Origin of the sequence: Affinirhizobium helianthi (assembly GCF_042680945.1) — a bacterium.
Classification (GTDB): domain Bacteria; phylum Pseudomonadota; class Alphaproteobacteria; order Rhizobiales; family Rhizobiaceae; genus Neorhizobium; species Neorhizobium helianthi.
The window spans coordinates 1-50,038 of the sequence record NZ_JBHUEQ010000008.1; the positions used below are offsets into that span (position 1 = coordinate 1).

Sequence of the window (50,038 nt, forward strand, 5' to 3'; positions counted from 1 at the left end):
ACAAAATCACGAATGTCGGATTGAATCACGATTTGCCAAAAATGAGGAGGTTTTTAGAGGCGTCCAATCGGGTCTTTGAGTACATGCTGGACTCGACTTGCCATATCGATGTCCGTGCTTAGCCCGAACCGCGGGAATGCAACGTCGTAAACTCGCTCAAGGCGTATAAGCACATCTTCCGTAATGGGCCTCTGGTTTTGCTCCATCAATGCGATGTAAGAGGGCGAGAGACTGAGTTCATTTGCCATCTGCGCTTGGGTCAGCCCTCTTTCTTGACGAAGATTTCTTAAACGTGACCCTAAGAACATTTGTGGTTTTCCCATTTATCAACCACCATTGCTTTTCCACTCGCCCACGGCATTCGCAGGCAGATCCTTGCTCAGCGTTACTATCGATGGCTATGATGAGATGACGTGCCGGGCTTTCTCGGGCGCAGCGCCCGAGTTCCTGTATGAAGGCTGTTACCGATCAACAAGAGAGGCCCCTTAAAGACGGCTCAACACGTGCTCCATGACTTCGAAGAGATGGTCGGCATTTGCCCGAGAGAATGGCATTGGCGGCCTGATCTTGAAAAGATTTTCTTTCCTGCCAATTAGCCCCATGACCACGCCGTTTTCACGCATTAGGTTTGTGGCTCGCTTCGCGAGCTTGGCATCCGCAACTAGGCGTTCTCCGGGGCGAATAAACTCCGCGCCGAAGAACAGGCCAGCGCCTCGAATATCACCAATAAAACCGAATTTGTGTGCCAGGATACGAAACTTGGCCTTCGAATATTCTCCGACTTTCCTGGCGTTTTCGACTAATCCTTCACGCTCGATAACATCGAGCACCGCTAGGCCAGCTGCACATGACACGGGATTACCGCCGAATGTGTTGAAATACAGATTCTTCGTGCGGAAGGCATGCATGATCTCTGCGGTTGTGACCACTCCTCCAATTGGATGGCCATTTCCCATAGGTTTTCCCATCGTCGCTATGTCGGGGACAAATCCCGAATACTCATGGCCCCACATTCCAGCGCCGGTTCGCCCGAACCCCGACTGGACCTCATCCGCAATGACAACTCCGCCGGCGGCCCGTATTCTTGCTGCAATGGATTGTAGGAAACCGGGGGGAAGATCTGGGAATCCTTCGTTGGCGAAGATTGGGCACAGCAAGATGCCAGCCACGCCATGTCCCGCGTCCTGCAGGGATGAAATCGCTGCATCGAGATGCTGCAGGACGCGAGCTGCCATGTCCTCCTTGGTGGCCTCCCCAGGCTCTAAATGATAGCTATCTGGAGCAGGAATGGTCCGCAAATAGGTGCTGAAGCCGTCTTCACGGGGCAGCAGCGTTGCGAGCTCCATCACTGCCGTCGTGTTGCCATGATACGTAAAGTCGGTGACGATGATGCCGCGATTACCGGTAGCGGTTCGCGCCATTCTTAATGCAACGTCGTTGGCTTCGCTGCCCGTGCATGTGAACAACGCAGTCGAAAGGGAGCGGTGGAATGTGGCTGTCAAGCGCTCCGCATAATCGAGAATAGTGTCGTGAAGATAGCGAGTGTGTGTATTGAGCGTCGATGCCTGGCGCGATATCGCTTCGACGACATGCGGATGACAATGCCCCACATGAGGTACGTTGTTATAGGCATCAAGATATCTTCGGCCATTTGCGTCGTATAGCCAGACGCCTTCTCCGCGAACGAAATGAACCGGTTCTTCGTAGAAAGTAGGATTATTTGGCCCCAGCAGGCGTTCTCTTCTAGCCATCATCAATTGTGTCCTCGACGATGTCATGTTGTGGAAAGCATTCATTTTCTGACCTCATCAGACACAGTAGTGTTATGAAAAGATGACTTGAATGTCGGTGAATTCCTTCAAGCCCTCCATCCCGAATTCGACCCCGTAACCTGAGGTTTTGGTGCCGCCGAAGGGTGCATTCGGTTGAATGGCGCCATGCTTGTTAATCCAAACAGAGCCACACTCCATTTTGGAAGCGACTTCAGCAGCCCGCCTCAGATCTCGTGACCAAACCGATCCGCCCAGACCATTTGGGTTGTCATTTGCAAGAGTGATAGCTTCGTCCAGATCGCGATATCTGATGATCGGCAGAACCGGGCCAAATTGCTCCTCATCTACGAGGCGGGAACCGTTGGTCAGGTCTGCAATCAGAGTGACAGGGTAGAAGAAACCCGGGCCTTTTCTCTTGATTTCGCCACCGACCAACACCCTTCCGCCTTCAAGTTTGGCCTGTTCGACCAAGTCGACAACTTTGTCGAATTGTCGCTTGTTCTGGATTGGACCGAGCAGACTGTCCTCTAGGAGGCCATCCCCAACAGGAATGCGTTTTGTGAACTCCGCCAATTTGACGCAAACCTCTTCGTGAACACTTTCATGCACATAGAGCCTCTTGAGAGCTGCGCAGGTTTGCCCACCATTCAAAAACGCACCCCAGAACAGGTTTTCGACGATCTGTTCGGGTTTTACGTCCGGTAGAACAATGCCAGCGTCATTGCCGCCCATTTCGAGCGTCAGCCGCTTCATCGTTTCAGCTGCCGTTTTCATGATCTTCTGGCCGGTGGCGCAGGAACCCGTGAAGACGATCTTTCTGATCAATGGGTGAGAAGACATAGCCGCACCAAGATGGTCCTCGCCGGCAATGCAATTCACCACGCCCGGCGGGAGCACCTCGTTGATCAACTCGACCAGTCTGATCGTTGATAGAGGTGTGAACGGTGAGGGTTTGATGATTACAGTGTTGCCCGTGCGTATGGCTGGCAGAATATGCCACACGGCGATCAGCACAGGATAGTTCCAAGGGGTGATAGATCCTACTACGCCCAGTGGTTTTCGCAGAAGTTCAACTCTACCGTCGCTGTTGTCCTGCAAGACTTCTATCGGCGTATCCAAATTGGCAGTATGGCGTGCCCAGGCAACTGCACCGCCGACCTCCCAGCGAGAACCGTTTCCGTTCAGCGGTTTGCCTTGCTCGCGCGTGATAAGTTGCGCAAGCTCCTCCGCATGATCTTCGATCTTTTGCGCAACAGCCATACAGGCTTCGGCACGCTGTACAGAACTGAGTTCACTCCACTTTTCATATGCTTCATCAGCCACGAAGACGGCCTGCTCGAGATGCTCCAGCGTTGCCTTGGGAGCCATCCCCACAACACCTGCAGAGGCAGGATTCCTAACTTCCATGTGCGTATACGTCGGTACGGTCTTCCCGCCGATGATCAAGGAATAGGTCTTCAATGTGCTCTTCCTTCACAAAATACGTAACGCACCGGCTACGTTGCTGTTACTGCTATTCGGGAACGTCCTCTCCAGCGATCGCACCGACTATCCTTTTCAGTGCTACGATGAGGGACTCTTTCCTGTGTGGGGTCTCGCTAACGATCCTTCCGGCCTCCCGCATGGAACCAACGATGAGTTCTGCTATCGAGGTGCGGTGCTCCCCATCTGCCGTTTCCGATAGAACCTCTGCCAAATCGGTCGCGATCAACGTCACAAACTGTTTCGACGCCATACCCACAACAGGAGTAAGGACAGGCCGTAGCTCTGGACTCAAAACGCTGTAGAATCGGCCATAGGTTGGAACCGCGGACAGTTTCAGGAGGGCGTCGGCCATTGCGACAATTCGTTGTGCAGGGTTAGGGGTCTTCGCTCGGACCTCTTTGGTTGCTTTCAGCAGTCGCTCCGTGATGTCCGCGTAAAGCTCCCTATAAATGTCGTTCAACCCATCCGGGAAATACACGTATACGGTGCCTTTAGAGATCCCGGCGAGCTCGGCTATCTTGTCGACCGAAGTTCCAGGAAACCCGTCCTCGTTGAACACGTCAAGCGTGGCATTCAAGATCTCCTGCCGCGTTCGAAGTTTGTTCCGCTCCCGCAACGATAGTCGTTCCGCAGCTTTCGCCATAATCGCATCCTTTCCGAATTTGAACTGAATCGTACAGATCGTTCAATAATCCTACGTTCATACAAAAATCCGTCCTAACGATGCAAATGTGAAAGGACAACCAAGGCCTGAACCGAAGTCTCGCTATCAGACTATGACTAAATCCAGTGATTTGCTGAAAGCTGGAGTTGCGATACGAGTAAGTATCCGATTCCATATGTCTCGCATGTATCCGGTGTAATCGTAGTCGTCGTTCATATCGGCAGCCGCCAGAGCGATAGCGAACAGAGAAAACTGGTGATGATCTGCGGCAACCGAGAACAACTCGGTTCTTGCTCTGAGTTTCGGATCGAACCGCCCGAAGTAGCTCGTGGTCAGTCTATCGACCTGATCTGGATCAAGTCCTTCAAAAGTTGCGATCAGGCCCAAGTCGTAGCAGCGGTCGCTGTTGCCCGACAAATCGTAGTCGATGAAACGGATTGAGCCATCCGACTGTCTCAACATATTAGCGCTGTAGAGATCGTTATGACTGGGCACGAATTCGCGCGATCTGAGATCAAGTGCATGTTCTATGCGATTGATCGTCTTGCGCACATCCGCATAGTCATCCGGCAGTGATGCGCCTTTGCGTTCAGCAGATGCCAGAATGATGCGGGCCTCAGCAAATGGGTTGAAATCTCGCTTGAAGCACATTCCGCTCTCATGGAGACTGCGCGCGCGTTTCGCTATCAGGTCAAGGATCTCGGGATCTTTTGCGTCTACGGAGGTGCCGGGCAAGAACTCAAGCATGATGCCCAAGGGATCGTCGATAATGGCGATCACCGGCGCGCCGATACCGAACTTGCCGGCCTCGACCGTGTTGAGCAACGGCACCGCGCTGGGGGGCAGAACCCCAAGACTCTGCCAATCACAATTCCAAAGCTTGAGCACTGCCTGCTGGCCGCTACTGCTCGTTACATGGAAATTCTTGTGAGCGCCGCCGCCTGATATCCACCGCCATGTCGCCTTGCCATCATCCCAGCCCGGGACTTTGGAAAGCGCTTTAATGACGCGCTCAGAGAATTCCTCGATTTCTTGCACATTGCTGTTCGTAGACATTGATATTCGTTCCCACTGTTTTTTTCCTTAATTTTATTGACGACTGCGCCGCGGCTCCTCCTCACCGGCGTCGTTCGAAATCTTAGAGCAAAAGCCCAACGGTCTCTCGAAGTTTATTATCGGGCGTTTACACGGTTTAAAATTCATGTCATAAACCGCACCCATAGTCAATAAACGAACTGCGAGTTCAAAAAGACGCGTAGTTCAAAGAGGGGAAGCTATCGGTGACGTTAGATTGGCCGCATCCGCGCGCCATGCCGATGCTTGTCATCCCTGCTTCAGAAAGGGAAATTTATGGCAAACGAGATTCCTGCACAGGCGCAAGTGGTCATTATCGGGGGGGGCGTGCATGGCTGTTCCGTAGCATATCACCTTGCCAAAGAGGGTTGGACCGATGTGGTTCTGCTTGAACGCAAGCAGCTGACGAGCGGCACGACATGGCATGCGGCCGGCCTCGTTGGTCGCCTTCGTGGCGATACGCTGTCCACGGAATTTGCCTCCTACGGCACGGAAATCATCGAGGAGTTGGAGCGGGAAACCGGTCAAACCACAGGGTTTCGCCAGACCGGTTCCGTGACTGTCGCCCGTCATCCGGACCGTATGCGCCAGCTGCGCCGTCAGGTCGACTACGCCAGACTTTTCAATATCGAGGCCTACGAAATCGGCTTCGACGAAATTCAGGAGCGCTACCCGCTGGTCAGCCTAGACGGCATCGTCGGCGGCACGTGGATTCCGAGCAACGGGTCGATCAACCCCGTGGACCTGACCAATGCGCTTGCCAAGGGCGCTCGCGGGCGCGGCGTGAAGATCTTCGAAAATACAAAGGTCGAAGAGATCATCATTGAGGGCGGCCAGGTGAAGGGCGTTCGCACCGACAAGAGAGAGATCCGTTGCGAGTTCGTCGTCAACACGTCGGGCATGTGGGCCCGCGAACTTGGCCGGCGCAACAATGTAGAAATTCCGCTGCATGCATGTGCGCATTATTATCTCGTCACAGAGGCGATCCCCGATCTGCCGAAGAACCTCCCGGTTCTGCGCTCCTACGATGACGCGACCTATTTCAAGGAAGATGCTGGCAAGTTGCTCGTTGGCTTCGGCCACCGCATCGTCGTGCCTTACGGCGAAAACGGCATTCCGGAAGATTTCAGCTTCGATTCTCTCCCCTTCGTTGAAGAACACGTCATGGACGTGATGGAGGAAGCTCTGGAGCGCGTTCCGGTGCTGCAAACGGTCGGTATCCGCACCTTCTTTAACGGTCCGGAAAGCTTCACGCATGACGGTCGCGCCACCATCGGCGAAGCGCCGCATATCAAGGGCTACTTCATCCTAGCTGGCGTAAATTCCACGGGGATTCAATGTGGCGCCGGCGCAGGCCGCGCGCTCGCCGAATGGATCATCAACGGTCGTCCCATGCGCGATCTGAGCGCTGTCGATCCGGCCCGAATGGAGCCTTTCCAGTCCGGGGATCTATACCTGCAGCAACGCGCGCCGGAAACTCTAGCGCTTTCCTACGCCCTGCATTATCCCGGCCAGCAGCGACATACCGCCAGAAACATCCGCAGGACCCCGCTGCATCACGCGCTCAAGGCGCAGGGCGCCTATTTCGGCGAGGCACTCGGCTGGGAACGTCCGGCATGGTACGGCCCGGCTGGTTCCGAGCCGACTCCTGACTACTCGTTCGGAAAGACGAAGAACCTCGAATATTCGCTCGCCGAGCAGAAGGCCGCGCGCGAGGCTGTCGCTATCATCGACTATTCGCCTATGGGCAAGACTGAGGTTGAAGGCACGGATGCCGAAGCATTCCTTCAACGCCTCTGCACGAACAACATGGCCATTGCGCCGGGCAGGCTCGTCTACACCCTCATGCTGAACGAGCAGGGCGGAGTGGAAAGCGACATGACCGTTGCGCGCATGTCGCCCGAGCGCTTCATCGTCACCAGCTCGACCGGCCGTCGCCGCCGCGACCTCAACCGGATGCAGAGCCATATCCGTCCCGGCGAGGATGTACGGGTGCGGGACGTGACCACTGCGTCGGCCGCGCTGTCGATCATGGGTCCGAAGTCCCGCGCGCTGCTCTCGGAACTGTCGGGTGCGGATCTATCAAACGAGGCCTTCCCCTTCAACTCCGGCATGATGATCCGCATCGGTTATGCGGAAATGTGGATCCAGCGCCTCTCGTACAGCGGCGAGCTCGGCTACGAAATCTACATGTCGCCGGATGTCGCCGAGCATGTGTTCGAGACGATCATGACGCTCCAGTCGAAGTACGGCATCAAGCTGCTGGGCACCGATGCTCTGAACGCTCTTCGCATAGACAAGGGCTACCTCCATTGGGGTACGGATATGGCTTACACGGAATCGCCCCATCAGCTCGGAGTAGATTTCCTCTGCAAGACGAAGAAGGAAATCCCCTTCATCGGCCGTGACGCCTACATTGCGCGCAAGTCTGAAGCGAAGGGCCCGTACCTCTACTCGATCATGCTTAACGATCCTGAACCGCTGTTGTTCGGGCGGGAGCCGGTGTTGCATAACGGCAAAGTAGTCGGCCAGATCACCAGCGCCTCCTTCAGCTACTCTTTTGGCAAAGCGACTGCTCTCGGCCTGCTCAATTTCCAAAACGGGCCAATCGACAACGCGTATGTCAACGCAACCGACTTCCAGGTTCTTGTCGAGGGTAAGGCAGTCAGCGCGACCGTGAGCAAGCGCGGCTTCTACGACCCGGAGAACAAGAAGGTGCTGTCGTAAAACTCAAGAGGGTCACGGCGCTCGCCGCTGCGCCGTACCCCCCCGCGATCCGATATGTTGGAAGGATGCTCCCTTGAAAATTCTTGTGCCTGTAAAGCGCGTTGTCGATTACAACGTCAAGATCCGCGTCCATGCCGATGGGTCTGGCGTCGATCTTGCCAACGTGAAGATGTCGATGAACCCCTTCGACGAAATCTCAGTTGAAGAGGCCGTCCGCCTTAAGGAGGCTGGTAGCGTCGAAGAGATCATCGTCGTGTCGGTCGGACCGTCAAAGTCCGAAGAAACACTTCGTACGGCTCTCGCGATGGGTGCTGATCGTGCCATCCTGGTTGAAACAGACGAAGTCGTCGAACCGCTTGCCGTCGCGAAAATTCTGAAGGCTGTCGCTGAGGCGGAGACACCTGGCCTGGTAATTGTCGGGAAACAGGCGATCGATGACGACAGCAACCAAACGGGCCAGATGCTGGCAGCTCTGCTGGGATCCGCTCAAGCTACATTTGCGTCGAAGATCGAACTTAAGGGAGATCTGGCGCGGGTCACGCGTGAGGTGGACGGAGGCTCGCAGACGATTGAGGTCAAGCTTCCTGCTGTCGTTACCACCGACCTTCGTTTGAACGAGCCTCGTTACGCCTCTCTGCCGAATATCATGAAGGCGAAGAAGAAGCCGCTTGAGAAGAAAACTCCTGCCGATCTCGGCGTGAGTGTCGCGCCACGACTGAAAGTACTGAAAACCGAAGAGCCCGGTGGACGCAAGTCGGGCATTAAAGTCAAAAGCGTTGCAGAGCTCGTAGAGAAACTCAAGACCGAAGCCGGTGTGCTGTAAGCAAGTTTGAGGAGACAAAAAATGGCCATTCTTCTTCTGGCAGATCACGACAATGCTTCAGTTTCAGAGCAAACTGCAAAGGCTTTGACCGCTGCGCTTCAAATGGGCTCCGTCGTTCATGTGCTTGTTGCAGGCACTGATGCTCGCCAAGCGGCTGAACAGGCTGCCCAGCTCGCCGGTGTCTCCAAAGTTATTCTTGCCGAAGACCGATGCTTTGCAGGCAATCTGGCTGAGCCGTTGGCGGCCATCATCTTTTCATTAGCTGGCCAATATGATGCCATCGTATCTGCCGCCACATCAGTTGGAAAGAACGTGCTGCCGCGCGTCGCAGCGATGCTAGACGTAGCTCAAGTGTCGGAAATTGTCGAAGTGTTATCGTCTGACACTTTCAAGCGGCCGATTTATGCAGGCAATGCCATCCAGACGGTTCAGTCGGTTGATGCCAAGAAGGTTGTAACCGTTCGGACGGCATCTTTTCTCCCAGCCCCCCAAGGCGCCTCTGCTGCCGTCGAGCCTGTCTCGGCGGCAGCCTTTTCTTCCACAAATTCGACCTTCGTCTCCGACGAAATTTCTTCCTCCGAGCGTCCTGAACTTACCTCGGCGAAGATCGTGGTTTCTGGCGGCAGAGCACTTGGATCTGCTGAAAATTTCGATCAATTCATTCTCCCCGTCGCCGATAAACTCGGAGCGGCGGTCGGTGCTTCTCGCGCCGCAGTTGACGCTGGATTTGCTGCAAATGATCTTCAGGTCGGCCAGACGGGGAAGGTGGTCGCGCCACAGCTATACATTGCATGCGGTATCTCTGGAGCTATTCAACACCTCGCAGGTATGAAGGATTCGAAGGTCATCGTCGCAATAAACAAGGACGAGGAAGCACCGATCTTTCAGGTTGCCGATTACGGCCTCGTTGCGGATATCTTCGAGGCATTACCGGAACTTGAGAAGGCTCTCTGAAGGGCCCCGAATGCCATCCTGTCGTCTGTTTCAGATTCGAGATGAACAATGAAATCCTACGTTCTGACCATCACCTGCGATTCAAAGCGGGGCATTGTTGCCGCGATCACCAGTTATCTTGCTGACCTCGGCTGTAATATTGTCGACTCGTCGCAATTCGATGACCTTGAGACGGGCCTCTTCTTCATGCGTCTCACCTTTCACTCTGAGAATGGGGTGTCAGGAGAGGAGATCAAGGCCGGTTTCGATACCGTGGCAAAGCCCTTCGACATGCAGTATCGCTTCCACGATAGCGACGAACGCATGAAGGTTCTTCTGATGGTGTCGCGCTTCGGCCATTGCCTCAACGATTTGCTCTACCGTTGGAAGATCGGGGCGCTTCCGATCGATATCGTAGGTGTCGTTTCAAATCACTTCGATTATCAGAAGGTCGTCGTCAACCACGACATTCCATTCCATCACATCCCGGTCACGAAGGCGAATAAGCCGCAGGCCGAGGCGCGGATCATGGAGGTTGTAGAGCAGACGGGTACCGAGTTGATTGTACTTGCACGTTACATGCAGATCCTGTCGGACCAGATGTGCCAGAAGATGTCCGGCAAGATCATCAACATCCACCATTCGTTTCTGCCGAGTTTCAAGGGCGCAAATCCCTACAAACAAGCCTACCAGCGAGGCGTGAAGCTTATTGGTGCCACAGCACACTACGTCACAGCCGATCTCGATGAGGGTCCGATCATCGAACAAGACGTGGCGCGCATCACACATGCGCAGTCTGCAGATGATTACGTATCGATAGGGCGTGACGTCGAGAGCCAGGTGCTTGCCCGTGCCGTGCATGCCCACATTCATCACCGGACGTTCCTGAATGGCAACAAGACGATCGTTTTCCCCCCTAGTCCGGGCTCTTACAAATCCGAAAGAATGGGATGAACGATGACAGCGATCATCATCGACGGGAAGCGCGTCTCGTCATCGATCATCCAGGCGGTGAAATCTGCTGCCGCTAGGCTTGAGAGCGAAAAGAATCTAAGGCCCGGCTTGGCTGTCGTGATAGTCGGAGACGATCCGGCCAGCCACGCCTATGTCAAGTCGAAGGGACGAATGGCAAGTGAGTGCGGCTTCAATTCGATACAGCACACGCTGCCGAGAGAAACCACCCAGGGTGAACTGTCCAGCCTCGTCGCGGTGCTGAACCAGGACAAAGACGTCCACGGTGTTCTTGTCCAGTTACCTTTGCCGAAGCACCTGAACGCTGAGGAAATCATCCAGTCGATCCTGCCGCACAAGGATGTCGATGGGCTTCATGTTGTGAATGCCGGCAAGGTGGCTACAGGTGATCTCGACGGGGGGCTGATCTCTTGTACGCCTGCTGGCGCAATGGTGCTGGTGCGCAGTATCCACGGGTCAGACCTTTCTGGTCTCAATGCGGTGGTGATCGGAAGGTCCAATCTTTTTGGCAAACCCATGTCGGCGTTACTGCTGGCTGCAAATGCAACGGTCACCACAGCACATTCGCGGTCAAAGGATCTGCCGAACATTTGTCGGAACGCAGACATCCTCGTCGCAGCCGTAGGGCGCCCCGAAATGGTGAAAGCCGAGTGGGTGACACCGGGCACGACTGTCATCGATGTGGGCATCAATCGGGTTCCTAGTTCGGAGGGGAAAACCCGCTTGGTGGGGGATGTGGCTTTCGCCGAATGTGCGGAACATGCGGGGGCGATTACACCAGTGCCTGGAGGAGTCGGACCTATGACGATTGCCATGCTGATGGCGAATACCGTCATCGCGGCTTACCGCGCCGCGGGTCTAACTCCGCCAAAATTCTAGACTCGGGCCTGAAATAGGTGGCCGCAATTGCCGGCTATCAAGGCGTAAAACCCAGGGACTGACTCATCAATCCTGAGTCAGGAGGCGCTCCGGGCAACAAGATACAAGATTCTTCCAAGGACCATGATGGAGGGGGGAGTGGCGAATGCGATCCAATCGAAGGAAAAATCTGATGAAGAAGTTTGCAGCGATCATTGATGGCAAGGAGTTCACGGTCAGTTCCGAGTTTTCTGTCCATAACCCAGCGACCGGCGAAGTTGTTGGTCATGCACCGAATATGGCCAAGGAAGAACTTGACGCGGCTGTGTCTGCGGCCAAGACAGCTTTCGTTACCTGGTCGTCTCAGAGCGACGAGTTTCTGCAAGCAGCTTGCGCAGCGGTTACAGCGAAAATCGAAGCCCATTCGGCTGAACTCGCTGAGCTGATTACGCTGGAGCAGGGCAAGCCCCTGAACGGACTGGGCTCGCGCTGGGAGATGGGGGGCGCAGTTGCCTGGGCTGGATACACGTCTGGGCTTTCCCTTCCTAAGAAGGTTTTGCAGGATAACGAGCAGGGCAAGGTTGAGCTGCATCGCAAGCCGCTCGGTGTTGTGGGCTCGATCACTCCCTGGAACTTTCCTGTCATGATAGCCGTATGGCACATGTTGCCCGCTCTGCGTACCGGCAACACTGTCGTAATCAAACCCTCTCCCTACACGCCACTGTCGACCTTGAGGCTGGTCGAGATCATGAACGAAGTTCTGCCGCCCGGCGTCGTGAACGTGGTGACGGGGGACGATAAAGCTTTCAATTTGGGAGGTGCGATGTCATCGCACCCTGATATCCGCAAGATCGTTTTCACGGGCTCCTGTGCAACAGGCCAGAAGGTCATGCAGTCTGCTGCGGACACCATGAAGCGTTTGACACTGGAACTTGGCGGGAATGATGCCGGTATCGTGCTCCCGGATGCGGTTCCCGAACAAATTGCGGAAGGCCTGTTTTGGGGAGCTTTCCTCAATAACGGCCAGACATGTGCGGCCATGAAGCGTCTCTATGTGCATGAGAGCATCCACGACGCCGTATGTGATGCATTGGTGGCTTATGCCAAGAACATCCACGTGGGCAACGGTCTCGACGAAAAAAGCATGTTGGGGCCTGTTCAGAACCGCATGCAGTTCGACAAGGTCGCGAGACTCGTTGCTGATGCAAAGGGACGCGGAAAAGTGCTGATGGGCGGAGAGCCGAGTGAAGGGTTGTTCTTCCCGCCGACAATCATCTCAGGGCTGCATAACGGCGACCCGCTCGTCGATGAGGAGCAATTCGGACCGGTTCTGCCCATCATTCGCTATTCGGATGTCGAAGAGGCTGTCCGCATGGCGAACGATAGTCCCAACGGTCTCGGTGGCTCCGTGTGGTCTTCCGACAAGGCTGCTGCGCGCGTGATTGCTAGTCGCCTGGAATGCGGATCGGTCTGGATCAACAAGCATGGGGCCATTCAGCCCAATGCTCCATTTGGCGGGGTCAAAGCTTCCGGGATCGGTGTCGAGTTCTCGGAGGAAGGTCTTGCCGAGTACACTGATATTCAGGTTGTCTTTGCCTGAGATCGCTGCTCGGTAGTCCTTTAGGGGCTTAGCCGACAGCAAATTCGCAACTAGCTTCAGACCGTTTCGGCGCAATGTTGAAACGGTCTGAGATTTCATATGAGGCGTCTACGCCTCCCTGCGAGCCAGACCGTCAACCAAGATAAAGGACGAAGGCTTTGCGGAACTTCTTCGTGACCGTCCATTCAGTTTCTGAGCCTTGCTTGATGACCCAACCGTCACCGACGTTGTAGGTTGCTGAATGGCCGGTCTTCAGATCTTTAATGGTCACGCTGCCCTCCAGCACAAAAGCATGCTCGGTGAACGGCCAGCTAATGGTCGCCGAGGCTGGTGCCTGGACATATTCACCTGCGACCATCTTTTCGTCTGCGAAATCAATACGGCTACTTGCATCAAATTCGCCACTTATGTTTCGGGCGCCGTTTTTGGTAGGATCAAACTCTGTCCATCCATCTTCGGAGCGATGGCCGTTTATATATGAAAACACTGTCATGTCATTTCTCCTCCATTGTCACGATATGTCGGATGGTTCAGCTCAAGATTGAAGCCTGACCCCTTGGTCACGATTGATTTGTTTCCTGGATGATGGCGCGCGCGACGTGGTTGCCACGCTCGATCGCGCCATCAATGAAGCCTCTCCATCCATTCGCGCTGTCTGCGCTTGCGAAATGGACGAGACCTTCCCGCTGCTGAAGAGCAGAGAGGGCTCTCGTGAATTGACCTTTTCGATAGAAGCACCAGGTTCCTTGAATATACTCGTCGTTTGCCCAGTCATAACCTTCGGTGTCGATTACCGTCGCATCAGGGATAAACCGTTTGATCAAGGGGGTAAGCACCGCCGGGTTCATCAGGTTTACGTCACTCGGACTGGCGAAGCCGACCATGGTCGTACGCCCCTGATCGACATAGTCCGTCCAAAACATGCTTATCGGGAAAGGGTAGGGTGCTGATGCAAGGAAGTTTCCGACATCCTGATCGATGGTAAAGTAGAACTTCAGTCCTGCACCGGTGTGTCTTTCCTTCGAAGCGGCAGTTTTGGCTTCCATCAGCGGCGGATCGAACTTCACCTTTGACAACGTATTCAATGGCACTGCGCAGATGGCGTGTTTGGACCGGTAGGTTTGTCCGGAGCTAACATGCACTACGACCCCGTCTTTGCCTTGGCGGACTTCCGTAACTGCGGTAGACAGCCGCACTTCGGGTTTTCCATCTGCTATCAAATGGTTGATTAGTGCTGTCGTGCCCTCCTTGATCTTGTAGTGACCACAACGGTCCCACAGAAGGCCGACATTGAAGTCACCGAGAGAATACCATTTCAGCATATCGACGAAGCCGGCGAGTGAAGGGTCATTATGACAGCAAATCGACACCCAGGCGTTCAGTAGCGCCTTCTCTTCAGCGGTTGCATCGATCTGCGCAATTCGATCGAGACAGGTCATCGAGTCGTATTGTTTCCAATTGTCCGTTGCGAAGGGATTGTGTGCCTGCGGGAAAATTGTTGCACCGTCGGAACCGTCGACGTTGCAGAATTTCTGCATTGCTCCTGTGAAGAGTTCTAGGTAGATGTTTGACGCTTCGGTCCGGACTTTGCCGTCCACCATCCAAGCGGCAGTTTCGGGTACTGCTCCTAGGCTTTCGACAGTGCCAAGGCCGTAGCGGTTCATTTCCGCCCAGACGTTGGGCTGGCACCAGTGGATCCAAGTGCCGCCGAATTCCATTTGATGACCGTTGTACTGCCCCGTCTGTAGTCGGCCGCCAAGGGCCGGACGCGCCTCGACAACTAGAGTTTTCAAACCAGCCCGCCCTAATTCTCGAGCGGAGGTGCAGCCGGCTATGCCGCCTCCGATAACAATGACGTCGTAATCATACTGATCCGAATGTGTGTTTAAACTCTCGACTGATTTCACGTTTAACTCCTCCCTCTAAACTCACGAGTTCCGCCGTCAGGCTGGCAGCAAAAATCCACCGATCCGCTCTACGAGCGATCGCTCCTCCCGTGGGTTTCATGTAGCCTTGCCGGAATCTTGAAACATTCGATATAGGTCAGGTGACCTGCTAGAAAGACTAGGTCACGTGACCTTTTTGTCAATCAGAATTTGCAGCCAGGGAGTGTCTAATGGATGGAAAACCGGAGGTTCTGAGGGGCGAATCTTCCATCCGAGAGATTGTGGCGCCAGTCGGACTGCACGACGTTGACAACCAGTACTTTGGAGCCTCCGTCGCGACAAGCAAAGGGCGTCAGCGTGTCAAGCTGCTTTTAGAGGCGGCACTGGAAGTGATTGAGGTCGATGGCTTTGAAGGCATGACGCTGCGCTCGGTCGCGAGGAAGGCCGGAATTACGATAGGTAACCTGCAGCATTACTATCCAACTCATGAAGCACTTTTACAGGCGGTCACGCGCTATGTTCTGTACCATTATCTGGAAGAATACGACCGACTGGCTGACGCTCATGCCGGCAATATGGAGCGCCAATTCGAGGAAACGATTCGCTTCCTTATCGATGATTGCAAATCAAAAAGGACCAACGCGGTCTTTTTCAGCCTGTGGGCGCTTTCGCAGCGTAACGAGTTTGTATCCGAACTCATGGACCTGATGTACACGGATCACCGTCGCACCCTGGAGCGCCAACTTGCCGTTATCAATCCGCATATCGCACCGGAGAGATTGCCGAGGCTTGCGGCCCTCATCGCGGTGCAGATCGAGGGTTTGATGCTTCTGATTTCAGCAGGCAGACCCAAACACGCGGAACTCGAGGGGATCGAAGAAGAGTGCATGCGTCAGATCATGCGATTGGTTTATGAGGACGTCTAACATTTGGCACTTCCCTCCCGGTGCTATTGTATAGGGAAGTAGAAACTCGCTTAACCGAGCCCGGAGCAAAGAGTGCTATCTTCATCGACCCGTCTCGTCGCTTCGGCAGCACAGAACGCGAAACACCACCGCGGAGAGCACGGTGGTGTCTTTCTAGTGGCAGTATTTGCGTTGCTACACTGAAGCTTCGCAGCCGTCCGGCATCCCTCAGCTTAGCTGCTGCCGCCCGATCCTTGCGTAGATGTTCGGGTGTCTTGATCTGTAGTACAAAGCAAGGAGCACCCCGAGGACGAACAATGACCAGATGACAATCTGCAGAACCATCGCAGTGGTCACATCACCGCCCGTCAAATCAACGAAGTTTGATGCTGCTAGATAGACGGCCGCGCCCAGACCGACAGTCGCCAATGTTGGCGCGACAAGGGTTTGCCAAGCGCTGACGTCAGTGATTTCCCGCTTCTTCTTCGCGAAAAAGACAAGGATTGAGATGCTGGTCAGAAACATGAGAAACAGGAGTGGAAAGCCGCCGGCGCCTGCAAGCCAGGCGTAGGTGATATTCGGGTCTGACGCTGAGAACGCGAGTACCCCGATAACAAGGACAACCGAAAGCATTGCGGATGCTACGTAAGGGGAACCGTGCTTCGGGTGGACTTGTCCGAGCACCTTCGGCAGCGCTTCGTCTACCCCAAGAGAGTGGCAATAGCGCGCAATGATGTTCTGGCATGAAAGCACTGCCGCGAAGGCCGAGGAGACGACCAGAACTGACAGAACGCCACCTGCCCAGTTGCCGGCCGAGTTGATCATGGCATTCGCGAACATACCAGTCGGATCCGACGTAGCCACCGCCTGCGCCTGGGTTACGCCATAAGCGCTGATGAGCAACCAGGTCGTGATCACATAAAAAATGCCGATGAAGCAGACGCCGAGATAGGTCGCCTGTGGAATCGTTTTGCGGGGTTCCCGGCTTTCTTCGCGGAAGACGGCTGTGGCTTCAAAACCAAGGAATGTGATCACCGCGAACAAGACGCAGATGCCGACGACACTGCTGTCGAGTGCACCCCAATGGAAGGACGCGGTTGACAGGCCTTCAGGTCCTCCCTGCTTAACAACGAGCAGGTCGAAAATCAAAACGATACCGATCTCCAACGCCATCACGATGGATAGGACCTTGGCAGACAGATCGATGCGTAAGTAGCCGAGTATGCCGACTGCTACCACCAGGGCGAGCGAGTAGATCCACCAGGAAAGCGCAGGGCCGCCAAGAGTATTGGCTACCAGGTCGCCGGCGATGATACCGAAGAAGATGGTGATGCCGAGACCAATCATCAGATAGCCAAGGATGGCGGTGAAACTGGCTGCAAGACCGAGAGGCTGACCAAGTCCGGCTGTGATATATGCATAAAATGCACCAGGATTTGGAAGGTATCGGCTCATTGCAGTGTAGCCAACTGAGAAGAGAAGCAACAATCCCATCGCCACTGCAAATGCGATCGGTGCTCCTGCACCTCCAAATTGGATGACCAGCGGCAGCACGCCAACCACACTCGCAAGAGGGGCCGCAAAGGCGACAACGGTCAATGCGAGTTCTACTGGCCCCATCCGACCCTGAAGACGAGAAGTAGTAGGTGAACCGTCGGATCCCGACGTGGATGCTGTAGGAATTGTCATATGCCGTTCCCCTTTTTCCGATTAGGCAATGACATGAGAAAATCATACATCAGCGTCAATTTCCATACTACTAGTTCGATATATTTCTGGCGGTCAGATTAAAATCATCTGGTTCAAAAAACGCTTGCTTCGAGTTCGGGCGCTGGCAGAATGTCGTCTGTGTCGTGGAGGGAGAAATAGTCCATGATTTGGGAAGTTGGGCGGATCCGCGCGTCAGATGCTGAGACAGAAGCGACTTCAAGACTTTCCTGGCGGGCCAAGATTCAAACGATGCTGCCTTGGCTTAAGGCTGTCGTCGGAGCTTACACTAAAAGAGTGATGCGAGGCATGGCTGCCCTTCGTGAGGAAGGACATGCTCCCGACGGTGACGGTGACGGTGACGGTGAAGAGTGGTGGGACCGCTATTTTGATACAATGTATTGGAACCGTTGAGGTATTTCTTCCGCTCCATCCATGAACTGTGAAGAAGCGATTCGTGCGTGACACCCGTCTTTTTATTGACTTACGCGCTGGCTAAGCGATGTAAGCGATGTGCGGGACGCCTTTTATCAAGATTGACGACTGTCTGATGCAAGGGGACGACTTTATGAGCACAACTGAGCGAATCGAAGATCGCGTCCAAGCTTGGACTGGTCAACAGAGGGCCTTGGGCGAGGAAGTTTTCGAACTCCTCGAAAAATCGCTTCGAGGTGTGCTCGTTAAAACCTACTCTGCCACTGTGCCTGACTTCAATGGGTTGAGTGATGAGGTCTACCAAAATGAACGTTTGACGTTTCAACGCATCGCGACGGGAGATTTTTCCTCCAATTACTTTGCCACGCAAGCTGAGATAACGACCGCTCTCGCTAAGGAACTGGGCTTCACGCAGTTTCTGGTTCCCGGCTATGCCACATACGCGGGCGAGCTGGCTTTTGCTCTCATGGAGGAGACAAAGTGGAAGCCGGCGTCCAGACGGCGAGAACTGCTCCTGAGCCTGATGCAATCAGTCTTCGTAGATGTGGCGGTTGCGATGCATCATTTCTTTGTAGAGCTTTCAAACGCAGCAGCTGAGGAGAAAGAGATACGTGACGCAGTAGTGCGTCGGCAAGCCGAGGAGGACCGCGCTTCGATGCGCGTGCTGCAGGATGCCATACGCGCCCTTGCTGCCCGAGATCTCGTCTTCCGCATAACCCAAGATGTTGCTCCGAACGCTGCCGAAACCAAGAACCACTTCAACTCCGCTTTGGCCGACTTGGCGGCAGTCATGGTCGAGATTCGTAGCGGCGCACATGACATCCACGCGAGTACAAACGAGATTGACAAGGCAGCTCTTGATCTGTCCCGACGAACCGAGAGTCAGGCCGGTGCCCTGGAAAAGGCGGCAACTGCTCTCGAACACGCAGCGAGTGGTGTGCGTGATTCCGCATCGCAAGCTGAAGCGGCTCAAGCCGTTATCGCCACGGCCAGCCGCGATGTTGGGGTGTCAACGGCTGTGATGGATCGTGCTGAGCAAGCCATCCAAGACATTGCGAAGAGCGCGGAGGAAATCGGCAAGATTGTAGGGGTTATCGACCAGATAGCTTTCCAGACCAATCTTCTTGCCCTGAATGCAGGAGTAGAGGCTGCGCGTGCAGGAGACAGTGGAAAAGGATTCGCCGTTGTTGCGGCGGAAGTCCGAAACCTATCCCAGCGTTCTGCGGAGGCGGCACGGGAGATCCGCGAGCTCGTTTCGCTTAGCGCATCGAAAGTGGCCCAGGGCGTGGAACTGATCGAAGGAACAAGTTCTACTTTGAAGACAGTCGTTCTTCAGGTGGGTGAAATCAATCGAATAATCGGGAGCTTGTCTGCAGCATCTGTCGCGCAATCGACAACTATTGCGGAAGTCAGCGCCGCCGTCAGCCAGATTGACAGAATGTCCCAGCAGAACGTGGGAATGGTTGAGGAGACGACTGCCGCCACTGCGGAGTTAAACGCAAAGGTATCAAGTCTTAACGCGTTACTTGCTGAATTCGCCCTTCCAGATGCCGCGAAATCGGCGAGGATCAGGGATGCATCTTAACGTCAGCGACAGCACGGATTCCCTTCAGGCGGAGTATAGTAGCTTCTGTTGTGGCAGGCAGTGTGGCATCGCGGCCTTCGAACAAACGACCGATGGCAGCGTCGGCGTATTCTGACAGTTTGAGGTAGGCGGAAGCAAAGAGCGAGCGCGCTTCCGCTCCCGGCCAATCCGCAGGTGTGGTTCCTTTTGGCAAAAGAGGGTCCGCGAGAAGTACACGGCGGTAAATATGGACGAGGAGAAGGCGCAAGAAGACAGCGCTCAAACCGTCAATCTGATCGTGAGCCCGCAGTTTATCAACCAAAGGTGAAAAACGGTTGATGAACGCCCGGTATTCAGATGCATACGTGTCAAGCGGCCACAAAGTGCGCGCAAGCTCTGCCAATTCAGAAGCGCCCTGATCCAAGGTGGCGTTGAACTGCATTCCTTCGGTCGGAGATGGGTAGTGAGCGTGGTTCGGTCTTATGAAAATGTCATTTGCGATCGCTGCAAAATGCTGACGTCTGAGTGCATCCGGGAGGGGAGCACGCGTGCGGAGGATCGTCCATCCGTTTGAAGGCGTGATCGGCTCATACAACAAGCGCGCGGCCAGGTCGAATTCTTCGCGTGCTGCTTCTGCTAGCTGGTAGTAGCTCCGCCTTCCGTCCCGGATCCCGGTCAGTCGCCCGGCGCTTACCAAGCGTGACACGGCGGTCCGTACTTGTGTCTCAGTGATCTGGAATTGCGCACAGATCTCAATCAGGTTTCCTATCCACAAAACGCCGCCGCGCGGGACGACTATATCGCCATAGATGGTCACGATCATCGCTGGCGCGGTCAGGCTTAAGCCTTCCGTGAAAGATGCGCCTATCCCGTACTGCCCTTTCGAACCTGCCAAGAACTAACCCCTTCCGCCGAACGCTTCGTGCCCGTTCAACTCGCAATGGCCTGAAAACGCAAGCTTGATTGCATGCGCCCCGAGATCCTTGGCAAGCTCAAGTCGAAAACATCACACAATTATAGAAAAATCGCTTTTCCATGTAATGTTTGTTTGTTATGATTGACCGGTCGGTTGGCGAAAGAGGGCGCGCGCCGGCCATTGAGGAGGTAATTCATGTCGGAAGCATATATCTGCGATGCGGTTCGTACGCCGATCGGGCGCTATGGCGGGGCTCTGTCCTCGGTTCGAGCAGACGATTTGGCCGCTTTGCCGCTGGCGAGCCTCATGCAGCGCAACCCCAATGCGGACTGGTCGCTGGTTGATGATCTGATTTACGGCTGCGCCAACCAGGCTGGGGAAGACAATCGTAATGTCGCTCGCATGGCCGCGCTCCTTGCGGGAATGCCTGTTTCGGTGCCTGGTACGACGGTCAACCGTCTTTGTGGCTCTGGCATGGATGCGGTGGGGATGGCGGCCCGTGCCATCAGAGCTGGTGATTGCGATTTCGTTATCGCAGGTGGCGTGGAAAGCATGAGCCGGGCCCCCTTCGTTATGCCAAAGGCAGACAGTGCATTTTCCCGTGCCAACGCGGTCTACGACACGACAATCGGCTGGCGGTTTGTCAATCCAAAGATGAAGAAAGATTTCGGCGTCGATTCGATGCCGCAGACGGCCGATAATGTTGCAGGTGATTTCGGTATCAATCGCGCTGATCAGGATGCCTTTGCTGCCCGTAGTCAGGCGCGCTGGGCGGCAGCTCAAGAGGCCGGCATTTTTGCAGATGAGATCGTGCCTGTGCATGTTCCCCAGAAAAAGGGGGATCCTCTTGTTGTCGATCGCGATGAGCATCCCAGGCCGGGAACGACGGCCGAGCAGCTTGCCAAGCTGAAGGGCGTGAATGGGCCCGATCTTTCGGTTACGGCTGGCAATGCGTCTGGCGTCAATGATGGCTCGGCTGCCCTCTTGGTTGCGAGTGAGGCTGCGGCCAAAACGCATGGGCTTTTGCCCAAAGCGCGTGTTGTAGCCATGGCTGCCGCAGGCGTCGAGCCGCGCATTATGGGTGTCGGTCCGGCCCCTGCCGTGCGTCGCGTGCTAGAGCGCGCCAAGCTTTCCATTAATCAGATGGATGTGATTGAGCTGAATGAGGCGTTCGCGTCCCAGGCTCTTGCCGTGCTGCGTGATCTTGGTCTGCCGGATGATGCGGCACACGTGAACCCGAACGGCGGTGCCATTGCTATGGGCCATCCTCTCGGGATGAGCGGGGCGCGCCTGGTCACCACCGCAACCTATCAACTTCACCGCCAAGCTGGACGCTATGCGCTCTGCACGATGTGCGTCGGCGTCGGTCAAGGTATCGCAATCGTGCTTGAGCGCGTTTGAAGCTTAATCAGGAGGAGTAACCATGTATGCACAGTTGGTAAAGACCGATGCGTCCCGCGTGCGGTCCCTCGAAGAGATGGATCAGCAGGAGCGGGCTTTTCAGGAGCGCATTGACGCTGGACAAAAGATCGAGCCGAAAGAATGGATGCCCGAGGGCTACCGCAAAACGCTGGTGCGGCAGATCAGCCAGCATGCTCATTCGGAAATTGTCGGCCAATTGCCTGAAGGTAACTGGATTACGCGTGCGCCGACACTGGAGCGCAAGGCAATCCTTCTTGCCAAGGTGCAGGACGAAGCAGGTCACGGTCTCTATCTCTACTGTGCCGCTGAAACGCTCGGCATCAGTCGTGATCAAATGTACGAGCAGCTGCACTCCGGCAAGGCAAAATACTCCTCGATCTTCAACTATCCGACGCTGACCTGGGCCGATATCGGCACGGTTGGTTGGCTGGTGGATGGCGCTGCAATCATGAACCAGGTGCCTCTCCAGCGCTGTTCCTACGGTCCGTATGCACGGGCCATGGTGCGTATCTGCAAGGAAGAAAGCTTCCATCAGCGCCAGGGTTATGACGCGTTGATGCGCATGGTTAAGGGGACGCCTGCCCAGAAGGCAATGGTGCAGGACGCACTGAATCGCTGGTGGTGGCCTGCCTTGATGATGTTCGGCCCATCCGATGATGCCTCCGTGCATTCGGCTCAATCTATGGCCTGGAAGATCAAGCAGAATTCCAATGACGAGCTGCGCCAGAAGTTCGTAGACCAGACGGTACCGCAAGCAAAATATCTTGGCCTCACGATCCCCGATCCCGACTTGAAGTGGAACGAGGAAAAAGGTGGCTACGACTTTGGCGAGCCTGACTGGGAAGAGTTTTTCAATGTGATCGCTGGTAACGGCCCTTGCAATGCGGAGCGTCTGAACGCGCGCAAGAAAGCATGGGAGGATGGTGCCTGGTTCCGCGATGGCCTTTCTGCCCATGCAGAAAAGGCAGCAGCTCGCCGCGCCTCAAGCAAAATCGCCGCTGAATAGAGGAGAAAGCGCTATGTCTCAGGAATGGCCGCTTTGGGAAGTCTTCATTCGGGGTCAGCATGGCCTCAACCATCGCCATGTTGGAAGTCTGCACGCTCCCGACGCAGAAATGGCAATCAACAATGCGCGTGATGTCTACACGCGCCGTAACGAGGGTGTCAGCATCTGGGTGGTGAAATCTTCGGAGATAACGGCCAGTTCACCTTCTGAAAAGGGACCGCTTTTCGATCCTTCGAATTCGAAGGTCTACCGGCACCCGACATTCTTCGAAATTCCGGATGAAGTGGGGCATATGTGATGGCGGTTGCGGCATTTCATCCCAGCGTCAGCCAAGCCGCGCTTTTGGAATTCCTGTTGCGGATTGGTGATAACGCGCTGATTTTGGGGCATCGGGTTTCGGAATGGTGCGGTCATTCGCCAGCACTTGAAGAGGATATCGCGCTGTCCAATACGGCGCTGGATTTGATCGGGCAGACACAGCTGTGGCTTGGTTTGGCCGGCGAAGTGGAAGGCAAAGGCCGCTCCGCTGACGATCTGGCCTACCTGAGGGACGGGTTCGATTTTCGCAACATCCTGCTGGTTGAGCGTCCAAATGCTGACTTTGGCAAGACCTTGATGCGGCAATTCCTGTTCGATGCCTGGCACTACCTTCTTTTGAGAGCGCTGCGGGATTCGTCTGACAAACGTATTGCTGACATTGCGGAAAAGGCGTTCAAGGAAGTCTCTTATCACCTTGACCGCAGTCGTGATCTCGTCATCCGTTTGGGTGACGGCACGACCGAAAGCCATCGCCGTATGCAGGAGGCTTTGGAAGATCACTGGCCCTACACGGGTGAGATGTTCCTGGCCGATGGGTTCGATGCGGAACTCGCTGAAGCGGGTGTGATCCCGGCACCCGAAAGCCTCAAGGCTGGGTGGGAGGAGATCATATCCGAAGCTTTGTTGGAAGCCACATTGAAGAAGCCAGCTGATGGCTACATGCATAAAGGCGGCCGTCGCGGTGTGCACACGGAATATCTCGGTTTCATTCTGTCCGAGATGCAGTTCCTGCAGCGTGCTTACCCCGGTGCGACTTGGTAGGTGCGATCATGGATGTCGCGCCACGTCCGTCGATAGATGAAGTCTGGCATTGGCTGCGGCAGGTGCCAGATCCGGAAATTCCGGTGATCTCACTGACGGATCTGGGCATTATCAGAAACGTCGCATGGCAGGACGACACCTTGGTGGTCACGGTCACGCCGACGTATTCCGGCTGTCCGGCCACGTCGATCATCAATCTCGATATCGAGACGGCGTTAACCCAAAAGGGCATTGCAAAGGTCAGGGTCGAACGGCAGCTATCCCCTGCCTGGACCACGGACTGGCTAAGCGCCGAGGGCCGCGAAAAGCTTAGGGCCTACGGCATCGCACCGCCCATCGATGGCACGGCGCCTGACGGTATCTTGATGAAGCGGATCGACCGGCTTTCGGGCACTTCGAACTTGTCAATTTCCTGTCCGCGCTGTGGGTCTGCCCAAACCGAGAAAATCAGCCAATTCGGCTCCACACCTTGCAAGGCAAGCTATCGCTGCACCGACTGTTTGGAGCCGTTCGATTATTTCAAGTGCATCTGACCCACAGGGAGAGGGCTCTTATCATGGCACGTTTTCATCCTCTGACCGTGACCGACATTCGCCGCGAAACACGCGATGCAGTTGTTGTCACGCTTACTCCGTCCGCTGAGGACAGTCCTGCTTTCGCATTCACGCAAGGTCAATATCTTACGTTCCGTCACATGTTCGACGGCGAGGAATTGCGCCGCTCCTATTCGATTTGTGCGGGCACGAATGAGGGCTGTCTGAAGGTTGGCATCAAACGCGTGGATGGCGGCTGCTTTTCCACCTGGGCCAACGAGAATCTGAAGGTTGGCGACACTCTTGAAGCGATGCCGCCGATGGGCACATTTTTCACCGGCCTGGAGCCGGAAACCGCCAGGAACTATCTGGGCTTTGCAGGCGGCAGCGGCATCACGCCTTTGCTGTCGATCATCAAGACAGTGCTTGCGCGTGAGCCCCACTCGCGCTTCACACTTGTTTATGCGAACCGGCAAATCAGCTCGATCATGTTCCGCGAAGAGCTGGAGGACCTGAAAAACCTTTATCTTGGCCGCTTTTCGGTGCTGCATGTATTGAAGAGCGAAGCCCAGGATATCGATCTGTTCACGGGGCGTATCGATGCCGAGAAATGTGCCGCTCTTTTCAAGCACTGGATCGATATCAAGTCCATCACGACAGCATTTATTTGTGGACCTGAACCGATGATGCTGACCATAGCGTCATCGCTTCGTGACCATGGCCTGCGCGATGATCAGATCAAGTTCGAACTCTTTGCCTCTTCGCAACCGGGCAGGGCTCGCCGCCGGGTGGAAATCGTGGCGGGTGCGGATCACGGCGCAATGTGTGAGGCAACGGTGACACTCGATGGCACCACACGCACGTTCAAGTTTCCGAAGCATGGGGTTGCGCTTCTCGACGCAGCAATCGAGAATGCAATGGATGTTCCCTATGCCTGCAAAGGCGGGGTTTGCTCGACCTGCCGTGCCAAGATCATTGAAGGCGAGGCCGAGATGGAAATCAACCATGCGCTGGAAGATTACGAGGTGCGTCAGGGCTACGTGCTGACATGCCAGTGCTTCCCGCTCAGCGATCGTATCGTTGTCAGCTACGACCAGTAGGGGAGTAGACCAGATGACAGACAAAATTTCGATTGAGGATTATCTGGCGCAGGGGGGGATGCTCTCTTCCCCTGCAAATGTGCCCTCTCGTTACCGCGGAGAGCTTCTGCGGGTGATGGCAAGCTTTGTCGACAGCGAGCTTGCTGGATCGGCCGGTTTTGCCGACACGATCAACGATGCGCCTGGCATCCAAGAGCGAATTTCTGCTGCACGCATTGTGCTGGAAAAAGCGGATCATGCTTCTCGTGTGTTGAACGTTATGGAAACGTTTGGTGCGAATGCGGAGCGCTATGCCGTAAACCATCCATGGTCAGCCCGCGTGGCGCGTGACACGGATCTCGGTCAAGCACGCCAGGCGATTGATATGCGTCTTTCGGTTTTTCATTATCCGCTGGACGGGTGGGTGGATGCTGTCGTCATGAACGTGTTGATGGGCAAGGCGAGCGTGATACAAATCGATGAACTCGCCCGCATGTCCTATCAGCCACTTGCTGATGTCTTGCGCGCGATCCTGCCACGTGAACGCGGACATGCAGAACTCGGTCTGGCCGGGCTGGTTCAAATTGTTGACAGGTCAGATACTATGGCGCGCGCGAAAGCCTCGGTTCAATACTGGTATCCTCGCGTTGCAGCCAGTTTCGGTCAGTCGAGTTCCGAGCGGTTTGAAACTTTGGTGCGCCTTCGGATCCGTCACACACCAAACGAGGCCCTTCTTGCAAAATGGCGAGATGAGCTCGACGGGCAGCTTTCCGCGCTCCGTCTGAATTGAAAGGAAGTACCATGAACGTCTTGGCAAAGCAGCCACGCCGGCTCGAAAGCTATGTGGGTGGACAATGGGTTGTCGGTGCACGCGAAGGCGTACCTTTGCTCGACGCGTCAACCGGGGTGCCGGTCGCGTTTATCGATTCCAGCGGCATCGATTTTAAATCTGTTCTGGCCTATGGGCGTGACAAAGGTGGCCCTGCATTGCGTTGCCTTTCCTTCCACGAACGCGCTGCCATGCTCAAGGCAATTGGGCAGGCTCTGATGGAGCGCAAGGAAGAGTTTTACGCGCTCTCGGCCGCCACCGGTGCCACGCGGGCTGATAGTTGGGTCGATATCGAAGGCGGTATCGGCACGCTTTTGTCCTATGCTTCCAAGGGGCGGCGTGAACTGCCTAATACCCGTGTTCTCCTCGATGGCGACCTGGAAGCCCTTTCCAAGGATAATACATTCTCCGCACAACACATTCTAAGCCCGCTCCATGGTGTGGCTGTTCACATCAATGCGTTTAATTTCCCGTGCTGGGGCATGCTGGAAAAGCTGGCGCCGACGCTGCTGGCAGGAGTTCCTGCAATCGTAAAGCCAGCCAGCCAGACAGCCTATCTGACGGAGTTGATGGTACGGCGGATCATCGAGACAGGTCTGCTTCCCGAAGGTGCCTTGCAGCTCGTCTGCGGATCGGTGGGCGATCTTCTGGATCACGTCGAGGGGCAAGATGCCGTGACCTTCACCGGATCAGCGTCCACCGGGCAAAGGTTGAAGACGCACAAGGCTATCGTCCAAAACTCGGTTCGCTTTACGATGGAAGCGGACAGCCTCAATGCGGCGGTTCTAGGCCTCGATGCAGCACCCGGCACCGAGGAATTTGACCTCTTCGTCAAGGAAGTCGCACGGGAAATGACCGTTAAAGCTGGCCAGAAATGCACGGCTATCCGTCGCGTCATCGCGCCGAGATCTTACAGTGAAGCGCTCATTGGCAGCCTTCGGGACAGGTTGTCGAAGACGACGGTGGGCAACCCTGCGGATGAGGCCGTGCGCATGGGGCCACTTGCAAGCCTTGATCAACGCGAAGAAGTGCGCGCACGCATTCGCGATCTTTCTGCTGATGCCAAGATTGTTGCGGGCGATCCAGACAATCCGACTGCCTTGTCCGGCGACCCGCAAGCCGGTGCGTTCCTCAACCCCGTTTTGTTGTATTGCGAGAAGCCTGGCTCTGCGTCGTCCATCCATGATGTTGAAGCCTTCGGCCCGGTCAGCACCATTATGCCCTATGACACGGCCGAGGAAGCGGTTGATCTGGCGCGTCGCGGCAAGGGCAGCCTGGTTGCTTCCGTCTTCACGAACGATCCTGGTTTTGTTGAAGAGGTTGTTCTGGGTATCGCACCGTTCCATGGCCGTGTAATGATCGGCAACCGGGTGAGCGCAAAAAGCTCCACTGGTCACGGTTCGCCGCTGCCAGGGCTGGTTCATGGCGGACCGGGCCGTGCTGGCGGTGGCGAGGAACTGGGCGGTATGCGTGGTGTGAAGCACTACATGCAGCGGACGGCTGTCCAAGGAGCTCCGACCATGTTAAGCGCGGTTACTGGCCGCTGGACGGCGGGTTCAGATGTTCGAGCCGATGGTGAGCATCCGTTCCGCAAGTCCCTTGCCGAGCTAAAGGTTGGCGATCAGCTGATCACGGCAAGCCGCACAGTAACGCTGGACGATATCGAGCATTTTGCGAACTTTACCGGCGATACCTTCTACGCCCATATGGATGAGGAGGCTGCAAAGGCCAATCCGTTCTTCGATGGTCGCGTAGCACACGGATATCTGATTGTTTCCTTCGCGGCAGGCCTGTTTGTAGATCCGGCGCCGGGTCCGGTTCTCGCCAACTACGGTGTCGACAACCTGCGTTTCCTGACGCCGGTCAATCCTGGCGATACGCTCAGGGTCCAACTCACCTGCAAGGAGATCAATCCTCGTGCTAACGCAGAGCATGGTGAAGTGCGGTGGGATTGCCGTGTCAGCAACCAAAATGATGCCGCTGTAGCACAGTATGACGTGTTGACCATGGTCGCCAAGACAAGGAACTGATGTTTGGCTCAGGTTTACGCCTATGACGGCATTGTGCCGGTGGTCGATCCAACGGCCTTTGTTCATCCAGCAGCGGTGCTAATTGGTGACGTCATCGTGGGACCGGCGTGTTATGTCGGGCCTGGGGCGATTTTGCGTGGTGACTTCGGGCGAATTGTGCTGGAAGAAGGCTCAAACGTTCAAGAAACCTGCGTCGTTCATAGCTTTCCAAATCTGGAAGTGCTGATCGGTGAAGCCGGACATATCGGTCATGGGGCCATACTGCACGGCTGCCGCATCGGACGTAACGCAATGATCGGAATGAATACTGTCGTCATGGACGAGGCCGTGATTGGCGATAATGCTATCGTCGCGGCGCTGAGCTTCGTCAAAGCTGGCGAAAAGGTGCCGCCCGGCACGCTTTTCGCCGGCGTTCCGGGCCGGCTCGTGCGGCAGTTGACAGATGAAGAAATCAACTGGAAGCGGCGGGGGACCTCTATCTATCAGCGTTTGGCGCTGGAGGCCGAGCAGAAAATGCAGGCAGTTGCCCCTTTGGCCGCGCCCGAAGCCGGCCGCCGGCGCATTGTTGCCCCAGATTATGATCCACTCATTCTCGATAGGCTGAAGGCAGTTGATTCCTGAAAGTGCAGATACAAGTTCCAAGCCTTATCGTACAGCCTTCACGCCTTCAAGGATGAGAGTTGTGGCAATCTCGGCGTATTCATCGCGGGTGATGGGCCCGTTCGGACGAAACCACATGTAGACCCAGTTCATCATACCGAAGAGTGACATAGTCACTGGCATCAGCAGCGGGCGCCCGTTATTGAGATCTGGATTGATTTCCTGGATCACACCAGAGAACCGGCGAACGATCCTGCGTTCAATCTCTTGCAACTCCGCGAGTTGCTCTGATGACAGTGCGCTGGTACCGTTTAGCTGCACTTTATGCTCATTGTCGCGCCCTTCGTAATTTTTCAGAACAGCCTTCACCAATAGATGTAGGCGCTCGGTTGCTGGAAGTTCTGGGCGGTCTGCCGTTTCGATTGCGTCATCTAATTCTGTCAGATGTGTACGAACGATGTCAAAGATCAGCGCATCTTTGCTTGGATAGTAATGATAAAGTAGCGCCTTCGACACTTGGCTGTGGGAAGCGATCAGCGCCATTGACGCTTTTTCCATCCCCATCTCGGCAAAGACGGCGGCCGCGCTTGAGAGAAGGCCGCGCTGCTTTTCCTGGAAATCCGATGCGCGTGTGCGGGCCATAATCCTCTTCCTTTGAGCGGTTCACAATAGCTTTAGGGGCGGTGGCGATACGCCTTCCGCCCCTGTTGGGATCAAATCTGGAATGACGTACTAGGGCAATTCACCCCTTCGGACGGTTGTCGATAACACGTTTTGCCTTCCCCTCAGAGCGAAGGACACCACCGGGATCAGCGACCTGGATCCTCGTAGAGACCCCCACCACACTCTTGATATGATGAGCCAGTTCCTTTGCAGAATGAGCCCGAGCGGCCTCGGCCGACGCGTCCGGTGTGCATTCGACATGGATCGTCATGTTGTCCATGCGTCCCGTTCGCGTCAACTCTATCTGAAAATGGGGCGCAAGCCCTGAGCACTTCAGAAGTTGCTCTTCAATCTGTGTCGGGAAGACGTTAACCCCGCGCAAGATGATCATGTCATCTGAGCGGCCGGTTATCTTTTCGATGCGCCGCATAGACCTTGCAGTACCAGGCAAAAGCCGCGTCAGATCACGCGTGCGGTAGCGGATAATCGGCAACCCCTCCTTGGTCAGAGTTGTGAAAACAAGTTCCCCCATTTCTCCGTCCGGCAGAACTTCTCCGGTGTCAGGATCGATGATCTCAGGATAGAAATGGTCCTCCCAGATATGCAGGCCGTCCTTCGTCTCCACGCATTCGTTGGCGACGCCAGGTCCCATGACTTCCGACAGACCGTAGATATCCACTGCGTGCATGTCGAATGCTTGTTCGATCTCTTCGCGCATTGCGTTCGTCCATGGCTCGGCACCGAAAATACCGACGGCGAGCGAACTTTCCCGTGGGTCGACGCCTTGCCTCCGGTACTCGTCGAGGATGGAGAGCATATAGGACGGAGTGACCATGATAATGCGTGGCTTGAAGTCCTGCATCAGTGTGACTTGGCGCTCGGTCATTCCACCCGAGATTGGCACCACCGTGCATCCCAGCTTTTCAGCACCGTAGTGAGCGCCGAGACCGCCAGTAAATAGACCGTAGCCATATGCCACATGCACAATGTCACCAGCGCGGCCACCGGATGCGCGGATCGAGCGTGCGACTACGGTTGCCCAGGTTTCAATGTCATTCTTCGTGTAGCCAACCACCGTTGGCTTGCCTGTTGTACCTGAGGATGCGTGGACGCGCACGAGCTGTTCCCGTGGGACTGCAAACATGCCGAACGGATAGGTGTCTCTGAGATCCTTCTTCGTCGTGAAAGGAAACTTTGCTAGATCTGCAAGTGTTTTGAGATCCGAGGGGTGGACGCCCGCCTCATCGAAACGGCGGCGGTAGAAGGCCGAATTCTCGTATGCGTGGCTCAGGGACCATTTCATGCGTTGCAGCTGCAGCGCAGAAATTTCGTCTCTCGAAGCCATCTCGATAGCTTCGAGGTCTCCGGGCTTCGGTGACAAATTCTCCATCAACTTCTCCTCCAAAAAAGTGCGGTGGCCTGCCCTCACTCCGGCAGATGCGTGCCTTTGACGGTTCGCGAGTGGCCGCGGAATTCCGCAATTTGCTCGCCATTTTGATTGATTATGCATATATCGTAGATGCCGCTTCGTCCGCGGCGCACCACTTCACGAGCAGTTGCGGTCAGCTTGTCACCCTTGAAAGCCGGGGCGAGGAAGGAGACGGAGCAATGCTGTGCGACCGCACGCTGATTGTACGTGTTGCAGGCGAAGGCAAATGCCGAGTCTGCTAGTGTAAAGATAAAGCCGCCGTGGCAGGTGCCGTGTCCGTTGGTCATATCGTCAGTGATGATCATCGCAATCGCGGCAGCACCCGGCGAGACGCTAATCAGCTCCATTCCGAGATGACGTGTGGCGTTATCGTCTGCCCACATGGACCTGGCACAAGCCTCTGCCAAGTCTTGAGCTGACAGAGCTGCAGCACTCATTTGCCCTTGAACTCCGGCTTGCGCTTTTCAAGAAACGCAGACACGCCCTCTGCATAATCGGCGCTACGACCCGCTATCCGTTGCAGATCGCGCTCAAGGTCCAGTTGCGTATCCAGGGAGTTCGTAGCTGCCGCCTGAATGGCGCGCTTCGTCATGCCGAGGCCTAGTGTCGGACCAGCGGCAAGCATTGTCGCGAGCGCACGGGCTTCCTCCATTAGGTTTTCGTCATCCACTGCGCGCCAAATAAGACCCCAGTCTGCGGCCTTTTCGGCTCCAAGCGGTTCTGCGGTAAGCGCCAAGCCCTTTGCGCGCGCCTCGCCAATCAGGCGCGGAAGGCTCCATGTACCACCCGAATCTGGAACGAGGCCAATCTTGGCAAAGGCCTGGATAAATCTGGCCGAGCGTGCGGCAAGAGTGACATCGCAGGCAAGGGCAATGTTGGCGCCCGCGCCTGCAGCTACGCCGTTAACGGCGCATATGACCGGTTTCTCGAGGGTTCTAATAAGGCGCAGTAGAGGATTGTAGTAGGTCTCGATCGTATGACCAAGGTCTGGCACACCCTTACTCGGATCTCTGTCACCGAGATCCTGGCCCGCGCAGAAGGCCCGCCCAGCACCAGTCAGCAGGACGGCGCGGATCCCGTCTTCGCGATGGGCGCGTTCGAATCCGGCTCGAAGTGCTAGGTGCATCTCTTCGTTGAAGGAATTCAGTTTGTCGGGACGGTTTAACGTCAGCGACAGCACGCCTTCAGCTTCTGTTGCAAGTATCGTGCTGGATGGCTGCATGCTTTCCTCCCCCAAGGTCTACTCATCGGTCCTCATAAAAAGGTCTTGCATAAACCGGCCGGTCGGTCAATTATATTTTCACGACGCGGAGGAGCGCATAGACATGACACGACTGTTTGATCGTCATCAAGGCACGCTGGATCGTGCCATGAAGGCCTTGGCCGAACGCGATTTCTGGTCCCCATATCCGGAGGTGCCGAGCGGTAAGGTCTACGGTGAGACAGCCAAGGCTGATGGGCTGGCCGCATTCAATGCGCGGATATCCACACCATTCATCCTGAAAGGACATCCGCTTGAGTATACCGTCGGGAACGAGGTGTCGCCATATGGTCAAGCACTGCTTGTAGACTACCCGGCTGCTTCCAGTACTACACTCGTCTCGGCTTCAGCGGAAGCTGGAGGAGGTCTATGGGCTGCAGCGACGCCGGAGACGAGAGTTGGCATTTGTCTCGAGATCCTGGCCCGGCTGAATGCCAGAAGCTTCGAGATGGCAAACGCTGTCATGCACACTACCGGCCAGCCATTTGCCATGGCGTTTCAAGCCGGTGGGCCGCATGCGCAGGATCGGGGCCTCGAGGCTGTCGCTCAGGCTTATGCCGAAATGACGCGCACGCCATCCAGCGCCATCTGGCGAAAGCCGCAAGGAAACAGCGCAATCGTCATGGAGAAGCACTGGCGCGTTATGCCCAGGGGCGTCTCAGTAGTCATCGGTTGCAACACGTTCCCCACCTGGAACAGCTACCCAGGCCTGTTCGCCAGTCTCGCGACGGGAAACAGCATCATCGTCAAACCTCACCCAAACGCCATTCTGCCGCTTGCGATAACCGTAGAAGTTGCCCGCACTGTGCTTGTGGAGGAGGGGTTTCCGGCTAATTTGGTGCTTCTGGCTGCAGATGAGCCTGGCCGGGAAATCACGCAAGATCTCGTACGCCATCCATCTGTGGCCATCATAGATTATACGGGCTCAAGTCAGTTCGGCGGCTGGGTCCGTGCCAATGCTGGCGCCGCGCAGGTTTACACTGAAGAGGCGGGCGTGAACTCGATCGTTGTCGGTGCGACGGACGACTTTGCCGGAATGTGTGCCAACATTGCATTTTCCCTTAGTCTTTATTCCGGCCAGATGTGTACTGCCCCGCAAAACATATTTGTGCCGCGTGGCGGAATCCGCACCGATGAAGGTCAAAAATCCTTTCATGACGTTGCGCAAGGCCTTGTTGCGGCTATCGACAGGCTCTTGTCCGATCCTGATCGCGCTGCCGGAATTTGTGGCGCAATTGCCAGCCCTGCAACGCTTGAGCGGATTTCTGCGGCCCGCAACATGGGCACCGTGCTGCGCGAATCCATGCCAATTGATGCTGCGTCCGACGCACGAACGGCCACGCCACTGATTGTCGCCGTCGATGCAGCAGAAAGTGTTGCTCATGAAAGTGAACAATTTGGCCCCATCGCCTTCGTCATAGCGGTCGACACGGTCGACGACGGCATCGAGCGCGCGGCCCGCATTGCCGAAAAGGCCGGTGCCATCACCGCAGCGCTTTACGCGCGGGAGGATGCCGTGATCGAGGCCGCCGCCGACCGCTTCGCGCGTGCCGGCGTCAACCTCTCCGTCAATCTGACGGGCGGCATCTATGTCAACCAGAGCGCGGCCTTCAGCGATTTTCACGTCACCGGTCTCAACCCCGCCGGCAATGCCAGCCTGACGGATGCGGCCTTCGTGGCCAACCGGTTCCGAACCGTGATGTGGCGCCGCCCGGCGGCGTGAGGAGAGACGACCCATCGACAACGGCTTCCTGGGAGGAGAAACCAAGATGAAACTGACACTGACCACCACCGCACTGGCGCTGATTCTCGGCCTTGTCGGCCCGGCGCTCGCCGACATTAAGATCGGCGCCTCCGTGTCCGAAACGGGCTCGGCCTCGTTCCTCGGCGATCCCGAGGCCAAGACGCTGAAGATGCTGGTCGAGGAGATCAACGCCGCCGGCGGCGTGAATGGCGAGCCGCTGCAGCTCATTCTCTATGACGATGGCGGCGATCCGAATAAGGCGCGCACCTTCGCCACCCGCCTGGTGGAAGACGACGAGGTCGTCGCTGTCATCGGCGGAACGACCACTGGAACCTCCATGGCGATGATCCCGGTCTTCGAGGATGCCGAGGTGCCATTCATCTCGCTTGCCGGTGCCATCGAAATCATCGATCCCGTTAGGCCGTTTACGTTCAAGACCCCGCACACAGACCGCATGGCTTGCGCGAAGATCTTTGAGGACATGAAAAAGCGCCAGATCCAGAAGATCGGCATGATCTCCGGCTCCGACGGTTTCGGCGCGTCCATGCGCAAGCAGTGCCTTGCGATTATCGGCGATTACGGCATCGAGGTGCTCGCCGACGAGACCTATGGTCCGAGTGATGCCGACATGACGCCGCAGCTGACTAATATCAAAGCCAAGCCCGGCCTTCAGGCGGTGCTGAACCCTGGCTTCGGCCAGGGACCGGCGATCGTAACGCGCAATTATGCGCAGCTTGCCGTCGGCTTGCCGCTCTACCAGTCGCACGGGGTCGCCTCGGACGGCTTCATCTCGCTGGCCGGGTCGGATGCGGCCGAGGGCGTGCGCCTTCCGGGCACCGCACTGCTCGTCGCCGACCTGCTGCCGGAGAGCGATCCACAGCGCGCCGTGGTGGTCGCCTACAAGACGGCATATGAAAAGGCCACCGGCAAGCCCGTCTCGACCTTCGGCGGTTACGCGCATGATGCGTTGCGCATCCTCGTCGATGCCATGAAGCGGACCGGCAGCAGCGAACCCTCCGCCATTCGCGATGCGATCGAAGGCACGACCGGTCTCGTCGGCACGACGGGCACCGTCACCATGACGCCGACCGACCATCTCGGCCTTGATCTGACGGCCTTCCGCATGCTCGCCATCGAAAAGGGCGGCTGGAAGATCGTCGAGTAAGGCAAGCCCGCCGGCGCGCGCCCGAAAGGCGGCGCCGGCCAAACCCCACACCGCTGCCGGCCAAGAGCCCGGCGCGACGCGGAGGCTTTCATGCCGGAATTGCTGCAATTTCTTCTGTCGGGGGTCACCGTCGGCGCCGTCTATGCGCTCGTCGCCCTCGGCTTCACCATCATCTACAACGCCTCCGACGTGGTGAATTTCGCCCAGGGCGAATTCGTCATGCTGGGCGGCATGGTCACCTTTTTCGCCCATGCTGCCGGCATTCCCCTGCCGCTCGCAGCCCTCATCGCCATTGTCGCGACCGCCGCCGTCGGCGTGGCGCTCAACACGGTGGCCATCGGGCCGGCACGCCGGGCGCCGGTCGTCTCGCTGATCATCATCACCATCGGCGCGTCCATCTTCATCCGCGGCACGACGCAGCTCGTCTTCGACAAGCAGCTGCACCGCTTTCCCGCCTTCTCGGGCGACCAGCCGATCCTGATCGGCACGGCGACCATCCTGCCGCAGAGCCTCTGGGTCGTCGCCGGCGCGCTCGCCGTATTCCTCTGCCTGTGGGTCTTCTTCATGCGCACGCTGCTCGGCCGCGCCGTGCTGGCAACCGCCAACAATGCCATGGCCGCGCAGCTGGTCGGCATCAACACCCGTTTCGTCATGACGCTCTCCTTCGCCATGTCGGCGGCCATCGGCGCGCTGGCGGGCGTGCTCGTCACGCCGATCACGCTCACCGGCTATGATGTCGGCCTCGCCTTCGCGCTGAAGGGCTTTGCGGCGGCGATGCTGGGCGGCATGGGTAATCCGGTCGGCGCACTGGTCGGCGGTCTCGTGCTCGGCATTCTCGAAGCCATGACGGCCGGCTATGTCAGCTCGCAATACAAGGATGCCGCCGCCTTCGTCGTCATCCTTGCCGTGCTCTTCGCCATGCCTCAGGGCTTCTTCGGCCGCAAGTCGCTGGATCGAGTGTGACCATGCGGCTCTCCGGTGCATCCCTCTCTTTGCTCGTGCTGGCAGCCCTCATCCTGCTGGCGCCGTTCTTCTTTCCCTCAACCTTCTACTACCGCGTCGGCGCGCTGATCTTCGTCAACGGCCTTGCGGTCACAGGTCTCGTCATCCTCATCGGCCATGCCGGCCAGATCAGCCTCGGCCATGCCGGCTTTGCCGGCATCGGCGCTTATGCCTGCGCGCTGGCGCCCGTGCATCTCGGCCTGCATCCGGCCCTGGCGGCGCTGCTGGGTGCCGCACTCTCCGCGCTGATCGCCTATCTCGTCGGCCGGCCGATCCTGCGGCTCAAGGGCTATTATCTCGCCGTCGCCACGCTCGGTTTCGGCATTCTGGTCTCCATGGTGCTCTCCAACGAAACCGGCCTCACCGGCGGCCCGGATGGCATGGCCGTGCCCGAGCTTGGCCTGCGCGCCCTGTTGAAGGCCATCGGCATCGACCTCTCCAATGCCGTCTTCTGGTACGCCTTTTCCGGTCTCGTTCTCCTGCTCGGCGCCTGGCTGGCGCTCAACCTCTATGACAGCGCCACCGGCCGGGCCCTGCGCGCCGTGCATGGTTCGGAGATCGCGGCGCGCACCGTCGGCATCGACGTCGCCCATAACAAGCTCGTCGCCTTCGTGATTTCGGCCGTCTACGCCTCCGTGTCGGGATCGCTTCTGGCGCTGCAGAACAAGTTCGTCACGCCTGACATTGCCGGCTTCATGCATTCGGTGGAAATGGTGACCATGACCGTGCTCGGCGGTGCCGGCTCGGTCATCGGCGCCATCCTCGGCGCGGCCATCCTGACCATGCTGCCGCAGGTTCTGACAGTGTTTCAGGAATATGAGCAGCTGATGCTCGGCCTGATCATGATGCTGGTGATGATCTTCCTGCCGGAGGGGCTGCTGCCCTCGCTGGCGCGGCGCATCCGGGGGAGGGGCCCATGAGCCTGTTGCAGATCGAAGGGCTGGGCATTGATTTCGGCGGCCTGCGCGCCGTCCACGATGTCGGCTTCAGCCTGAAGCCGGGCGAGGTCGTCTCCGTCATCGGCCCGAACGGCGCTGGCAAGACGACCCTGTTCAACATGATCTCCGGCGCCTACCAGCCCGGACGCGGCCGCGTGGTGCTGGATGGCGAGGAGGTGACGCGCATGCCGCCGCATCTTCTTGCACGGCGTGGTCTGTCGCGCACCTTCCAGAACCTGCAGATCTTCCAGAACATGACCGTCCTGGAAAACGCCATGGTTGGCCATCACCTCTACGAACGCGGCTCGGTGCTCGCCGATCTGCTGGCGCTGCCCGCCACGCGGCGGCGCAGCCGGCAGGCGGCCGACAATTCCCGCCGCCTGCTCGATCGCGTCGGCCTCGGCCGCGCCGCCGAACAGGAGGCGGGCGCGCTTTCCTACGGCGCGCTGAAGCGTCTGGAAATTGCCCGCGCGCTCGCGCTCAATCCGCGCGTCCTGCTGCTGGACGAGCCGGCCGCCGGCTGCAACGCGGTGGAGACGGAAGAGATCGATCATCTCATCGCTGCTGTCGCGGCCGAGGGTGTGGCGATCCTTCTTGTCGAGCATGACATGAAGATGGTCATGCGCATTTCCAACCATATCGTCGTTCTCGACCATGGCGAAAAGATCGCCGAAGGCGAGCCGGCGGCAGTGGCGCGCAATGCCCGCGTCATCGAAGCCTATCTGGGCACCCAGGCAGGGGAGGCCGGCCATGCTGACAGTTGAGGGATTGCGCTCGCGCTACGGCCGCATCGAGGTGCTGCACGGCCTCGATCTAGAGGTGGCCTCCGGCGAGATCGTCACGGTGGTTGGCGCCAATGGTGCCGGCAAGACAACGCTTCTGAAATGCCTATCGGGCGTTCAGCCGGTCACGGCCGGCTCCATCGTCTTCCGTGGCGAGGCACTGACGACCGTGCCCGCCCACGCCCGTCTCCAGCGCGGCATCGCGCAGTCGCCGGAAGGGCGGCAAATCTTCACCAATCTCTCGGTGGAGGACAATCTGCGGCTCGGCGCCTATCTCTTCCGCGATGAGCGGGTGGAGCGCGACATGCAGGATGCCTTCGCGATGTTTCCGATCCTGAAGCAGAAGCGAAACCTTGCGGCCGGTGGCCTCTCCGGCGGTCAGCAGCAGATGCTAGCCATTGCCCGCGCGCTCATGGGCCGTCCGTCCTGCCTGCTTCTCGATGAGCCCAGCATGGGGCTGGCGCCGCTGCTGGTCGCCCAGATCTTCGAGGTCGTCAAAGGCCTGAAGAGCCTCGGCGTCACCGTGCTGCTGGTCGAACAGAATGCCTTCGGCGCGCTCTCCATCGCCGACCGGGGCTATGTCATGGAGACGGGGCGGATCACCATGGCCGGCCCCGCCGCCGAACTGATCGCCGACGAGCGCATCCGCGCCGCCTATTTGGGACTTTGAACAGCATGACCATCACCATCACCCGTCAGGCCTCCATCGCGGTCGTCACCGTCGATCATCCCCCCGTCAACGCGCTCGCGCGCGCCGTACGCCAGGGCCTGGTCGATGCCGTTGCCACACTCGATACCGAGCCCGGCATCGATGCCGTCGTGCTCACCTGCGCCGGACGCACCTTCATTGCCGGGGCCGATGTCAGCGAGTTCGACAAGCCGCCGGAAGCCCCGCATCTGCCCGATGTCGTGGCGGCCATTGAGACGGCCGCAAAACCGTGGATTGCCGCCATTCACGGCAGCGCGCTCGGCGGCGGGCTCGAGATCGCGCTCGGCTGCGCGTATCGGCTGGCCGTCACGGGTGCCTCGCTCGGCCTGCCTGAAGTCAAGCTCGGCCTCATTCCCGGCGCCGGCGGCACGGTGCGCCTGCCGCGTCTGGTTGGCGCGGCGGCGGCCATCGACATGGTCACCACGGGCACGCCGGTGAAAGCCCCGAAGGCGCTCGCCATCGGCCTCATCGACCGCGTCATAGAGGGCGACCTTCTGGCCGGGGCGATCGCCTTTGGGCAGGAGACGGCCGGACAATCCGCGCCCGTTCCGCTCTCCAGCCGTCCCGCCCCCGAGACGGCACCTGATATATGGGAGAAAGCAGCAGCCCAGGTGAGCGCGAAAGCCAAGGGAGAAGCCGCGCCGCTGCGCGCACTGGCCTCGCTGCAGGCCGCCTGCACGCGCGACTTCCCGGCGGCCATGGCCTTTGAACGCGAGACCTTCCTGTCGCTGCGCGCGTCCAGCGAGGCGGCGGCGCTGCGGCATGTGTTCTTTGCCGAGCGCGCCGCGCCCCGTCCGCCGGAACTGGCGGGCGTGACGGCGCGCGCGCTCTCCACCGGAGCCGTCATTGGCGGCGGCACCATGGGCGCCGGCATTGCCGCTGCCCTGCGCGATGCCGGCCTGCCGGTGGTGCTGATCGAGCGGGACCGGGAAGCCGCCGATCGCGGCCTTGCCAATCTGCGCGCCATCTATGACGGCTCCGTCAAGCGCGGACGCCTGACACCCGCGGAGGCCGAGGCGCGCCTGGCCGGCATCACCGCCAGCGACGACTACGCCATGCTTTCCGAAACGCACCTCGTTATTGAGGCGGTCTTCGAGGATCTCGCGGTCAAGCGCGCCGTCTTCGAGCGCCTGTCTGCGGTCTGCCGGCCGGACGCGGTGCTCGCCACCAACACCTCCTATCTCGACCCCGCCGAGATCGCCGCCGGCCTTCGCAACCCGGAGCGCTTCCTTGGCCTGCACTTCTTCAGCCCGGCGCATGTCATGAAGCTGCTGGAAATCGTGCCGACCGACGACACGGCGCAAGACGTGCTGGCGACCGGATTTGCCCTTGCCCGGCTGCTCGGCAAGATCCCGGTTCGCGCCGGCATTTGCGATGGCTTCATCGGCAACCGCATCCTGAAGGTGACGCGCGCCCAGGCCGAGCGCCTGCTGCTCAACGGCGCAACACCCGCCGCGGTCGATGCCGCCATGCGCGCCTTCGGCCTGCCCATGGGCCCCTTCGAGGCACAGGATCTCGGCGGCCTCGACATTGCCGCCTTCCAGCGCAAGGCCGCCCGCGCCCGTGGCGAGACGCCCTTTGCCCCCGTTGGCGAACGCCTGTGCGCCGCCGGCCGCCTTGGCCAGAAGACGCATGGCGGCTGGTACGATTACGCGGCCGGCAACCGCACGCCCCAGCCCTCGGAGACGGTGGCCGCCATCATCGCCGAGGAAGCGGCGGGCCGCCCGCATCTCAGCTTCGATGCCGAGCGTTTGGCGGATGCGATCGTGCTGCCCATGGTCAACGAAGCCTGCCGCATTCTGGAAGAGGGCGTGGCGCTGCGGGCCGGAGATATCGATCTCGTCAAGATCCACGGTTACGGCTTCCCCCGTTGGCGCGGCGGTCCGATGCGCTATGCCGAGGCGCGCGGTCTTGCCGATATTGCAAAGTCGCTGACGGAGCTGGCGGCGGATGGCTTGGCTGACCCGCCCTGTACAGGACTTCAAAGAGCGGTCGTAGCAGGCAACTTCTCCTGCCTGACAACGCACGCTTGATAGCGAACCCAAGATCCTATGTTCGGATCCCGCGAAGGTCCGTGAATTAGTATAAAGGAAGCGCAAATTGGAACTGCCTGAACGCGAAAGCATGGAATTCGACGTCGTGATCGTGGGCGCAGGGCCGGCCGGTCTGTCGGCGGCGATCCGGCTGAAGCAGGTCAATCCGGACCTCACCGTCGTCGTGCTCGAAAAGGGTGCCGAAGTCGGCGCACATATCCTGTCCGGTGCCGTGGTCGATCCGATCGGTATCGACCGGCTGATCCCCGGCTGGCGCGAAGAGGCCGACCATCCGTTCAAGACGCCCGTCACCGACGACCAGTTCCTTTTCCTCGGTCCCGCCGGTTCGGTTCGTCTTCCGAATGCCCTGATGCCGCCGCTGATGAACAATCACGGCAACTACATCGTCTCGCTCGGCAATGTCTGTCGCTGGCTCGGCGCCCATGCCGAAGCGCTCGGCGTCGAGATCTATCCGGGCTTTGCGGCAACCGAAGTGCTCTACAATGACGAGGGCGCGGTCATCGGTGTTGCCACCGGCGACATGGGCATCGAAAAGAACGGCGAGCCAGGCCCGGCCTATACCCGCGGCATGGAACTGCTCGGCAAATATGTGCTGATTTCGGAAGGCGTGCGTGGCTCGCTCGCCAAGCAGCTGATCGCCAAGTTCGACCTGTCGCGCGAGAGCGATGTGCAGAAATACGGTATCGGCCTGAAGGAGCTCTGGCAGGTCAAGCCCGAGCACCACAAGCCGGGCCTCGTGCAGCACTCCTTCGGCTGGCCGCTTGGCATGAAGACCGGTGGCGGCTCCTTCCTCTACCATCTCGAAGACAACATGGTTGCCGTCGGCTTCGTCGTGCACCTCAACTACAAGAATCCCTATCTCTTCCCGTTCGAGGAATTCCAGCGTTTCAAGACGCATCCGGCGATCGCCAAGACCTTCGAGGGGGCTAAGCGTCTCTCCTACGGCGCCCGCGCGATCACAGAAGGCGGCTACCAGTCTGTGCCGAAACTCTCCTTCCCGGGTGGCGCACTGATCGGCTGTTCCGCCGGCCTCGTCAACGTGCCGCGCATCAAGGGCTCTCACAACGCTGTGCTCTCCGGCATGCTGGCGGCTGAGAAGATCGCCGCTGCCATCGCGGCCGGCCGCGCCAATGACGAGCCGATCGAGATCGAGAACGAATGGCGCTCCACCGATATCGGCAAGGATCTGAAGCGGGTTCGCAACGTCAAGCCGCTCTGGTCGAAGCTCGGCACGGCGCTCGGCGTTGGCCTCGGCGGTCTGGACATGTGGACCAACCAGCTCTTCGGCTTCTCCTTCTTCGGCACGCTGAAGCATGGCAAGACCGATGCCCAGTCGCTCGAGCCGGCAGCGCAGCACAAGCCGATTGCCTATCCGAAGCCGGACGGCGTCTTGACCTTCGACCGCCTGTCCTCGGTGTTTCTCTCCAACACCAACCACGAGGAAGACCAGCCGGTCCACCTCAAGGTCAAGGATATGGATCTGCAGAAGCGCTCCGAACTTGGCGTCTTCGCGGGACCGTCGACGCGCTACTGTCCCGCAGGCGTCTATGAATGGGTGGAGAAGGAGGGCGAGCAGACCTTCGTCATCAACGCCCAGAACTGCGTCCACTGCAAGACCTGCGACATCAAGGACCCGAACCAGAACATCAACTGGGTTCCGCCACAGGGCGGCGAAGGACCGGTCTATCCGAACATGTGATGCCAATTCAAAGAGCGGTCGGAAGACCACCCTATGATCATTCGCAGAGGACATAGTTGACTGACCGCTGCGATATTTGACAAGACGGTCATGGGGCCGCGTGAGCGCGAGTTCGTCCTGTTAAGCGGTCATTTTGTCAGAGAATGCTAAAGCCGGGATATCTCTGCCAAGTTCCATAATCTGTCTTATCTGATTTCAATGTGTAGCTGGGGCAGATTCCATTTTCAAATGCAACGAAGACAATAATGGCCATGGTTTCAGGAGGATGGAATGGCCCGCTCTTTTGTGCAGTTGAGTTTGGAAGCCACCTGATCCTGATTACTGAAATCATGCCTGAAGAGAGAAAAGAAGGGAGCAGCGCTAACGTGCTCTGGAGGCCGTGTGTTATGCTGTCGCCGGAATACATAAGGTTTCGCATAACATAAAGATATAGTTGGCGGCAGCTATCGGACCCGCCGGCGGGAATGCATCGTTCTCAAAATAGTCAGTTTGAAAATCAATGATCAGCAGAGCAGACTCGGCCATCATAGGTTTCGTTATGGCGATGTATTTTCGAACTGGATTGACCAAAATTTTTGTTCCCGGGGGAGAATGTTGTTGTCACTGACTTTGCGACAGATCGAGGTGATCCGGGCGATCATGGTGGCGGGTACGATTGCCGGTGCGGCACGGTTGATGAACGTGGCACAGCCGGGGGTCAGCCGCACCGTCAAGCACATAGAGGGATCGCTCGGCATCAAGCTCTTCGTGAAGAAGGGTGGGCGGTACGTGCCGACTGCCGAAGCTCGTGATGTCTTCGTGCAGATCGAGGAAGTGCATCGCAAGATCGATCAGTTGCAGTTTTCGATTACGCAACTGGAGCGGGGTCGCGACGTGGAACTGTCGCTCGGATCGGTGCCCAGCATCGCAAATGTCATGGTGCCGCGCGCCGTCGCCAAGCTGTTCCAACACTATCCACAGATCAAGCTGAACTTCGAAATCCTCAAGATCGAGGAGGCTATTGATTACCTGCTTTTGAACAAGGGAGAGGTCGTCGTGATGAGCTATCGCCTCGACCATCCCTCCATTGTTTTCGAACCGCTGGCGCGCGGTCGGCTGGTCTGCATCGCCTCTTCTAATCACCCCATTGCTACCCAGAAGAGTATCTGCGCCCGCGACATCATCAGGTATCCCCTGATCGGTATCGACCCGAAAGATCCGTATGGCGCAATCATGGCGGATATCTTTGCCCGGCAGAACCTGGTTTACGACATTGCGATCCGCGCGCGATTCGGCACAACGGTATGCCGGTTGGTGGAACATAATCTGGGAGTTGCTGTGCTTGACGCCTTCACGGTCGCCGAAATCGGCTCCGCTAGCCTTGCAATCATTCCCATCGAAGAAGAAACAACCTTCCAAACATATGTCGCCTTCCGTGCAGATGCAGCGCTTTCGAGCTATGCAGAGCGCTTTGTGAAGCTGTTGAGAGGTCTGATGGAGGATCATATGAACAAGCAGATCATTCATAACATTTCGGCATGATCCATGCTCAAAATGGTATTTGCGTTATGTCAAGGAATAGAAAAAGATGATCACGCCTGCACAAGCAGGATCCGGGGCATGCGGAGGAGGATCCGCAGCCACCTCAAACACCACTGCCCGGGGGTACGGGAGGAGAACAATATGCTGAAGACACTCATGGGGGCGGTTGCCCTCAGCTTGGCCGCATCTTTCGCGATGGCGAACGATTTTCCGAAACAGGATCTGCAAGGCGTGATCCAGTGGGGCGCCGGCGGCAGCACCGATCTGGTCATGCGTTCGGTCGCACCGCACGTCGAAAAGGAACTCGGTCGTTCGATCGTGATGACCAACAAGACCGGCGGCGTCGGCGTAATCGCCACCCAGTTCGTGTCGACTCAGCCGGCTGATGGCTACACCTTACTGATGAGCGCGGAGAACCCGCAGCTCTACAAGGTCATGGGCCTGTCCAACCTCGACTATTCGAACTTCTATCCGGTCAACGTGCTGGCACGCGGCATTCCGGTCATTGTGGCTAACAAGGACGCACCGTTCAACACCTTCAAGGAACTGGTGGAATACGTTCAGAAGAACCCCGGCAAGGTGCGCATGGGGTCGACCGGCCCGGGCGGTCTGCCATCGGTTGTCGGTTCCATGCTGTCCAGCAAGCTGGATTTCAAGGTCACGGCCGTTCCCTTCGATGGTGATGGGCCGGCGCTGACCGCCATGCAGGGTGGCGCTGTCGAATTCATGCCTGCCGTTCTCGGCGCTGCCGTCGAACATGTGAAAGCCGGCCGCATCAAGATCCTGGCGATCTTCGACAAGCAGGCAAGCCCGGTCCTGCCGGACGCCCGCCCGATCACCGCCGATTATCCGCAGTTCGAAAGCCTGCTGCCCTGGGGCCCGTTCTTCGGCGTCTTCGTCAAGTCGGAAACCCCGGATGACGTGAAGGCAAAGCTGGTGGACGCCTTCAAGAAGGGCGCCAACAACGAAGCCTTCCAGAAACTTCTTTCCGATCGCGGTTATGTCTCGATGAACGTGTCGGGCGATGAAGCCAACAGCTTCCTGAAGAAGTGGCAGTCCACGACCTCCTGGGTTGTCTATGACGCCGGCATGGGCAAGAAGTCGCCGGAAGAATTCGGCATCCCGAAGCCCTGATGAATTTTTCGAGCGCAACGACCGGTACTGATGCCGGTCGTTGCCGCCACTCATTTTGCATCAACCCGCTAATTTGACGGTTCCGGGCACCATGGATTTGCTGCCCCGCGACCGGGGGAGCATCTCATGCAAGAACAGCCAACCACACGCCGGCCCGGCGAAGTGGTCTTCACGCTCATCCTGCTGATTGGCAGCCTTGTCCTTCTCTGGCAGGCCTATGCCATTTCTGGCTTCAGCGCCCTGAGTTCGGCGGGAGCATTTCCGATGGCCATGTCTGCGGTTATGGTCGCGTCAATCGCCATCATCCTTGCCAAGACCTTGCGAAAGCCCGCTCCCGCGGCCGTTCTTGAACGGCTCCGCACTGAAATCCTGCCGGCAACGGTGGTGGTGTTCTGCGGGCTGATCCTGGTTTACAGCCTGATCCTGGACTGGTTGGGCTTTATCCCGTCATCCTTCCTTTTTCTGCTGGCGTCGATCACGTTTCTCCAGGGCGGCCGGTTCAAGCGGGCGTTTGGCCTTTCGGTGCTCTCCATCATCTGCGTTTATGTCGTGTTTCGCCTGGTGTTCCAGGTTGTACTGCCCGAGGGGCTGATCCCGGAACGCGCCATCATTGCCTGGGTCCAATCATTCTTTGCGGCAGGAACCTGATACCATGGAAGCCTTGAGCTATCTCTTTTCTTCGTGGATCCAGCCGGATCTCCTGTTTCTCACCGCTCTCGGCGCTTTTGCCGGCATCTATATCGGCGCCATTCCCGGCCTCTCGGTCACCATGGCGGTGTCGATCCTGATCTCGTTTACCTTCAGCTGGGAGGTAAACCCCGCGCTTGCCCTGATGAACGGCATCTTCATGGGGGGCGTCTATGGTGGTTCGCGTACCGCCATCCTCCTCAACATTCCCGGCGCGCCGGCGGCAATTGCCACCAGCCTTGACGGCTACCCGATGGCCAAGAAGGGCGAGGCAGGACAGGCGATCGGCCTCTCCACGGTCATGTCCTTCATTGGCGGACTCGTTGGTATCGTCGTGCTGGCCATTGCCGCGCCGACGATCAGCGAATTCGCCATCAAGTTCCAGCCGCGCGACTACATGCTGATCGCCGTGATGGGCATTCTGCTTGTCGGCGCGCTCTCCGGCGAAAGCCTGGCGAAGGGCGTGTTCGCAGGTGCTTTCGGCATCCTGCTCGGTTCCGTTGGTCTTGACCCCATGACCGCCGAACAGCGTTTCACGTTCGGCTCCGTCTCGCTGATGAACGGCATCTCCTCCATCGCTCTGATGATCGGCATGTTCGGTGTCTCGGAAGCGCTGCTGCAGCTCCATCATCTGAATGCCCAGGCAGTGAAGCAGAAGATTGACCGCATCGTGCCTCTGTGGGGCGATATCAAGCGCCATCTGTCGCTGACGCTGCAATCGTCCGGCATCGGCGTCATCATCGGCGCGCTGCCGGGCACCGGCGGGGATATTGCCGCGCTGATGGCCTATGACCACGCCAAGCGCATCACCAAGAACCCGGAAGTGCCCTTCGGCCAAGGCGCCAAGGAAGGCCTGATCGCGCCGGAAAGCGCCAACAATGCCGCCGTTGGAGGTGCGTACATCCCGATGCTGACGCTCGGCATTCCGGGCGATGCGGTCACCGCCGTCATCATCGGCGCGCTGTTCATCCACGGCCTCAACCCGGGACCGCTGCTGCTTCTCGAAAAACCGGACATGTTCTGGTTCACCGTCGGCAACCTCGTGCTCGCCGATATCTTCATGCTGATCTTTGGCCTAACCGGCATCCGCATCTTTACCAAGATCATTGAGTGCCCGAAGGCGGTGCTCTTCCCGCTCATCCTGCTGCTCAGCGTCGTCGGCGCCTATTCGATCAACAACTCGGTTGCGGATGTCTGGTGGATGCTTGGCTTCGGCGTGTTCGGCTACTTCATGAAGCTCTACGGATACCAGGTGGCCCCGGTCATTCTGGGCATCATCCTCAGCCGTCTGATGGACGACAACTGGCGCCGCGCCATCATCTCCGAACGCGAGAGTCTGCCGGACTTTGCGCTCGGCATCCTCACAAGCCCGCTTTCGGCGACCCTTCTAGGCATCATCGTCTTCGTGCTGTTCACGCAGACCCGTTGGTGGAAGCGCCGCTTCGGAGCGGCACCGACATCCGTCGATGCCATCAAGTCCAACTGATAGGAGGATTGCCAGCATGACCGCAAAGACCATCCGGCTTGGCCTCATCGGCGATAACATCGCCGCGTCACAGTCGCCCCGTCTGCATGAGATCGCGGGTCGTCTCTGCGGTCTCACCGTCACCTACGAGCGTCTGGTTCCGCTGCAGCGGAACCAGACCTTCGAACAGGTTTTTGCCTTCTGCGGTGAAGAACGCTTTACCGGCATTAACGTCACCTATCCCTACAAGGAACGTGTTGTTGGCATGCTGGATGTGACCGACCCCGCCATTCGTCAGATCGCGGCCTGCAATACCGTTCTCTTTGGAGCGGGCACGCCGCGCGGGTTCAATACCGATTATAGCGGCTTTGTCCGCGGTTTCCGCACAGCCTTCGGGCATGATGCCGCGCCCGGCCGTGTGGCCATGATCGGCGCGGGCGGTGTCGGCAAGGCGGTGGCCTTCGGGCTGGTGGAACTCGGGTGCCGTCATCTCAACCTATTTGACCGCGATCAGGCGCGTGCCAAGGGGCTTGCCGCGGCCGTGCGCCAAGCGGCACCTGATCTGATCGTCGAGGTGGTGTCGTCCGCGGATGATGCCGTGGAAGGCGCCGATGGGCTGATCAACTGCACGCCGCTCGGCATGGTCGGTTATGCCGGGTCCGCCGTGCCGGAGAGCGGCCTCACCGGCGCGCGCTGGGCATTCGATGCCGTCTATACGCCGGTGGATACGGAGTTCCTGCTGGCGGCCAAGGCGGCAGGTCTCTCGATCATGAGCGGATACGAGCTGTTTTTCTTCCAGGGCGTTGATGCCTTCCGCCTGTTCACCGGGCGGGATGTGGATCAGGCGGCCTTGCGGCTGGCTTTAAAGCAGGTTGAGGGAGTGAGCGTGTGATAAAAACCTCGATTGCGACCGTCTCGATCAGCGGTGACCTTCCGGAGAAACTGAATGCCATTGCCAAGGCGGGCTTTAGCGGGGTTGAGATCTTCGAAAACGACCTCCTGATCCACGATGCTTTGCCCGCCGATGTACGACGCATGGTTAGCGATCATGGGTTGGAGATCTCGCTCTTCCAGCCGTTCCGCGATTTCGAGGGCATGCCCGAGCCCTATCGCAGCCGCTGCTTTGACCGGGCGGAGCGCAAGTTCGACATCATGGAGCAGCTGGGCACGAACCTGATGCTGGTCTGCTCGAATGTCTCTCCCGTCTCGCTCGGCGGCATCGACCGGGCGGCGGCCGATTTCCGCGAGCTTGGCGAAAGGGCCGCAAAGCGCGGCCTGCGTATCGGCTACGAGGCGCTCGCTTGGGGACGCCACATCAATGACCATCGCGATGCCTGGGAAATCGTGCGCCGCGCCGATCATCCGAACATCGGCCTCATCCTAGACAGTTTCCACACGCTGTCTCGCAAGATCGATCCGGAAAGCATCCGCTCGATCCCCGGCGACAAGATCTTCTTCGTCCAGCTGGCCGATGCGCCGCAGATCGATATGGATCTCCTTTACTGGAGCCGCCACTTCCGCAACATGCCCGGCGAAGGCGATCTGCCGCTCGTGCCCTTCATGGCGGCGATTGCTGCCACCGGTTATGACGGGCCGTTGTCCTTGGAAATCTTCAACGACCAGTTCCGCAGCGGTTCGGCGCGCCTGATTGCGGAGGATGGCCATCGCTCGCTTCTCAACCTGATGGATGACGTGAGGCGGGCGGCACCCGATCTCAAGGTGACGACTGACGATGTGCCGCCGCGCATCGCCGTGGAGGCCGTCGAGTTCGTCGAGTTCGCAGCTTCGCCGGAGGACGCCGATGACCTGGTGGCACTCCTGACGACGCTCGGTTTCGTTAAGGCCGGACAGCACAAGAACCGCAAGGTCGATCTTTACCAGCAGGGCGAGATCCGCATCGTCATCAACACCGATCCGGACAGTATCGCCAGTTCCTCCTATTCCGTGCACGGCGTCAACGTCTATGCCTTCGGTCTGCGCGTGGCAGATGCTAGGCGGGCGGTCGAACGGGCGCTTGCTATGGGAGCGGAAGTGTTTTCCGAGCCGCGTCGTCCGGGCGAGGCGGCGGTGCCCGCGGTCACCGCCAGCGGTGGCGAGATCATCTATTTCATCGATGGCAGCGATGCACTGGGAGAGATCTGGTCGAAGGAGTTTGACCTCGCGCCGACCTCCACCACGGGCGCCGGCCTGACGCGCATCGATCATCTGGCACAGACAACCCGTTACGACGAGATGCTAAGCCTGCTTCTGTTTTACACGGCGATCTTCGATGTCAGTCGGTCCAGTATGGTGGATGTTGCCGATCCGGGCGGCCTCGTGCGCAGCCAGGCGATCCATGCCGCAGATGGCCGGTTCCGGGTGACGATCAACGGCGCGGAAAGCCGCAAGACCTTTGCCGGCCACTTCCTGACGGAAGGTTTTGGCGCGGGCGTGCAGCATATCGCCTTCCAGACAGGTGATATCTTCGCTACAGCCACGGCGCTGAAGACCTGCGGTCTGGAGCCGCTGCCAATCTCCCAGAACTATTACGATGACCTGGAAGCCCGTTTCGGCCTGATGCCGGATTTCGTCGATCGGCTGCGCGACCTCAGCATTCTCTACGATCGTGACAATGACGGGGAATATTTCCAGCTTTACAGCCGCACCTTCGGCGAAGGTTTCTTCTTCGAGATCATCGAGCGCCGCAACGGCTACAACGGATATGGCGCAGCAAATGCGATTTTTCGGATAGCTGCACAACGTAGATTGTCCAGGCCGGTAGGGCTACCGAGCGGGTAAACGAAAAACAAGTCCCTTGCAGCCTCACTGCAGATAATCGGGGCTTGTCGCAAACATTTACGGAGCGCGCGATTATCCCGTGAGCATCTTTGACTTCATGCTTTATT

At 57.8% G+C, this 50,038-nt stretch carries 45 protein-coding genes; 32 read left to right on the plus strand and 13 right to left on the minus strand.

Features of this window, described 5'->3' with window-relative positions:
- Positions 1-53 precede the first annotated feature (53 nt).
- From ACFSE1_RS06245 to ACFSE1_RS06265, 5 genes are all read right to left on the minus strand, one after another.
- On the minus strand, positions 54-323 hold the full coding sequence (locus ACFSE1_RS06245; protein ID WP_377397997.1) for a helix-turn-helix domain-containing protein: 270 nt from the start codon (positions 321-323) through the stop codon (positions 54-56).
- Between the two features lie 162 nt (positions 324-485).
- Complete coding sequence (locus ACFSE1_RS06250; protein WP_377398000.1) at positions 486-1,796, minus strand: aspartate aminotransferase family protein; 1,311 nt, start codon at positions 1,794-1,796, stop codon at positions 486-488.
- A gap of 27 nt (positions 1,797-1,823) precedes the next feature.
- A complete protein-coding gene (locus ACFSE1_RS06255) occupies positions 1,824-3,233 on the minus strand; it encodes an aldehyde dehydrogenase family protein (RefSeq protein WP_377398003.1) in 1,410 nt (469 codons plus the stop codon).
- A 52-nt stretch (positions 3,234-3,285) separates the two neighbouring features.
- Positions 3,286-3,900, minus strand: coding sequence for a TetR/AcrR family transcriptional regulator (locus ACFSE1_RS06260; RefSeq protein ID WP_377398006.1), 615 nt, complete (start codon positions 3,898-3,900; stop codon positions 3,286-3,288).
- Between the two features lie 126 nt (positions 3,901-4,026).
- Entirely contained in the window at positions 4,027-4,977 is a 951-nt protein-coding gene (locus ACFSE1_RS06265; RefSeq protein ID WP_377398009.1) for a phosphotransferase, read from the minus strand.
- A gap of 294 nt (positions 4,978-5,271) precedes the next feature.
- Between ACFSE1_RS06265 and ACFSE1_RS06270 the strand changes: the two genes are divergently transcribed.
- From ACFSE1_RS06270 to ACFSE1_RS06295, 6 genes are all read left to right on the plus strand, one after another.
- Complete coding sequence (locus ACFSE1_RS06270; RefSeq protein WP_377398012.1) at positions 5,272-7,722, plus strand: GcvT family protein; 2,451 nt, start codon at positions 5,272-5,274, stop codon at positions 7,720-7,722.
- A 73-nt stretch (positions 7,723-7,795) separates the two neighbouring features.
- Positions 7,796-8,545: an electron transfer flavoprotein subunit beta/FixA family protein gene (locus tag ACFSE1_RS06275; protein WP_377398015.1), complete on the plus strand. Its 750-nt coding sequence runs from the start codon at positions 7,796-7,798 to the stop codon at positions 8,543-8,545.
- 21 nt (positions 8,546-8,566) lie between these two features.
- Positions 8,567-9,499, plus strand: a complete 933-nt coding sequence (locus ACFSE1_RS06280) for an electron transfer flavoprotein subunit alpha/FixB family protein (protein ID WP_377398018.1) — start codon at positions 8,567-8,569, stop codon at positions 9,497-9,499.
- A 48-nt stretch (positions 9,500-9,547) separates the two neighbouring features.
- Entirely contained in the window at positions 9,548-10,432 is an 885-nt protein-coding gene (gene purU / locus ACFSE1_RS06285) for a formyltetrahydrofolate deformylase (protein WP_377398021.1), read from the plus strand.
- A gap of 3 nt (positions 10,433-10,435) precedes the next feature.
- Positions 10,436-11,329 carry a bifunctional methylenetetrahydrofolate dehydrogenase/methenyltetrahydrofolate cyclohydrolase FolD gene (folD, locus tag ACFSE1_RS06290; RefSeq protein WP_377398024.1) on the plus strand — a complete coding sequence of 298 codons (894 nt, stop codon included), beginning with the start codon at positions 10,436-10,438 and terminating at the stop codon, positions 11,327-11,329.
- A gap of 172 nt (positions 11,330-11,501) precedes the next feature.
- Positions 11,502-12,908, plus strand: a complete 1,407-nt coding sequence (locus ACFSE1_RS06295) for an aldehyde dehydrogenase family protein (RefSeq protein WP_377398027.1) — start codon at positions 11,502-11,504, stop codon at positions 12,906-12,908.
- A gap of 133 nt (positions 12,909-13,041) precedes the next feature.
- On the opposite strand, the gene ACFSE1_RS06300 is transcribed toward ACFSE1_RS06295, so the two are convergent.
- On the minus strand, positions 13,042-13,401 hold the full coding sequence (locus ACFSE1_RS06300) for a cupin domain-containing protein (RefSeq protein WP_377398030.1): 360 nt from the start codon (positions 13,399-13,401) through the stop codon (positions 13,042-13,044).
- 67 nt (positions 13,402-13,468) lie between these two features.
- A complete protein-coding gene (locus ACFSE1_RS06305) occupies positions 13,469-14,815 on the minus strand; it encodes a flavin monoamine oxidase family protein (protein ID WP_377398033.1) in 1,347 nt (448 codons plus the stop codon).
- 209 nt (positions 14,816-15,024) lie between these two features.
- Here ACFSE1_RS06305 and ACFSE1_RS06310 point away from each other — a divergent pair, with 209 nt between their 5' ends.
- Positions 15,025-15,720: a TetR/AcrR family transcriptional regulator gene (locus tag ACFSE1_RS06310; RefSeq protein ID WP_377398036.1), complete on the plus strand. Its 696-nt coding sequence runs from the start codon at positions 15,025-15,027 to the stop codon at positions 15,718-15,720.
- 207 nt (positions 15,721-15,927) lie between these two features.
- Here the strand turns inward: ACFSE1_RS06310 and ACFSE1_RS06315 are convergent, their stop codons facing one another.
- The gene (locus tag ACFSE1_RS06315; RefSeq protein ID WP_377398039.1) at positions 15,928-17,298 is read right to left on the minus strand and encodes an APC family permease; all 1,371 of its coding nucleotides are present in this window, start codon (positions 17,296-17,298) and stop codon (positions 15,928-15,930) included.
- Between the two features lie 273 nt (positions 17,299-17,571).
- On the opposite strand from ACFSE1_RS06315, the gene ACFSE1_RS06320 reads away from it, so the two are divergent.
- Positions 17,572-17,820: a hypothetical protein gene (locus tag ACFSE1_RS06320; protein WP_377398042.1), complete on the plus strand. Its 249-nt coding sequence runs from the start codon at positions 17,572-17,574 to the stop codon at positions 17,818-17,820.
- Positions 17,821-17,974: 154 nt separating this feature from the next.
- Positions 17,975-19,426 carry a methyl-accepting chemotaxis protein gene (locus ACFSE1_RS06325; RefSeq protein ID WP_377398045.1) on the plus strand — a complete coding sequence of 484 codons (1,452 nt, stop codon included), beginning with the start codon at positions 17,975-17,977 and terminating at the stop codon, positions 19,424-19,426.
- On the opposite strand, the gene ACFSE1_RS06330 is transcribed toward ACFSE1_RS06325, so the two are convergent.
- Positions 19,410-20,300, minus strand: coding sequence for a PaaX family transcriptional regulator C-terminal domain-containing protein (locus tag ACFSE1_RS06330; protein ID WP_377398048.1), 891 nt, complete (start codon positions 20,298-20,300; stop codon positions 19,410-19,412). The genes ACFSE1_RS06325 and ACFSE1_RS06330 overlap by 17 nt on opposite strands.
- Before the next feature lie 216 nt (positions 20,301-20,516).
- Between ACFSE1_RS06330 and pcaF the strand changes: the two genes are divergently transcribed.
- Genes pcaF through ACFSE1_RS06375 form a run of 9 tightly spaced genes read left to right on the plus strand, consistent with a single transcriptional unit; the run spans position 20,517 to position 28,921 of the window.
- Positions 20,517-21,722, plus strand: a complete 1,206-nt coding sequence (gene pcaF / locus ACFSE1_RS06335; RefSeq protein WP_377398051.1) for a 3-oxoadipyl-CoA thiolase — start codon at positions 20,517-20,519, stop codon at positions 21,720-21,722.
- Between the two features lie 22 nt (positions 21,723-21,744).
- Positions 21,745-22,749, plus strand: a complete 1,005-nt coding sequence (gene paaA / locus ACFSE1_RS06340; RefSeq protein ID WP_377398054.1) for a 1,2-phenylacetyl-CoA epoxidase subunit PaaA — start codon at positions 21,745-21,747, stop codon at positions 22,747-22,749.
- 13 nt (positions 22,750-22,762) lie between these two features.
- The gene (gene paaB / locus ACFSE1_RS06345; RefSeq protein ID WP_377398057.1) at positions 22,763-23,047 is read left to right on the plus strand and encodes a 1,2-phenylacetyl-CoA epoxidase subunit PaaB; all 285 of its coding nucleotides are present in this window, start codon (positions 22,763-22,765) and stop codon (positions 23,045-23,047) included.
- Positions 23,047-23,829: a 1,2-phenylacetyl-CoA epoxidase subunit PaaC gene (paaC, locus tag ACFSE1_RS06350; protein WP_377398060.1), complete on the plus strand. Its 783-nt coding sequence runs from the start codon at positions 23,047-23,049 to the stop codon at positions 23,827-23,829. Before paaB ends, paaC begins: the two co-directional genes overlap by 1 nt.
- Positions 23,830-23,837: 8 nt before the next feature.
- Complete coding sequence (gene paaD / locus ACFSE1_RS06355) at positions 23,838-24,362, plus strand: 1,2-phenylacetyl-CoA epoxidase subunit PaaD (protein ID WP_377398063.1); 525 nt, start codon at positions 23,838-23,840, stop codon at positions 24,360-24,362.
- Positions 24,363-24,385: 23 nt separating this feature from the next.
- Positions 24,386-25,462: a 1,2-phenylacetyl-CoA epoxidase subunit PaaE gene (gene paaE, locus ACFSE1_RS06360; protein ID WP_377398066.1), complete on the plus strand. Its 1,077-nt coding sequence runs from the start codon at positions 24,386-24,388 to the stop codon at positions 25,460-25,462.
- A gap of 13 nt (positions 25,463-25,475) precedes the next feature.
- Positions 25,476-26,231 carry a Phenylacetic acid catabolic protein gene (locus ACFSE1_RS06365; RefSeq protein ID WP_377398069.1) on the plus strand — a complete coding sequence of 252 codons (756 nt, stop codon included), beginning with the start codon at positions 25,476-25,478 and terminating at the stop codon, positions 26,229-26,231.
- An 11-nt stretch (positions 26,232-26,242) separates the two neighbouring features.
- Positions 26,243-28,300, plus strand: a complete 2,058-nt coding sequence (gene paaZ / locus ACFSE1_RS06370) for a phenylacetic acid degradation bifunctional protein PaaZ (RefSeq protein ID WP_377398072.1) — start codon at positions 26,243-26,245, stop codon at positions 28,298-28,300.
- 33 nt (positions 28,301-28,333) lie between these two features.
- Positions 28,334-28,921: an acyltransferase gene (locus ACFSE1_RS06375; protein ID WP_377398075.1), complete on the plus strand. Its 588-nt coding sequence runs from the start codon at positions 28,334-28,336 to the stop codon at positions 28,919-28,921.
- Between the two features lie 24 nt (positions 28,922-28,945).
- On the opposite strand, the gene ACFSE1_RS06380 is transcribed toward ACFSE1_RS06375, so the two are convergent.
- From ACFSE1_RS06380 to paaG, 4 genes are all read right to left on the minus strand, one after another.
- The gene (locus ACFSE1_RS06380) at positions 28,946-29,542 is read right to left on the minus strand and encodes a TetR/AcrR family transcriptional regulator (protein ID WP_377398078.1); all 597 of its coding nucleotides are present in this window, start codon (positions 29,540-29,542) and stop codon (positions 28,946-28,948) included.
- 100 nt (positions 29,543-29,642) lie between these two features.
- Positions 29,643-30,953, minus strand: a complete 1,311-nt coding sequence (paaK, locus tag ACFSE1_RS06385) for a phenylacetate--CoA ligase PaaK (RefSeq protein ID WP_377398122.1) — start codon at positions 30,951-30,953, stop codon at positions 29,643-29,645.
- 35 nt (positions 30,954-30,988) lie between these two features.
- Entirely contained in the window at positions 30,989-31,429 is a 441-nt protein-coding gene (gene paaI / locus ACFSE1_RS06390; protein ID WP_377398082.1) for a hydroxyphenylacetyl-CoA thioesterase PaaI, read from the minus strand.
- Complete coding sequence (gene paaG / locus ACFSE1_RS06395; RefSeq protein WP_377398085.1) at positions 31,426-32,214, minus strand: 2-(1,2-epoxy-1,2-dihydrophenyl)acetyl-CoA isomerase PaaG; 789 nt, start codon at positions 32,212-32,214, stop codon at positions 31,426-31,428. Before paaG ends, paaI begins: the two co-directional genes overlap by 4 nt.
- 103 nt (positions 32,215-32,317) lie before the next feature.
- Here paaG and paaN point away from each other — a divergent pair, with 103 nt between their 5' ends.
- From paaN to ACFSE1_RS06465, 14 genes are all read left to right on the plus strand, one after another.
- Complete coding sequence (gene paaN / locus ACFSE1_RS06400; RefSeq protein WP_377398088.1) at positions 32,318-33,976, plus strand: phenylacetic acid degradation protein PaaN; 1,659 nt, start codon at positions 32,318-32,320, stop codon at positions 33,974-33,976.
- Positions 33,977-34,022: 46 nt separating this feature from the next.
- Positions 34,023-35,162 carry an ABC transporter substrate-binding protein gene (locus tag ACFSE1_RS06405; protein ID WP_377398091.1) on the plus strand — a complete coding sequence of 380 codons (1,140 nt, stop codon included), beginning with the start codon at positions 34,023-34,025 and terminating at the stop codon, positions 35,160-35,162.
- A gap of 90 nt (positions 35,163-35,252) precedes the next feature.
- Complete coding sequence (locus tag ACFSE1_RS06410) at positions 35,253-36,125, plus strand: branched-chain amino acid ABC transporter permease (protein WP_377398094.1); 873 nt, start codon at positions 35,253-35,255, stop codon at positions 36,123-36,125.
- Between the two features lie 2 nt (positions 36,126-36,127).
- Positions 36,128-37,084 carry a branched-chain amino acid ABC transporter permease gene (locus ACFSE1_RS06415; protein WP_377398125.1) on the plus strand — a complete coding sequence of 319 codons (957 nt, stop codon included), beginning with the start codon at positions 36,128-36,130 and terminating at the stop codon, positions 37,082-37,084.
- Positions 37,081-37,866 carry an ABC transporter ATP-binding protein gene (locus ACFSE1_RS06420; RefSeq protein ID WP_377398097.1) on the plus strand — a complete coding sequence of 262 codons (786 nt, stop codon included), beginning with the start codon at positions 37,081-37,083 and terminating at the stop codon, positions 37,864-37,866. The genes ACFSE1_RS06415 and ACFSE1_RS06420 overlap by 4 nt, the downstream gene beginning before the upstream one ends.
- A complete protein-coding gene (locus ACFSE1_RS06425; protein ID WP_377398100.1) occupies positions 37,853-38,554 on the plus strand; it encodes an ABC transporter ATP-binding protein in 702 nt (233 codons plus the stop codon). The genes ACFSE1_RS06420 and ACFSE1_RS06425 overlap by 14 nt, the downstream gene beginning before the upstream one ends.
- Positions 38,555-38,559: 5 nt before the next feature.
- The gene (locus tag ACFSE1_RS06430; RefSeq protein ID WP_377398103.1) at positions 38,560-40,626 is read left to right on the plus strand and encodes a 3-hydroxyacyl-CoA dehydrogenase NAD-binding domain-containing protein; all 2,067 of its coding nucleotides are present in this window, start codon (positions 38,560-38,562) and stop codon (positions 40,624-40,626) included.
- A 91-nt stretch (positions 40,627-40,717) separates the two neighbouring features.
- Positions 40,718-42,346, plus strand: coding sequence for an electron transfer flavoprotein-ubiquinone oxidoreductase (locus tag ACFSE1_RS06435; RefSeq protein ID WP_377398128.1), 1,629 nt, complete (start codon positions 40,718-40,720; stop codon positions 42,344-42,346).
- Positions 42,347-42,943: 597 nt separating this feature from the next.
- Entirely contained in the window at positions 42,944-43,867 is a 924-nt protein-coding gene (locus tag ACFSE1_RS06440) for a LysR family transcriptional regulator (protein ID WP_377398106.1), read from the plus strand.
- Positions 43,868-44,008: 141 nt separating this feature from the next.
- Positions 44,009-45,001: a Bug family tripartite tricarboxylate transporter substrate binding protein gene (locus ACFSE1_RS06445; protein WP_377398109.1), complete on the plus strand. Its 993-nt coding sequence runs from the start codon at positions 44,009-44,011 to the stop codon at positions 44,999-45,001.
- A 126-nt stretch (positions 45,002-45,127) separates the two neighbouring features.
- Positions 45,128-45,649, plus strand: a complete 522-nt coding sequence (locus ACFSE1_RS06450; protein WP_377398112.1) for a tripartite tricarboxylate transporter TctB family protein — start codon at positions 45,128-45,130, stop codon at positions 45,647-45,649.
- Between the two features lie 4 nt (positions 45,650-45,653).
- Entirely contained in the window at positions 45,654-47,174 is a 1,521-nt protein-coding gene (locus ACFSE1_RS06455; RefSeq protein WP_377398115.1) for a tripartite tricarboxylate transporter permease, read from the plus strand.
- 16 nt (positions 47,175-47,190) lie between these two features.
- The gene (locus ACFSE1_RS06460) at positions 47,191-48,045 is read left to right on the plus strand and encodes a shikimate dehydrogenase family protein (protein WP_377398119.1); all 855 of its coding nucleotides are present in this window, start codon (positions 47,191-47,193) and stop codon (positions 48,043-48,045) included.
- Positions 48,045-49,931, plus strand: coding sequence for a bifunctional sugar phosphate isomerase/epimerase/4-hydroxyphenylpyruvate dioxygenase family protein (locus ACFSE1_RS06465; RefSeq protein WP_377398131.1), 1,887 nt, complete (start codon positions 48,045-48,047; stop codon positions 49,929-49,931). The genes ACFSE1_RS06460 and ACFSE1_RS06465 overlap by 1 nt, the downstream gene beginning before the upstream one ends.
- Positions 49,932-50,038: the final 107 nt, after the last annotated feature.

Coding starts and splice junctions, on each gene's coding strand:
- paaC (WP_377398060.1), top strand. CDS start 23,047: ATGGCGGTTGCGGCATTTCATCCCAGCGTCAGCCAAGCCGCGCTTTTG.
- paaZ (WP_377398072.1), top strand. CDS start 26,243: ATGAACGTCTTGGCAAAGCAGCCACGCCGGCTCGAAAGCTATGTGGGT.
- ACFSE1_RS06420 (WP_377398097.1), top strand. CDS start 37,081: ATGAGCCTGTTGCAGATCGAAGGGCTGGGCATTGATTTCGGCGGCCTG.
- paaN (WP_377398088.1), top strand. CDS start 32,318: ATGACACGACTGTTTGATCGTCATCAAGGCACGCTGGATCGTGCCATG.
- ACFSE1_RS06280 (WP_377398018.1), top strand. CDS start 8,567: ATGGCCATTCTTCTTCTGGCAGATCACGACAATGCTTCAGTTTCAGAG.
- folD (WP_377398024.1), top strand. CDS start 10,436: ATGACAGCGATCATCATCGACGGGAAGCGCGTCTCGTCATCGATCATC.
- ACFSE1_RS06460 (WP_377398119.1), top strand. CDS start 47,191: ATGACCGCAAAGACCATCCGGCTTGGCCTCATCGGCGATAACATCGCC.
- ACFSE1_RS06320 (WP_377398042.1), top strand. CDS start 17,572: ATGATTTGGGAAGTTGGGCGGATCCGCGCGTCAGATGCTGAGACAGAA.
- ACFSE1_RS06430 (WP_377398103.1), top strand. CDS start 38,560: ATGACCATCACCATCACCCGTCAGGCCTCCATCGCGGTCGTCACCGTC.
- ACFSE1_RS06325 (WP_377398045.1), top strand. CDS start 17,975: ATGAGCACAACTGAGCGAATCGAAGATCGCGTCCAAGCTTGGACTGGT.
- ACFSE1_RS06425 (WP_377398100.1), top strand. CDS start 37,853: ATGCTGACAGTTGAGGGATTGCGCTCGCGCTACGGCCGCATCGAGGTG.
- purU (WP_377398021.1), top strand. CDS start 9,548: ATGAAATCCTACGTTCTGACCATCACCTGCGATTCAAAGCGGGGCATT.
- ACFSE1_RS06265 (WP_377398009.1), bottom strand. CDS start 4,977: ATGTCTACGAACAGCAATGTGCAAGAAATCGAGGAATTCTCTGAGCGC.
- ACFSE1_RS06270 (WP_377398012.1), top strand. CDS start 5,272: ATGGCAAACGAGATTCCTGCACAGGCGCAAGTGGTCATTATCGGGGGG.
- ACFSE1_RS06365 (WP_377398069.1), top strand. CDS start 25,476: ATGACAGACAAAATTTCGATTGAGGATTATCTGGCGCAGGGGGGGATG.
- paaI (WP_377398082.1), bottom strand. CDS start 31,429: ATGAGTGCTGCAGCTCTGTCAGCTCAAGACTTGGCAGAGGCTTGTGCC.
- paaE (WP_377398066.1), top strand. CDS start 24,386: ATGGCACGTTTTCATCCTCTGACCGTGACCGACATTCGCCGCGAAACA.
- ACFSE1_RS06295 (WP_377398027.1), top strand. CDS start 11,502: ATGAAGAAGTTTGCAGCGATCATTGATGGCAAGGAGTTCACGGTCAGT.
- paaK (WP_377398122.1), bottom strand. CDS start 30,953: ATGGAGAATTTGTCACCGAAGCCCGGAGACCTCGAAGCTATCGAGATG.
- ACFSE1_RS06450 (WP_377398112.1), top strand. CDS start 45,128: ATGCAAGAACAGCCAACCACACGCCGGCCCGGCGAAGTGGTCTTCACG.
- paaB (WP_377398057.1), top strand. CDS start 22,763: ATGTCTCAGGAATGGCCGCTTTGGGAAGTCTTCATTCGGGGTCAGCAT.
- paaD (WP_377398063.1), top strand. CDS start 23,838: ATGGATGTCGCGCCACGTCCGTCGATAGATGAAGTCTGGCATTGGCTG.
- ACFSE1_RS06300 (WP_377398030.1), bottom strand. CDS start 13,401: ATGACAGTGTTTTCATATATAAACGGCCATCGCTCCGAAGATGGATGG.
- ACFSE1_RS06310 (WP_377398036.1), top strand. CDS start 15,025: ATGGATGGAAAACCGGAGGTTCTGAGGGGCGAATCTTCCATCCGAGAG.
- ACFSE1_RS06260 (WP_377398006.1), bottom strand. CDS start 3,900: ATGGCGAAAGCTGCGGAACGACTATCGTTGCGGGAGCGGAACAAACTT.
- pcaF (WP_377398051.1), top strand. CDS start 20,517: ATGTCGGAAGCATATATCTGCGATGCGGTTCGTACGCCGATCGGGCGC.
- ACFSE1_RS06410 (WP_377398094.1), top strand. CDS start 35,253: ATGCCGGAATTGCTGCAATTTCTTCTGTCGGGGGTCACCGTCGGCGCC.
- ACFSE1_RS06415 (WP_377398125.1), top strand. CDS start 36,128: ATGCGGCTCTCCGGTGCATCCCTCTCTTTGCTCGTGCTGGCAGCCCTC.
- ACFSE1_RS06405 (WP_377398091.1), top strand. CDS start 34,023: ATGAAACTGACACTGACCACCACCGCACTGGCGCTGATTCTCGGCCTT.
- paaA (WP_377398054.1), top strand. CDS start 21,745: ATGTATGCACAGTTGGTAAAGACCGATGCGTCCCGCGTGCGGTCCCTC.
- ACFSE1_RS06435 (WP_377398128.1), top strand. CDS start 40,718: ATGGAATTCGACGTCGTGATCGTGGGCGCAGGGCCGGCCGGTCTGTCG.
- paaG (WP_377398085.1), bottom strand. CDS start 32,214: ATGCAGCCATCCAGCACGATACTTGCAACAGAAGCTGAAGGCGTGCTG.
- ACFSE1_RS06445 (WP_377398109.1), top strand. CDS start 44,009: ATGCTGAAGACACTCATGGGGGCGGTTGCCCTCAGCTTGGCCGCATCT.
- ACFSE1_RS06380 (WP_377398078.1), bottom strand. CDS start 29,542: ATGGCCCGCACACGCGCATCGGATTTCCAGGAAAAGCAGCGCGGCCTT.
- ACFSE1_RS06250 (WP_377398000.1), bottom strand. CDS start 1,796: ATGAATGCTTTCCACAACATGACATCGTCGAGGACACAATTGATGATG.
- ACFSE1_RS06245 (WP_377397997.1), bottom strand. CDS start 323: ATGGGAAAACCACAAATGTTCTTAGGGTCACGTTTAAGAAATCTTCGT.
- ACFSE1_RS06455 (WP_377398115.1), top strand. CDS start 45,654: ATGGAAGCCTTGAGCTATCTCTTTTCTTCGTGGATCCAGCCGGATCTC.